This window comes from Halomonas halophila (assembly GCF_030406665.1).
Lineage (GTDB): Bacteria > Pseudomonadota > Gammaproteobacteria > Pseudomonadales > Halomonadaceae > Halomonas > Halomonas halophila.
Map to the genome: position 1 here is coordinate 1,185,270 of NZ_CP129121.1, position 54,410 is coordinate 1,239,679.

Here is a 54,410-nt window from a genome sequence, read left to right on the forward strand (position 1 = left end):
TGCACCTCCTCCAGGGTGGGAATGAAGTGCCGCGTATCCGAATCCTGCCCCGGCGACAGCGTGAAGGTCAGCGGCCAACCATGACGGTCACAGACCATATGGATCTTGGTCGTCAGGCCGCCGCGACTCCGTCCCAGGGCATGGTCTACGGGCTCTACCTGTCCCCCTTTTTGCCGCCTCCAGAGGCGGCCCGGGTGGCGCGGATTGATGTCGAATCGATCATCCAGGTGTCCAGATCCATCAGGCCATCCTCTCGCAAGCGAAGTTGGAGGCGCGCCAGAATGGCCTCGAAGGTGCCATCATCGCGCCACTGACGGAAACGGTCATAAACGGTCTTCCAAGGGCCGTAGCGCTCTGGCAGATCACGCCACTTAGCGCCCGAGCAGAGGATCCAGAAGATGCCGTTCAACACCTGGCGGTCATCGCGACGGGGACGGCCTGACCTCTGCGGCGGCGAGACGATGTCTTCAATGAGGGCCCAGCCATTGTCGGAGATCTCGTAGCGTCCTGCCATGGGTCACCTATGCAGCTGCAGCATGGGACACATTAGCAAATCCGACTTTTCGGACAAAGCCTAACATTCAACGAGGTTTTTAAGCCGCTTTTAGTTAGTTGTAGGGTCCCGGATGATCAAATGAGCTATAGGAGTTATCCTCTGCTGGCAGCCAGAGAGCTTCTAAAGCAATTCATTCGGGAGCAGGTTCATGGACATCAAGCTGCATAAGCAGGCCACCACGACACCGAAGATCCGTGCTGAAATCCAGGCGGCACCGTCCAGCATCACGGATAGCGAGCTGGCCCGCCAGTATGGTGTCTCCCACGCGACCATCCGCCGCTGGCGGTACCGCAACGATGTCCATGACCGACCGCACACGCGTCACAACCTACTCGCCACCCTCTCGTCTGAGCAGGAGGAGGTGCTGATCGCCGCTCGTGAATTCCTGCGCCTCGGTCTGGATGATCTGCTCGTCGTGGCACGTGAGTTCCTGAACCCTCGACTGTCCCGCTCAGGCCTACACCGCATGCTCCAGCGGCGCGAGGTGCCGACACTGGCAGAACTGGCTCGGCAGGACGCTGGCGATGATGGGAAGCCCCGGCACAAGCCCTTCAAGGACTACGAGCCCGGGTACGTGCATATCGACATCAAGCACCTGCCTCAGATGCCTGATGAGGAGCAGAAGCGCTACCTGTACGTCGCCATCGACCGTGCCACACGCTGGGTCTATCTGGAGATCAGGCGAAGCCAGTCTGCCAAGGATGCCAAGGCGTTCATGAGGTGCGTCGAGGAGAAAGCTCCCTTCACGATCCAGACGGTACTCACTGACAACGGCAAGTCGTTCACCGATCGCTTCACACGGGCAGGTGAGCGCAAGCCCAGCGGCCGCCACCCCTTCGACCAGGAGTGCCAGGCCCATGATATCGAACATCGCCTGATCAAGCCGGGAAGGCCACAGACGAACGGTATGGTGGAGCGGTTCAACGGCCGCATCAGTGACGTGCTGGCGACCCGGCGCTATACCTCAGGCGAGGATCTGGAGCAGACGCTCAAACGCTACGCTTGGCTGTACAATCACCACATCCCTCAGAAGGCGCTGCATCATCAATCACCGATTGCAGCGATGAAGGAATGGCAGGCCAAGCGGCCGGAGTTATTCACCAAGCGGGTAGTCAATCACACGGGACCCGACAGTTAGTCGAATTAAGAGCCTCTCACCTAGGTTCTGTCTGAAAAGTCTGCACGCAAACAACGGTCTATGCAGGCCAGGCATACCATCGCCCGGAAGCTGCTGGCCAACTTGTCGTAACGGGTGCAGACCCGGCGTAGCTCTTTGATCCAACCGAAGCAGCGCTCAATGATGTTTCGCTCCCGATATCGGGGCTTGTCAAAGCCCCTCGGAGCGCCAGGGCGCGGTTTTCGCTTCATCTTGCGCCGGGCAATGATCGGCTTCATGCGATGCCGGCCGCAGTAGCGGCGAAGCGGGTCGCTATCGTAGCCCTTGTCCGCCACGATGAAGCGGCAACGCTTACGAGGTCTGCCCTTGGTTCCAGGCAGTTGCACCTCCTCCAGGGTGGGAATGAAGTGCCGCGTATCCGAATCCTGCCCCGGCGACAGCGTGAAGGTCAGCGGCCAACCATGACGGTCACAGACCATATGGATCTTGGTCGTCAGGCCGCCGCGACTCCGTCCCAGGGCATGGTCTACGGGCTCTACCTGTCCCCCTTTTTGCCGCCTCCAGAGGCGGCCCGGGTGGCGCGGATTGATGTCGAATCGATCATCCAGGTGTCCAGATCCATCAGGCCATCCTCTCGCAAGCGAAGTTGGAGGCGCGCCAGAATGGCCTCGAAGGTGCCATCATCGCGCCACTGACGGAAACGGTCATAAACGGTCTTCCAAGGGCCGTAGCGCTCTGGCAGATCACGCCACTTAGCGCCCGAGCAGAGGATCCAGAAGATGCCGTTCAACACCTGGCGGTCATCGCGACGGGGACGGCCTGACCTCTGCGGCGGCGAGACGATGTCTTCAATGAGGGCCCAGCCATTGTCGGAGATCTCGTAGCGTCCTGCCATGGGTCACCTATGCAGCTGCAGCATGGGACACATTAGCAAATCCGACTTTTCGGACAAAGCCTAGCAATGTTCTAGAAGTAGGCGCTGGAACTGGCCATATTTCTAAAGAGCTATCTGAATTAGGGTTTTCTGTTACAGCAATAGAGCCTTCTACCGGAATGTATGGGGTCGCAAAAGACGTCTTGTCTTTAACCGATGTTAGATTGTTGAACTGTACTTCATTCGACTTAGAGAAAAGCCAGCTTTATGAGGTTGCTTTCTCCCATCTTGTTGCACACGTTGTTGATGACCTTAATGAGTTTTTTGAATCAGTCGGGCAGCACCTGAAAGCCAACAGTCATTTTATTTTTTCAATCCCTCACCCCTGTTTTTATAATGAATATAAGGGGTTTTTCGGAGATGAATATAATTATATGACCCCAATGTCCAAGACCGTGTCATTTGCAATCACCAAAGATTCAAAAAATAAAATTAGTGGAGTGCCGTACCATCACAGACCGTTATCAGAGTACATCAATAAACTGGTTGAAACTGGTTTCGCTATTGATGGATTTGACGAAACCTATCCAGAAGAAGACATACAATTAAAATATGGAGCCAAATGGGAGTCACCACGATACTGTGTGTTTATCTGTAGAAAGCTCTAACAAGCCCATGTTGTCGGACTGGTTTTCCGCTGCGCTCCAAACCAGCCGCAAATGCGGGGGTTATGTGGGCATTCCCATAGAGAATCCATATGGCATTCAGTGAGTTTGAATCGAAGAAAATTGAGCGGGCCGCTTCAGAGTTTCTGGAAAATCGGAGGCCGCCAGTCGATATCCGACCCAAGTTAGATATAGACGTTCGGGTGTCTGGCCAAAGCGTGCAAATTGTCGAGATCCGCCCTCATTTTCGGGAGCCGTCCACAATCATTGAATCACCGGTAGCAAAAGCTACCTACGTGAAGAAAGCGCAGCGCTGGAAAATCTACTGGATGCGTAGCGATCTGAAGTGGCATTTGTACACGCCAGAACCTGAGTCACGATCTATCGAGGAATTCTTTGCTATCGTGAATGGCGATGAGAATGGCTGTTTCTTCGGGTAGCACATAACCAGGCGTTGTAGTTCGCGGCCTGCGGCCGCCGGACGCCCTTTTCATTGCGGCTTCGCCTCCATTACAAGGTCGCCGCTAAGCTCTGCGTTAACTTTATAAATTCTTGAGGAGTTAGATATGTCTGAGCATTCACCAGAAAATACCGAGCAGCTCGGTGCGATCAATAAAAAGATCGTGGCCTCAGGGGAAGAGCTCCCGGCGGTGACGCTCAAGGATGGCAGCAGAGTACAGACAGGCACGGTGGCAACGATGCTGCGTAACGTCGCCCTGTATAATGGCGGCGAGCGCGGCGAAGTGGAGAAAGAGCTGGAAGCTGCCGTGCCGACTCTGGTCAAAGTGGGGCTTTTCGACTTGTTCTCGTTGGATGAATGGATTGGCGGGTCAAATCCCGGGCGTAGTTTCGTCGGGCGGTGCGCCCAAAAGTATCTCGCCGAGAAAAGCTGAGTAATCGTGCCAGGCGACCGCCAAGCGTTGCCGTGCTTGGGGGCAGATGAACGCTGGCGCATCTCACGGGTTTCGTGGTGCCGAGAGCGGGCGGAAGATGCCGTCTCGTTGTTTGGCCTCGCCCCGTCGGGCAATGTGATGGGGACAAAGCAGGAGGGCGAGATGGAGCAACGAGAAGCGCTGATCATTATCGACATGCAGCGTGGAATGGGGGAGTCCACCGCTGGCGAGCGCAACAATCCAGAGGCCGAGCGGAATATCCAGGCGCTTCTTTCCGCCTGGCGCCAGAAGGGATGGCCGGTCGTGCACGTTCGTCATATCTCGCGAACGCCGGGGTCACCGTTCTGGCCGGGCCAGTCCGGGGCCGAATTCCAGCCCGAACTGGCGCCGTTGGCCTCCGAGCATGTCGTCGAGAAGCACGTGCCCGATGCCTTCATTCACAGTGGCCTCGAGCGGTGGCTGCATGTCCGCGATCTTCGTCGGCTGGTGGTGGTCGGGGTGAGCACCAGCAACTCGGTCGAATCCACCGTGCGCACGGCAGGCAACCTCGGGTTCGAGGTGAGCGTGGTCAGCGACGCCACGTTCACCTTCGCCAAGCAAGACCATGCAGGCGTTCCACGGTCGGCGGAAGAGGTGCATGCCATGTCGCTGGCCAATCTGCATGGCGAATATGCTGAGATCGCGAGTACGTCGGACATGCTCAAGCATTTGTGATCGAACGCCGACGTGCTTCTTGCCCGTGACGGTTGAGCGGTGACACATGCGGCCCCGGTTTTGTTACCGGGGCCCTATTCGTTGGACGTAACGCGTCTTACAGCGTCTCTTCCAGCAGCGTCAGCAGCCGCTTGTAGTGCAGCTCGTCGGCCTCGGCATGGTAGGAGCCGGTGGCGTCCTTGGCGGTGTAGCCGTGGGGAGCGCCCCGGTAGAGCTCGGTGGTGAAGTGCACGCCCGCGGCGGCCAGGGCCTCGTCCATGCGGGCGATCTGCTCCGGCGGCAGCAGCTCGTCACGGTCGGCGTGGCCGAAGTAGACGCGGCCTGCGATGTGGTTCACCACCTTCACCGGACTGTGCGCGTCGTCGGCCTGCGCCAGGTTGGCGGAGTGGAAGCCGGCTGCGGCGGCGATGCGCTCGGGGTGTTCCGCCGCCATGCGAAGTGCGAAGGCGCCGGTGAGGCAGTAGCCCACCACGGCGACCTTGCCCTCGGCGAATTCCGGCGCGGCGTCGATGCCCTCGAGCCAGGCGACGAAGTCGCGGGACTGGGCCTCGGGCGTCAGGTGGCCGGCGTATTCGACCAGGGTGGGCCGCACGTCCGGGTCGCGGAACGACTGGCCCGCCGGCACGATCTCGCCGGCCGCGTCACGGTAGTAGATGTTGGGCATCAGTACGGCGTAGCCGGCGTCGGCGATGCGCTGAGCCTTCTCGTGATAGCAGGGGCGCAGGGCGCCGATATCGGTAAGCAGCACCACGGCCGGTAGCGGGCCGTCGGCGTTCTCGGGCGTGAAGACATGGGCGTCGATGGTGCCGTCGGCGGCGGGGATATCGATGGCGCGGGACATGAAGGCTCCGTATGGTGGTTGGAACAGATGATATGTCCTGATAACGGAGACAATCTCTACCACAACGGGCTGATGCCGCTAAAGCACTTTTGTCGCCATATGAGTTCAGTCGGAGCGAGAGACGGGCGCGGATCCGGCTGATGTCATGGGGTCGCTTATGATCTTTTACGAGGGACTGTGATGACAGAGCAAGAAGCGTTTTACGTGCTGTATCGCTTCAAGGTGACGCCGGGAAAGGAGGAGGCCTTCAAGGAAGGATGGTGTCGCATGACCGAGGCCATCCGCGAACAACGAGGAGGGCTGGGCTCCCGCTTGCATTATTCCGAGAGTGGTTGGTGGATGGCCTATGCGAAGTGGCCGAGTCGGCAAGCCTGGGAGTCGTCCCGAAGGCTCTCCGACTCCCCTGATAGTGAGGCGGCCGAACTCATGGCACAGTCGATTCAGGAGCGATTGTCGCCTATTCCTCTAGCACCCGAGATCGATCTCATTGACCGCCGTTCGGAGAACGGCGGCTAGCGATAGATACATTGGGTTGGCGACGAAAGGGTCGTTACTGCCCGCCGCCGATGCTCAGCCGCAGGGCCTGGAGCCCGCCGAGCTCGAGCCGGACCTCTTCGGAGAACAGCGGATGGCCGTGCGCCGTCAGGTCGATGCTGGCGGCCGCGCCGCGGTAGTGCACGTCGGCGGTGACGTTCGCCTCGGTGCCGAGCGGGGCCAGCAGGTCGAAGCCGACGCCGTCGACGTCCACGGTGGTGAGCCCCATGTCGTCCAGTGCCTGCGCCACGTCCTGCTTCAGGGCCATGCCGTAGGCGAGGTAGAGCCCGCCGTACGCCAGCCCGGCGATCACGATCAGAGAAAAGAGACGGCCCATGGCGGGTTCCTTGTGTGAAGTGGGTGTCAGATGACGGACTGGCGGGGCTGCCAGCCGCCCTCGCGAATCACGGGGCAGCCCGCGACGTCGCGATTGTAAAGGTACAGCCAGGCCGGGCCGAAGGCGGTCGCATGCACGACCCGGTCGTAGGTGCCGCTCGCCGGCCGTCGTACACGGTAGTCCTCGAGCACGTCGAGCTCCTTGAGCCCCGCGGTATCGACGCGGAACACCTCGATCTCCACGCCCATCGAGCGTTCGAGCCGGGCGCCGGGGTAGGGGCCGAGGTCGAAGAGGGTGACGCCGGTGAGTACGTCCGTGCCCACGAAGTCGGCGCCGTTCAGCCAGTGGTGATTGCGCAGGCCGCGTTTGAGGGTGCCGTAGACGGCGACCAGCGGCGTGCGCGCGATGGCGATGGCGGGGCTGTGCATAGGGGCGGTCCTTTCCGCGGTCTAGCGGCTCCCCAGTTTACCAAAACGCCCCGCACGATGGCGGGGCGTCGAGGGCGAGCGGCAACGGTAGAGCGTGGCTCAGTCCATCGCCGAGTCGCGGCCCAGGTTCTCGGGGCCGAAGGAGTCGGGCAGCAGCTGGTCCATGGTGTAGCGGCGCAGCAGCGTGCCCTGGGCGTCGACCACGCGGATCAGGGTCTCGGGCGTGGCGAACTCCCGGATGCGCTGGCGGCAGTCGCCGCAGGGCGTGCACAGGTGCTCGCCGGGGCCGATCACGTAGACCTCGCGCAGCTCGCGCTCGCCGGCGCTGGCCATGGTGGCGATGGCCGAGGCCTCGGCGCAGAGGCCCTTGTAGTGGGCGACCTCGACGTTGGCGCCGACGTAGCGGGTGCCGCTCTCGCTGACGATCAGCGCGCCCACCGGATGGTTCGAGTAGGGCGCGTAGGCGTGGTCGCGCACGCCGATCAGCGCCTCGACGATATCGGGCTGGACCTCGCTCATGCCTGTGCCTCCCGGGCGGCGTCGTCGCGCAGCACGCTCTCCAGGGCGACGGTCATCATCTCGTCGAAGGTGGTGGCACGCTCGTCGCTGGAGAGCGAGTCGCCGCGCACGATGTGGTCGGACACCGTGCAGATGGTGGCGGCCCGGGCGCCGAACTCGGCGGCCACGCCGTAGAGGCCGGCGGCCTCCATCTCCACGCCGACGATGCCGTAGCGGCGCATCAGGTCGATCATCTCGGGGCGTGGGTCGTAGAACAGGTCCGCGGAGAAGATGTTGCCGACCTTGACCGGCACGCGCTGGGCCGCGGCGGCGTCCACCGCGTGGCGGGTCAGCTCGAAGTCGGCGATGGCGGCGAAGTCGTTGCCGAGGAAACGGGTGCGGTTGACGCCGGAGTCGGTGCAGGCGCCCTGGCCGATGACCACGTCGCGCACCTTCACGTCGTCGCGCACCGCGCCGCAGGAGCCGACGCGGATCAGGCTCTTCACGCCGAACTCGGTGATCAGCTCCTTGGCGTAGATCGACACCGAGGGGATGCCCATGCCGTGGCCCATCACCGAGATCTCGCGGCCCTTGTAGGTGCCGGTGTAGCCGTACATGTTGCGCACGTCGTTCACCTGGCGGGCGTTCTCGAGGAAGTTCTCGGCGATGTACCTGGCGCGCAGCGGGTCGCCGGGCATCAGCACGGTATCGGCGAAGTCGCCGCGTTCGGCCTTGATATGCGGGGTGGCCATGTTCGGTCTCCTTGGTCTTTGAACCGCGTCTTTGAACCGGGTCTTTGAGCCGGGTCCTGTCGGGCCGGGGCTTAACGTGCCTGGGCTTTGGGGGCCGGAAGAAAGCTCGTGCCGTCGTCCATGGGTGCCAGGCCGAGGTGTGCGGCCAGGCTCTGGCCGATGTCGGCAAAGCTCTCGCGGATGCCCAGCGAGCCGGGCGCGAGGCCGGCGCCGCTGGCCAGCACCGGGATGTGCTCGCGGGTGTGATCGCTGCCGGGCCAGGTCGGGTCGCAGCCGTGGTCGGCGGTGAGGATCAGCAGGTCGTCGTCCTCGAGGCGCGCCAGCAGCTCGGGCAGGCGGGCGTCGAAGGCCTCCAGGGCGGCGGCGTAGCCGGCCACGTCGCGGCGGTGGCCGTAGACCATGTCGAAGTCGACGAAGTTGGTCATGATCAGCGAGCGGTCGCCGGCCTCGGCCATCGCGTCCAGGGTGGCGTCGAACAGGGCGTCGTGGCCGCTGGCCTTGATGGTGCGCGAGATGCCGCAGTGGGCGTAGATGTCGGCGATCTTGCCGATCGCCACCACCTGGCCGCCGTCGTCGTGCAGCTTCTGCAGCACCGTGGGCGCGGGCGGCTCGACGCTGTAGTCGCGGCGGTTGGCGGTGCGGGCGAAGTCGTCGGCGCTCTTGCCCGTGAAGGGGCGCGCGATGACCCGGCCGATGTTGTAGGGCTCGAGCAGCCGGCGGGCGATCTCGCACAGCGCATAGAGGCGTTCGAGGCCGAAGGCGTCCTCGTGGGTGGCGATCTGGAATACCGAGTCCGCCGAGGTGTAGACGATCGGCTTGCCGCTGGCGACGTGCTCCTCGCCGAGCCGGGCGATGATCTCGGTGCCGGAGGCGTGGCAGTCGCCGATCACGCCGGGCAGGCCGGCCTCGCGTACCAGCGCCTCGAGCAGCTCGGGCGGGAAGCTGTGCTCGCGCTCGCTGAAGTAGCCCCACTCGAAGCGCACCGGCACGCCGGCGATCTCCCAGTGGCCGGAGGGCGTGTCCTTGCCGGAGGAGATTTCCCTGGCCGCGCCGTAGGCGCCGTCGACGCTCTGCGGCGGGGTGATGCCGGCGGCCCAGGCGCCGGTGCTCTCGCGGTGGGCGTGGAACAGCCCCAGCCGGCCGAGGTTCGGCAGCGCGAGCGGGCCGCGGGAGGTCGCGTCGGCGCATTCCCGGGCGATATGGCCCAGGGTGTCGGCGCCGGCGTCGCCGAAGGTCTCGGCGTCCGGTGTGGCGCCGAGGCCGAAGGAATCGAGAACGAGCACGATGGCGCGGGTCATGGGGCCTCCCGACGGATGGTGTCCTGAATCAGTGGTGGCGCGGGGCAGGGCGCGTCGCTCAGCGTGAGGGCGTCGTGCAGCCGGGCCTCGGCGCGCTCGGCGTCGGCCTCGCGGCGGGCGTGGATGCGCGCCAGCGGCTGGCCGGCGGCGATGGCCGCGCCCAGCTCGGCGATGTCGGTCAGGCCGACGGCCGGGTCGATGGCGTCCGCCGGATGACGGCGTCCGCCGCCGAGCTCGACCACCGCCATGCCCACGGCCCGGGTGTCGATGGCGCCGAGATGGCCCGCGCGCGCGGCGCGGACCTCGCGCACCACCGGCGCGGCGGGCAGGTGGGCGTCGGCGCGCTCGAGCAGGTCGCTCGGCCCGCCGAGGCCGGCCACCATGCGCGCGAAGCGCTCGGCGGCGGCGCCGGAGGCCAGCCGCTCGTCGAGCCGGGCGAAGGCCGCGTCGCGGTCGGCGGCGAGACCGCCGGCCAGCAGCATCTCTGCGGCCAGGGTGCGGGTGACCTCGAGCAGGCGGCCGCCCCGGCGCTCGCCGGTCAGCACCGCCAGCGCCTCGCGCACCTCCACGGCGTTGCCGGCGCAGGGCGCCAGCGGCTGGCTCATGTCGGTCAGCAGCGCGGTGGTCGGCGTGCCGGCGCGGCTGGCCACCGTGGCGATGGCTTCGGCCAGCTCGCGGGAGGCGGCCGGCGTCGGCATGAAGGCGCCGCTGCCGACCTTGACGTCCATCACCAGGGCGTCAAGGCCGCAGGCGAGCTTCTTGCCCAGGATCGAGGCCACGATCAGCGGCAGCGATTCCACGGTGGCGGTGACGTCGCGCACCGCGTAGAGGCGCTTGTCGGCCGGTGCCAGGCTGCCGGTCTGGCCGATGATCGCCACGCCCGCATCCTTCACCAGGCGGCGGAAGGTGGCGGTGTCCGGGGTGACCGAGTAGCCGGGGATGGCCTCGAGCTTGTCGAGGGTGCCGCCGGTGTGGCCGAGGCCGCGGCCGGAGATCATCGGCACGTGGCCGCCGCAGGCGGCGACCCAGGGGCCGAGCACCAGCGAGACCAGATCGCCGACGCCGCCGGTGGAGTGCTTGTCGAGCACCGGGCCGGGCAGGTCGAGCCCGGTCCAGTCGAGCACCTCGCCGGAGTCGCGGGTGGCCTCGGTGAGCGCCACCGTCTCGGCGTCGTCCATGCCCTGCAGGTAGATGGCCATGGCCAGTGCGCCGACCTGGGCATCCGACAGGCGGCCGTCGGCGATGCCGGAAACCAGCTCGCGGATGGCGTCGGGCGGCAGCGGCCGCCCGTCGCGCTTGGCGCGGATGGCTTCCTGGGGAAGCATCAGTAGTCGTCCTCGTCGCCGTCGGCGGCCGGGGCGTCGAAGGCGCCGAGGTTCATCAGCAGGTCGTCGAGCAGGCCGGAGGCGCCGAAGCGGAAGTGGGCCGGGGAGATCCAGCCGGCGCCCATGATGCGCTCGGCGAGCTCCAGGTAGGCCGCGGCATCCTCGGTGGTGCGCACGCCGCCGGCGGCCTTGAAGCCGATGTCGCGGCCGCTGTCGCGGATCGCCTCGAGCAGGATCTCGGCGGCTTCCAGGGTGGCGTTGACGTCGACCTTGCCGGTGGAAGTCTTGAGGAAGTCGGCGCCGCCCTCGATGGCCAGTTCGGCGGCGCGGCGGATCAGTGCCGGGTCCTTCAGTTCGCCGGTCTCGAGGATCACCTTGAGGGTGGCGTCGCCGCAGGCGGCCTTGCTCATCTCGACCAGGTCCTGGCAGACGCCTTCGTCGCCGGCCATCAGCGCGCGGTAGGGGAAGACCACATCGACCTCGTCGGCGCCGGAGGCCACGGCCTCGCGGGTGGCGCGGGCGGCGCGCATGACGTCGTCGCCGCCGTCGGGGAAGTTGGTGACGGTGGCGATCTTGACGCTGTCGTTCAGGCGGTGGGCGGTCAGCGCGCGGCGCGCCGGGACGATGAACTGCGGGTAGATGCAGATCGCCGCCGGGTTGCCCATCGGCGTCTTGGCGCGCTGGCACAGGCCTTCGACGCTGGCATCGGTGTCGTCGTCGTTGAGGCTGGTGAGGTCGAGCAGCGGCAGGGCCTGGCGGGCAACGCGTTGCAGATCGGTCATGTCGTGGTCCTGTAGCAAAGGGGCCTGTTGAGAAGAATGACACCGCGCCCGACAGGCCGCGGTGTCGCCGGTTCATGCCCCGAGGGCGATGAAGAAGCCGGCAAGGGTAGCGGACATCAGGTTGGAAAGGGTACCCGCCAGGACGGCCTTGATGCCCAGGCGCGCGATGTCGTGGCGCCGGCTGGGGGCGATGCTGCCGAGGCCGCCGAGCAGGATGGCGATCGACGACAGGTTGGCGAAGCCACACAGGGCGAAGGACAGGATCGCCGCGGAATGGTCGGAGAGCGCCTCGCCGGTGGCGGCGACCATCTGCTCGCCGTCCAGGTAGGGGGCGAGGTTGATGTAGGCGACGAACTCGTTGACCACCAGCTTCTGGCCGATGAAGGAGCCGGCCAGGGTGGCTTCGGACCAGGGCACGCCGAGCAGGAAGGCCAGCGGCGAGAACAGCCAGCCGAGCAGCAGCTCGAGACTCAGCGACTCCATGCCGAACCAGCCGCCGATGCCGCCCAGGATGCCGTTGACCAGTGCGATCAGGCCGATGAAGGCGAGCAGCATGGCGCCGACGTTGGCCGCCAGCATCAGGCCGGAGCTGGCGCCCGAGGCGGCGGCATCCAGCACGTTGGTGGGATGGTTCTCTTCCTCGTCGAGGCGTTCCTCGGCGGCGGAGACGCTGTCCTCCGGCGTCTCGGTCTCGGGCAGCAGCAGCTTGGCGAACAGCAGCCCGCCGGGGGCGGCCATGAAGGAGGCGGCGACCAGGTATTCCATGGGAATGCCCAGGGCGGCATAGCCGGCCAGCACCGAGCCGGCCACCGAGGCCAGGCCGCCGCACATCACCGCGAACAGCTGCGACTGGGTCATCCTGGCGATGAAGGGGCGCACCACCAGCGGCGCTTCGGTCTGGCCGACGAAGATATTGGCGGTGGCCGAGAGCGATTCGGTGCGCGAGGTGCCGAGCGCCTTCTGCAGGGCGCCGCCGAGCAGGCGGATGATCCACTGCATGATGCCCAGGTAGTAAAGCACCGCGGTCAGCGAGGAGAAGAAGATGATGACCGGCAGCACCTTGACCGCGAAGATGAAGCCGGAGGCCTCGGCGTTGGCCAGACCGCCGAACACGAAGTCGATGCCGTCGTTGGCGTAGAGTACCACCTGACTGACGGCATCCGAGACGGTGGCGAGCACCGCCTGACCGGCCGGGACGTAGAGCACGAAGGCGCCGATGCCGGCCTGGATGGCGAAAGCGCCGCCCACGGTGCGCAGGCGGATCGCGCGGCGATTGCTGGAGAAGAGCACGGCGATGGCGATCAGCGTCAGCATGCCGATCAGGCTCATGAGCAAGGTCATGGGGATGTCCTTGTGGTTGATGGCCGAGGCGCGCGGGTCGCGCCTCGGGGCCGGCGATGGGTCACGAGGCGCGGGAGGTTACAGGAAGTTGACCTTGACGGTATAGATCATCGCGTTCTGATAGTCGCCGGCGGTGCCCAGCTTGTTGTTCGCGTAGCGGTACTGCACGCCGGTGGTGATCTCCTCGATGGGGTGCCACCACAGCGCCACGGCGCCGTTGGTGCCCACTTCGCTGGCCGGGCCGTTGACGTAGTTCCTGCGCAGGTACTCGTCGTCGCGCTCGAAGGTCTGCTCGTGCCAGTTGGTCAGGCTGAAGGCCTCGCCGAAGGCCTCGAAGTCGTAGCCTAGCACCCAGCCGGCCATGTAGCCGTTCTCGCCGCTGTAGCTGTTGCCGTCGCTCTCGACCCAGGCCTTGCCGATGAACGGCTTGAACCACAGGCCGTTGGCGAAGGTGTGGCGATAGCCGAGGCCGGCGATGCGGTCCTGCTCCTCGCTGTCGAAGCCGTAGTCGCGGAAATCGTAGACGTGGAAGTACAGCGAGAAGGGGGTATCGCCGAGGTAGATGTGCGAGGTGACCTTGGCGGCGCTGCGGCGGTTGTCGCGGCCGTCTTCCTCGGACATGTCGTTCTGCGGGTTCTCGAAATCGTAGAAGCCGTAGAATTCACCCCAGTCGAAGCCGACGCCGCCCTCGAGCTCGAGGTAGAAGAAGTCGCCCTTGGCGGCGTTGCTCGCGGTGCGTGCCTCGGTGCCGTCGGACCAGTCGAGGTAGTTGATCGAGGCGTTGGCGAACGACCACTGGGGGGTGAAGGTCGAGGCGTCGTCGGAGGCGGCGGCGGGCAGGGCGGTGGCGCCCAGCAGCAGGCCGGCCAGTGAGACGCGGTGGCAGGGGGCGAGGGAAATCGGCATGGGGATGGCTTCTCTGAACGTTGTCGATGACGGTTGTTGTCGGGTGAGGTGCCTGGCACGCGGCCAGCCGTCGCTCACGTCGACGGGGAGATCATGCGCCCGGTCGTGAGGGGCGAACGGGATGGCGAGCGGCGAGCTTGTTATTTGAGTAACATGACAATGTTATTTTAATCACATTTGGCGCCGCAACCCTGCGAAGGGGGGGGGGCGTCAACGCGGAGCACGAGTGCGGCGCCGGCCGCCTCGAGGGATGTGGACAGCACCAGGAGAGGGATACGTTGAACGAACGAAGTGAAGGGCGGCTGATGCGCCTGCAGCATGCGCTGGGGCAGGGCGGCAGCCTGCGTCTGGCCGAGGCGGCGGCCCTGTGCGGGGTGTCGGAGATGACGATTCGACGCGACCTGGCGGGGTCCGACGGCAGCCTGGCGTTGATCGGCGGGCACCTGATGCTGGCCGGCGACCCGCGTCATGCCCCGGTCTACGACCTGGCCGTGCAGCGCGACCGCAACGCCGAGGCCAAGCGGCGGTTGTGCGAGCGGGCGCTGGCCACGCTGGAAGAAGGAGACACTCTGTTCATCGACTGCGGCACGACCCTTGCGCCGCTGGCGGCCAGCCTGCCCGACGACATGTCGCTGACGGTGGTGACCTATGCGCTGAACATCGCCGAGGCGGTCAGCAAGCGCCCGGGGGTGCGGTTGTGGCTGCTGGGTGGGGTCTATCATGCCTCGTCGCGTTCGTTCTCCAGCGACGACATGAGCGAGACGATCCGGGGCTTCGGGATCAACAAGGCGTTCCTGACCGCGGCCGGCGTGGACGAGCGCCAGGGGCTGAGCTGCTTCCACTTCCACGAGGTGGCGCCCAAGCAGGCGGCGATCGCCACCGCCCAGCGCAGGGTGCTGGTGGTGGATGCCAGCAAGCAGGGCATGGTGCGCCCGGCGCGCTTCGCCGGACTCGAGGAGGTGGATCAGGTGATCGCCGAGGAAGCGGGCGACTGAGAGCGTCTCGAGACTTGCTCGTGGTCAAGGACGAGTGGCGGGAAGTTGCTATGTTGAGGGGGCGGGGAGCGTCCTCGCATTCACTCTCATCGCCTCGGAGGAGTTGCCATGCGCGCCGCAGATGTCATGACCCCACACGTGATCACCGTGTCGCCGAACAGCGAGGTGCGCGAGATTGCCAGCCTGCTGCTGGAGCACGGCATCAGCGCCGTGCCGGTGGTCGACGAGGACGAGCGGGTACTGGGAATCGTCAGCGAGGGCGACCTGATTCGCCGCGCGGAAGACGAGCGGCGCGACAAGGCCTGGTGGCTGCGCATGTTCGAGGTCAACGACCCCGGCGAGTACGTCAAGACCCATGGCCGCCTGGCCCACGAGATCATGACCCGCGAACCGGTTACCATCGATGAGGACAAGCCGGTTCACGAGATCGCGCGCCTGCTCGAGAAGCATCGCATCAAGCGGGTGCCGGTGGTGCGCGATGGCAGGCTGGTGGGCATCGTCAGCCGGGCCAATCTGCTGCGCGGTTTCTCGGTGGCGGAACCCCGTGCCGCGGCGAGCGTCGAAGACCGCGAGATCCGCGATGCGATTCTCCAGGAGGTGGAGCGTCATACCGGGGTGATGGTCGAGCGCCTCAACATCATCGTCAGCGAGGGTGAGATTCAGCTGTGGGGGCTGGTCGACAGCCAGGAGCAGCGTCTCGCCGTGCAGGTGGCGGCGGAGAACGCGCCCGGCGCCCGCTCGGTGGAGAACCACATCGGCTTCATGCCCCGGGGCATGGGCGGCTACTGAGGCCATTGATTCTACAGCGGTTGCTCTGACGGCGACCCGAACGTTCCCTTCCGCGCCGGCGTTATCGCCGGTGCGACACGCTGCGGCAAATCGTCCCTTTCCTCCTTTCCTCGTTTACTACACAATACGTTCCCCGCGGCCGGACCCTTTCTCGCGCGCCCCATAGCGGCGTTCGCGGGGGTTTGGCCATGAGTGAGCCGAGCCCTTTCCACGATGGTTAGCCTTTGCTGCGGTCATGGGTCAACCGGCGCAGGACAGGTCTCGGTTTTGTGTAGCGTGCTTGCTACAAGTCAGCAGGATTTATCCTGTCGCCAAGCCTGACGAGGTCGAAACATGAATCGAACTCCCCCCCTGCGCAAGCTCGGAGTCTTGCTGCTGGCGGTGTTGCCCCTGGTGCTGGCAGGGTGCAGCTCGGCGCTGCTGGACCCCAAGGGCCAGATCGGGGAAGAACAGCGAACCCTGATCCTCACGTCCTTCGGTCTGATGCAGATCGTGGTCATTCCCGTGATCGTGATGACGCTGCTCTTCGCCTGGCGCTATCGCCGCAGTAACCGCGAAGCCTCCTACCGCCCGGATTGGCACCATTCCAATCTGATCGAGGCGGTCGTGTGGTTCATTCCCTGTGTGATCATCGTGTTCCTGGCCGTGCTGACCTGGTACACCTCGCACAGCCTTGACCCGCACAAGCCCATCGAGCCGACCGCAGAGCAGCAAGAGCCGATCGAGATCCAGGCGGTATCGCTGGACTGGAAATGGCTGTTCATCTATCCCGAGCAGGGCATCGCCACCGTCAACGAGCTGGCCTTCCCCGCGGATACGCCGGTCCGCTTCCGCGTGTCTTCCGGCTCGGTCATGAACGCCTTCTTCATCCCGCGTCTGGGCAGTCAGATCTATGCCATGGCCGGCATGGACAACGACGTGCACCTGGTCGCCGATGAGCCGGGCGTCTATCCCGGTCGCTCCACCAACTACAGCGGTGCGGGCTTCTCCGGCATGACCTTCGACGCCCATGTGGGCTCCCAGGAAGACTTCGAGGCCTGGGTGGCCAAGGTCCGCGAGTCGTCCGAGTCCCTGACCTACCCGGCGGAATACAACGAACTCGCTGCGCCTTCCGAGGACAACGAGATCCAGTATTTCTCCGAGGTATCCCCCTCTCTCTACGAGAGCATCATCAAGAGCTTCCATGCCGGCGGCGATCACGAGCAGCGCATGGCCCAGTACGCCGACAGCTACGCCGATGGCTTCGGTCACGGCGGTCACGGCGGTGGTCATGGCGACGATCACGGCGATTCGGCCGAGTCTCACGGCACGCCCATGAGCGCGGAGGCAGCGGAGTAAATCATGTTCGGAAAACTCAGCCTAGAGGCGATCCCGACGCACGATCCCATCATCATGACGACCATTACCGGTATCGTCCTGGGTGGGCTCGCGCTGGTGGCCGCCATCACCTACTTCAAGAAGTGGGGCTATCTGTGGAACGAGTGGGTCACCTCCGTCGACCACAAGAAGCTCGGCATCATGTACTTCATCGTGGCGCTGGTGATGCTGCTGCGCGGCTTCGCCGATGCGATCATGATGCGCTCCCAGCTGGCGATGGCGTCGGCCGGGGCCGAGGGCTTCCTGCCGCCCTCGCACTATGACCAGATCTTCACTGCCCACGGCGTGATCATGATCTTCTTCGTCGCCATGCCCATGGTCATCGGCCTGATGAACCTGGTGGTGCCGTTGCAGATCGGCGCGCGCGACGTGGCCTTCCCGTTCCTGAACAACCTGAGCTTCTGGCTGTTCGCGGCGGGCGTGATCCTGGTCAACGTGTCGCTGTTCGCCGGTGAGTTCGCCAAGACCGGCTGGCTGGCGTATGCGCCACTATCGGGGCTCGACTACAGTCCTGGCGTCGGCGTGGATTACTGGATCTGGGCGTTGCAGATATCCGGTATCGGCACGACCCTGACCGGCATCAACTTCTTCGTCACCATCCTGAAGATGCGCACCAAGGGCATGACCCTGTTCCGCATGCCCATCTTCACCTGGACCTCGCTGTGCGCGAACGTCCTGATCATCGCCTCGTTCCCGATCCTGACCGCCACCATCGCGCTGCTGACGCTGGATCGCTACCTGGGGATGAACTTCTTCACCACCGATCTCGGTGGCAACATGATGATGTACGTCAACCTCATCTGGGCCTGGGGCCATCCTGAGGTGTACATCCTGATCCTGCCGGCCTTCGGCGTGTTCTCCGAGGTCATCGCGACCTTCGCACGCAAGCGTCTGTTCGGCTACGGCACCATGGTGTGGGCGACCGTCGCCATCACCGTGCTGTCGTTCATCGTCTGGCTGCACCACTTCTTCACCATGGGCGCGGGCGCCAACGTCAATGCCTTCTTCGGCATCATGACGATGATCATCGCCATCCCCACCGGCGTGAAGATCTTCAACTGGCTGTTCACCATGTACCGCGGCCGGATCGAGTTCACCTCGCCGGTGCTGTGGACCCTGGGCTTCATCATCACCTTCTCCCTGGGTGGCATGACCGGTGTGATGCTGTCCATTCCGGCGGCCAACTTCGTGCTGCACAACAGCCTGTTCGTCATCGCCCACTTCCACAACGTCATCATCGGCGGCGTGGTGTTCGGCATGCTGGCGGGCCTGACCTACTGGTTCCCGAAGGCCTTCGGCTTCACCCTCAACGAGAAGTGGGGCAAGCGTTCCTTCTGGTGCTGGCTGGTCGGCTTCTACATGGCCTTCGTGCCGCTTTACGTGCTGAGCTTCTTCGGTGCCGTGCGCCGCATGCAGTCCTACGAGAACGGTGACTGGCAGCCGCTGATGATCGTGGCCTGGGTCGGTGCGTTGATCATCGCCGCCGGTATCGCCTGCACCCTGATCCAGTTCTACGTCAGCATCCGCGATCGCAAGCAGAACCAGGACGTCACCGGCGATCCCTGGGATGCGCGCACCCTCGAATGGGCGACCTCCTCGCCGGCGCCGTTCTACAACTTCGCGCACCTGCCGGAGATCGAGGGCGTCGACGACTACTGGACGAAGAAAGAGCGCAACGGTGGCAAGCAGCCGCTGTCCGAGGCGCCGTACCAGGACATTCACATGCCCAAGAACACCTGGGAAGGTCCGGTACTGGGTCTGCTGTCGACCGCCTTCGGTTTCGCCCTGGTCTGGCACATCTGGTGGCTGGCCATCGCCAGCGGCATCGGCATGTTCGTGGTCTTCCTGGCGCGGGTCTTCCGCGAGGACGTGGACTACTACGTGCCCGCTGCGGAAGTCGAGCGCATCGAGCGCGAGCATCGTCAGCGCGTCGAGCGTGACGTTCGGCAGTCTTCATCCTATGCATCCCAGGTAGGGGGGCAGGCCTAAATGTCTACTGATACCCTGAGCAACCACGGCGATCATGCTCACGAGCATGATCACCACGACGCCGCAGGCACCAAGGTCTTCGGTTTCTGGGTCTACCTGATGAGCGACCTGATCATCTTCGGGTCGTTGTTCGCCACCTACGCCGTGCTCCTCCGGGGCACGGCCGGTGGGCCGACCCCCGCAGAGATCGTCGACCTGCCGCTGATCCTGATCAGCACCTTCCTGCTGCTGGTGAGTAGTTTCACCTATGGCATGGCGGTGCTGGCGATGAACGCCGATCAGGTGAACAAGGTGAAGGCATGGCTCGCCGTGACCTTCCTGCTGGGCGCGGGCTTCATCGGCCTGGAGATCTATGAGTTCCAGCACCTGATCCACCTCGGCTACGGCCCGGATCGCAGCGGCTTCCTGTCGGCCTTCTTCACCCTGGTCGGCACCCACGGCCTGCACGTGACCTTCGGCCTGATCTGGATCCTGGTGATGCTGGTCCAGCTGCAGCAGAAGGGGCTGACCGAGATGACGCGTCCGCGGATCATGTGCCTGAGCCTGTTCTGGCACTTCCTGGACATCGTCTGGATTTGCGTCTTCTCCTTCGTCTACCTGATGGGAGTCCTGTGATATGAGCGGTCAAGCTTCCCATGCCGAGCATAGCCACGGCAGCGTCAAGTCCTATGTGATCGGGCTGATCCTGTCCATCGTGCTGACCATCATCCCGTTCGGGGTGGTGATGACCGGCTCGCTCTCGACCTCGGCTACACTGCTGATCATCGTGGCCACCGCCGTGGCCCAGGTGCTCGTGCAGCTGATCCTGTTCATGCACATGAGCACGAAGACCGATGAGGGGTGGAACTTCACCTCCTTCGTCTTCACCGTGGCGATCCTGGTCCTGGTCATTGGAGGTTCCTTATGGATCATGTACAACCTTCACCTGAACATGATGATCGGGTAATGGCGACCTCCTCGCGGCGTCGGGACTATCTGGCGCTGACCAAGCCAGGGATCATCGGCGGTAACGCCATCTCGGTACTGGGCGGCTTCTTCCTGGCCGCCCAGGGCCAGATCGATCCCTGGCTGCTGCTGGCCACGCTGGCAGGGTTGTCCCTGGTGATCGCATCCGGGTGCGCCTACAACAACGTCATCGATCGTGATATCGATGCGGTGATGGAGCGCACCCGCAGCCGGCCCCTGGTACAGGGGCGGCTGTCGGTCGCCGAAACGCTGCGCTTCGCGACCCTGCTCGGGGTCGCGGGCTTCGGTCTGCTGGCGGCGTTCACCAATGCCGTGACCGTGGGTCTGGCGGCCTTCGGCTTCGCCATCTACGTCGGTGCCTACAGCCTGTGGCTGAAGCGCCGCTCCGAATACGGCACCCTGGTGGGCAGCTTCTCCGGCGCCATGCCGCCGGTGGTGGGCTACTGTGCGGTGTCAGGCGAGTTCGACGCCGGCGCGCTGACGCTGCTGGTGATCTTCTGCATCTGGCAGATGCCGCACTCCTACGCCATCGCCATCTTCCGCTTCAAGGACTACGAGGCGGCGAAGATTCCCGTGCTGCCCGTGGTGCGTGGCATCAGCACCGCCAAGCACTACATCCTCGGCTACATCGTGGCCTTCCTCTTCGCCTCCCTGGCGTTGAGCGTGGCGGGCTATGCCGGGCCCGGCTATTTCGCCGTGGCACTGGTGATGGGCGCCTACTGGCTGTACCTGGCCATGCAGGGCTACTGGACCACCAACGCCGAGCGGTGGGCGAAGCGCGTGTTCGGCTTCTCCATCCTCACCATCACCGCGCTGAGCGTGATGATGTCGGTGGAATCCAGCCTGCTGCCGGCCACACCGTTGATGGCGGCCCTGGGCTGATACGCTTCCGTTGGCGAGCCCCCCCGGGTCTCTGCCTATACTTGCCGGTGAAGACACATCGTGTGGCGGGCCACCCCGGCCCGTCCCCGGCAGGAGGGAGTGCCATGTTGACACATGCCTGGGGCATCCTCGCCCACCCGAAGCGCGAGTGGCAGCAGATCAAGGAAGAGCGCGAGACGCTCACCCACCTCTACGAGCACCACGTGCTGCTGCTGGCAGCCATCCCCGTTGTCTGTTCCTACATCGGCACCACCCAGGTCGGGTGGAGTCTCGGTGGGGGCACGACCATCCAACTTGGCTATCTGGACGCGCTGGGCGCCGGGATCGTTTTCTACCTGGTGATCCTGGCGGCGGTCTATGCGGTCGGCAAGGTGATCCGCTACATGGCCAAGCGCTTCACTCGGCCGCCGAGCCAGAGCCAGTGCATCGTGTTCGCCGGCTACGTGGCGACGCCGATGTTCGTCAGCGGCATCGTGGCGGTCTATCCGTTGATCTGGCTGTGCATGCTCGCCGGCGTCATCGGGCTCTGCTATACCGCCTATCTGCTCTATATCGGCATCCCGTCCTTCCTCGGCATCGACAGCGAGGAAGGCTTCATCGTCTCCAGCGTGACCCTCGCCATCGGGGTGCTGGTGCTGGAGGCGCTGCTCGGCATCACCGTGCTGCTGTGGGGCTATGGCGAGCGCATCATCCTGTCGCTGATCGGTGGCTGATCCTGCCAGCCTCGGACATGTCGTGACTCCAGCCAGAAGAAGGAACGAACAGGGCGGCCCGTGGGCCGCCCTGTTCGTTGCCGGTTCCGGCGTTGTCGCCTCGATACCGGGGGACAGGCCCCGGACGGACTACTCGTCGGTGGCCTCGATGCGAGTCATGGCCTGGTCGAGGGTTGCCAGGGTGCGGTCGAGGGCGTGCAGCTTGTCGAAGCCGAACAGGCCGATGCGGAAGGTGCGGAAGTCGTCGCCCTCATTGCACATCAGCGGCACGCCGGTGGCCACCTGCAGGCCGCCGGCGGCGAACTTGACGGCCAGGTCCGGGTCGCTGGTGTAGCTCACGATCACGCCGGGGGCCTCGAAACCGGGCGCGGCGACGCTCTGGAAACCATGCTGGGCGAGCAATTCCCGGGCCCGTCGACCGAGTTCGAGCTGCTCGTCCTGGAGTTTCTCCAGGCCATAGTCCTCCGCCTCGGCCACGGCGTCGCGCAGGGTGCGCAGGGCGTCGGTGGGCAGGGTGGCATGATAGGCGTGGCCGCCGTTCTCGTAGGTCTCCATGATCGACAGCCACTTCTTGAGATCGCAGGCGAAGCTCGAGCTCTCGGTCTCCTCGATGATGTCCCGGGCCAGGCGCGACATCATCACCATGGCGCAGCAGGGCGAGCCGCTCCAGCCCTTCTGGGGCGCGCTGATCAGGATGTCGACGCCGGTGTCCTGCATGTCGATCCAGTCGGTGCCGGAGGCGATGCAGTCGAGCACCAGCAGGCCGTTCTGGTCGTGGATGGCCTCGGAGAGCCGACGGATGTACTCGTCGGGCAGCTTGATGCCGGACGAGGTCTCCACGTGGGGCGCGAACACCAGGTCGGGCTGCTGGTCCTGGATCGCCTCGAGCACCTCCTCGATGGGCGGCGGGGTGAACGGCGACGTCGGGTCGTCGTCATCGAGGCGGCGGGCCTTGCGGACATAGAGGTCCGAGGGAATGTTGCCGCGCTCCAGGATCTGGTGCCAGCGATAGCTGAACCAGCCGTTGCGGATGACCAGGCAGCGTCGATCGGTCGCGAACTGGCGGGCGACCGCTTCCATGCCGTAGGTGCCGCTGCCGGGGACGATGACCGTCGAATGCGCACGATAGACCCGCTTCAGTGACGTGGAGATATCGCGCATCACCTGCTGGAAGCACTGCGACATGTGGTTGAGGGAACGATCCGTGTAGACCACCGAGTACTCGAGCAGTCCATCGGGGTCGACATCGGGCAGTAAACCGGCCATTGCTGTCTCCATGTTATGGCACGCTACCTCCAGGCAGGGAGGGCGTCTTGCACGTTAAGAGGATATTCCCTATCCCGGCTTCAGGCCAGGGGAGGGGCGCCGGGCACGATTTCGGCGTCGCTCGCCGCAGGTGATGGCATCGCGGAGCGCTTTGTACCAGAATGGTCGCTGCGCAGGGAAACAATGTTTCCTAACTGGAGAAAGCCTCATGAAGACCTTGCTGATGCCCGTCGCCGCGGCCTGCCTCGTGGCCGCCGCCAACGCTCAGGCCCAGAGCCCGATGACCTATCAGCCGAGCCCCTACGTGGGCGGTGATGCCCTGTTCTGGGAACTCGACCCTGACGGCCCTGCCGGCGATCGCGACAGCACCGGCCTGCGCCTGCGCGCCGGTGTCGCCTTCAACGACTACTTCGCCCTGGAAGGGCATCTGGGGACCGGCGGCTCGGACGGTGGCCTGGAGCTGGATTACCTCGCGGGTGGCTATGCCAAGGGCATGCTGCCGATCACCTCACGCTTCAAGCTCTACGGCCTGCTGGGCGCCACCGAGGTGGAGTTCGACGGCGCGGAGTCCGAGAGCGGCGTGTCCTACGGCGGCGGCGCCAGCTATGCGCTGATGCCGAACCTCTCGCTGGGTGCCGACTACATGCGCTATCTGGACGAATCGCACTACGACTTCGATGCCGTGAGCCTGGGCGCCACCTACCACTTCTGACGACCTGGAGCGGTGCTCCCTGTCCCGACGCTTCCCGCGCACGCCCTCGCCCATGGCGGGGGCGTGATGCGTCATGGTCTGTGTTTCCGAGGCCACACACGGCACGATGACACCTGATGGCGCGAGCCACTGCCCTATCCTGAGGCGGCCGCCATCTCGTGGTGCAAGCCCGTCGTTCGCTCCGGGCGTCGCGCCACGGGCCGGCCCCGCCACCGCGCTGCCCGCAGCCAGTCTGGCACGTTACCTGCAAGGCCTTGGCGAACGAGGTCACCAAAGGTGCTGCCATGACCGCTTCTTCCTCCCGCCACGGGCTCCTCGGGGCGCGGCTGCTCTTCACCGATCTGGACGGCTCGCTGCTCGATCACGAGACCTATGACTGGTCGCCGGCCGCCGGGTGGCTGGACCGGCTGCGCGAGGACGGCGTGGCGGTGATCCCGGTAACCAGCAAGACTCGTAGCGAGCTGCTGACCCTGCGTCAGACCCTGATCCTCACGAACACGCCCTTCGTGGCCGAGAACGGCGCGGTGGTGGGGCTGCCTGCCGCCTGGTGCCATGCCCGCCTGGAGCGATCGCCGGGCCCCGACGGGCTGGTGATCAGGACGCTGGGCGTCGATATCGGCTTCATTCGCCAGCGTCTCGCCGTGTGGCGGGAGCGCCTGGACGTTCGCTTCACGCCGATGAGCGAGATCCCGCTGGACGATCTGGTCGCCTTCACCGGCCTCGATGAGGCGCAGGCGCGCCTGGCACGGATGCGCGAGGGCAGCGAGCCGCTGATCTGGCACGACGACGGTGATCGCCTCGAGGCCTTCCGCGCAGGACTCGCCGGCGACGGCCTGCGCCTGGTTCGGGGTGGGCGCTTCTGGCACGCCACGGGGGAATCGGACAAGGGGCAGGCGGTGAACTGGCTCGCCGAGCGCTACGAGGCTCTGCGCGGCGTGCGCCCCTTGACCCTGGCGCTGGGCGACGGGCCCAACGACATCGCCATGCTCGAGGCGGTGGACCAGGCGGTGGTGATCCGCGGCCGCCACGGGTTGCAGGTATCGCCGCATCAGCCCGCGCTCTACCGCAGCCGGGAAAGCGGCCCGAGCGGCTGGGTCGAGGGGGTGGAGCACTGGTGGGGGCGAGGGGGGCGCCGGCCCGGGCCGGAAATGAGCCAGTCCAGCACCGATAACGATGACACGGGGAGCGTCAGCCCATGAGCGATTTCCACCAGAACGGCATCATCACCGATTTTCACAATCTGACCCGTCGGCCGGTCGAGGCCCTCGAGGACGATCTGGTGCGCTTCGCGGCACAGCGGCCGATGAGCCTGATCCTGCCCTCGCTGTACTCCGAGCTGGAGGGGCCGGCGCTGGCGAATATCGTCGACGAGCTGGCCAGGGTGCCCTATCTGGCCGAGATCGTGATCGGCCTCGACCGGGCCGATCGCGACCAGTTCGACCGGGCCCGCGCGTTCTTCTCGCGGCTGCCCCAGCGCCATCGCATCCTGTGGAACGACGGCCCGGGGCTGCGCGCCCTGGACGCCGAGCTGGAAGCACAGGGCCTCGCGCCCCAGCAGCCGGGCAAGGGGCGCAACGTCTGGTACTGCGCCGGCTACGTGCAGGCTTCCGGGCGCAGCGAGGCGGTGGCGCTGCACGACTGCGACATCCTCACCTACGACCGCGGCATGCTGGCGCGGCTGTTCTATCCGGTCGCGCATCCCTACTTCAACTACGAGTTCTGCAAGGGCTACTACCCCCGCATCGCCGACGGGCGGCTCAACGGTCGGGTCTCGCGGCTGATGGTCACGCCGCTGCTGCGCGCGCTCAAGCAGATGTTCGGGCCGCTGCCGTACCTCGAGTACCTGGACTGTTTCCGCTATCCGCTGTCCGGCGAGTTCGCCATGCGCACCGAGGTGCTCGATGGCATCCGCATTCCCGCCGACTGGGGCCTGGAGATCGGCGTGCTTTCCGAGGTCCATCGCCACTACACCACCCGGCGGCTGTGTCAGGTGGATCTCGCCGACAGCTACGATCACAAGCATCAGCCGGTCTCGGAGGAGGACGCCTCCGGCGGGCTCAATCGCATGAGCCTGGATATCGCCAAGGCGCTCTACCGCAAGCTGGCGACCCAGGGGGTGACCTTCAGCGCCGAGGGCTTCCGCACCTTGAAGGCCACCTACTATCGCATGGCGCTGGACCTGATCGAGGCCTACGACCACGACGCGCGGATGAACGGCCTGAGCCTGGACCGCCACAGCGAGGAGCGGGCGGTGGAGCTGTTCGCCACCAACCTGCTCGAGGCCGGCGGCGTCTTCCTCGACAATCCCGGCGAGCGTCCCTTCATTCCCAGCTGGAACCGGGTGCGGGCGGCCATCCCCGACCTGTTGCCGCGCATGGCCGAGGTGGTGGAAGCCGATAACGCCCCGGACTGAGGTCGGTAGCCGGAAGCTTGAAGAGCGGCGCTTCGCGCCTGGAAGCTGGAAGAAGAACCACCCCCATTGGCTTGCCATGGGGGCGGTGTTCTTTGCGCTGTCTGCCAGCTTATGGCTGATGTACCAGCCACAGGGCGCCGTAGGGCGGCAGGCTATGTTCCGCCTGCCAGATCTCGCCGTCGAGCCGGTTCCGCCACACGCCCTTGTTCAGATCCTCCAGCGCCAGCGGCTGGGGGCGGTCGGTGACGTTGTGGATCGCCAGAAGCCGGCGCCCGTCGTCCAGCGGGCCGCGCTCGACGACCAGCAGCGACGTCGGCGTCTCGATCACCCGCTGCGGCACGTCGGGATGGAAGCAGGGCTCGTCGCGGCGGACCTCGAGCAGCAGCGTCAGCGCCGTGAAGGCCTGGTGGGTCGAGGTGTGCGGGCTGTCGAGCAGCCGCTCCAGGGCACCACGGTCCCAGCGGTGGCGATTGATCGAGCGCAGCCGGCCGCTGCGTTCCATGCCTTCGATGTCGTTGAGGGTGCCGGTCAGCGCGTGCAGATACAGCGCCGGGATGCCCTTGAGGCCGAGCATCAGCTGCTGGCTGCACAGGAAACGCGGCATCTGCCAGGGGTCCGCGCCGCGTCTCGTGCCCTTCATGGCGTCGAACCAGGTGATGTTGATCTCGTAGGGCGAGTCCTCGCCGTCGTCCTTGGTACGCATGCTGACGAAGCCGCCGAAGCGGTGCATCAGCTCGAGCAGCGCCTCGACCTCGTGGTGGGGCAGCCAGCCCTCCAGCGGGCGTACGCCGATGCCGTCGTGGCTGGCGGTAAAGTTGAGGAAGCTGCAGCCCGGCGGCAGCTCGGGCAGGCTGCGCAGCCAGGCCGCCAGGGTGCCGGCCTCGCCGCTGGTAAAGGTGTGCAGCAGCAGCGGCGGCAGCGGGAACTGATAGACCAGGTGCGCCTCGTCCGGCGGCGTGCCGTCCTTTTCGAGCCTCTCAAGACCGAAGTAGCTGATGTTCTCGCGGTGCGGCACGTTGGTCTCGGTGAGGATCAGCGTGCCCGGCGCCACGTGATCGGCGATGGCGCGCAGCAGCCGCACGACCTCGTGGGTCTCGGGCAGGTGGATGCAGGAGGTGCCGACCTTCTTCCACAGGTAGGCGATGGCATCCAGGCGGATCACTCGCGCGCCCTGGCAGAGGTAGAACAGCAGGATACCGACGAACTCCAGCAGCACGTCGGGGTTGGCGAAGTTCAGGTCGATCTGATCCTCGGAGAAGGTCGCCCACAGGTGACGGGGCCCGCGGCGGGTCGGCACCTTGACCAGCAGCGGCGAGCTGCGTGGCCGCACCACCGCCGAGAGGTCGGTCTCGGGATCCATCTCGATGAAGTAGTCGCGCCCCGGCTGGTTGCCGCCGAGATAGTCGGCGAACCACAGCGATTCCCGTGAGACGTGGTTGAGCACCAGGTCGACCCCCAGATCGAAGCGACGGGAAAGGCGGCGGACCTGGGGCCAGTCGCCGAGTTTGGGATCGACCTCGCGGTAGTGGATGACCGAGAAGCCATCGTCGCTGCTCCAGGGGAAGAAGGGCAGCAGGTGCACGCCGCTGAAGGTCTCTCCGAGGCGGCCGGCGACGAAGTCGTCGAGGACGTCGAGCGGTGGCTGCTCGCCGTCGACCAGGCTGTCGCCGTAGGCGATCAGCCACTGGTCGCGTTCACTCCACAGCGGACGGGCGGGCGGTGCCTCACCATCCGGGGGCGTCATGGGGGCCTGATGCGCCAGCAGGGTGAACAGCCGGCGCAGCACCTCGTCGGCGCGGGGGCCGTAGAGCATCGTCAGGTGGCGATGGGCGCGCTCATGGAAGGCCTCGGCGCCAAGTGGCGTCGAAAGGGAGGGTGCCGGCATGGCGATCGCCTCTCGTTGGGGGTTTCCTTAAGCATGCAGGCCGCGTGCCAGCTGTCCATGCTGGCGGTGTCGTGCCCGGCGTCATCACCGCTTGAGTCTATAGCGGCTAGAGGCTCTAGGCTGATGCCATGTTTCGATGACGAGCCCCGAGGAGGTCAGGATGGCGCAAGACGCCGCGCAGGAAGCCGAAAAGGGTGCACTCCAGCGACACCAGTGGCGCGTGGAAGGCATGGACTGTCCGAGCTGCGCCGGCAAGATCCGCGGCGCGCTGGAGCGTCTGGATGGCGTGGCTGACGTGAAGGTCTCGGTCATGCAGGGCTCGCTGGCCCTCGATCTGGATACCGGCCGCACGGCGCCCGAGGACGTGGCGTCGCTGGTCGAGCGGTTGGGCTATGGCGTTCGGCGCCAGTCGGCGCAGGACGATGCCGAGGCGCCTTCGGGCGCCGGCTGCTGTGCCGGGCGCGATCATGCCGATCATTTCCGTCGGGGTGATGACGCCTCGCCCCGGCGCTGGCATGCCACCGCCAAGGGGCGGCTGGTGCTGGCCACCGGGGTGGCGCTCGGCGTGGCCACGCTGCTGCGCTTCACCGTCGGTGCGGAGATCGCCCACTGGGCCTTCCTGGCGGCCTGCCTGATCGGACTGGCGCCGGTCGCTCGCCGTGCGGTGAGTGCGGCGCGGGTCGGCATGCCGTTCACCATCGAGATGCTGATGACCCTGGCCGCCGGCGGTGCGCTGATCATCGGCGCCGCCGAGGAGGCGGCCATGGTGGTGCTGCTGTTCGCTATCGGCGAGATCCTCGAGGGCGTGGCCGCGGACCGGGCCCGCTCGGGCATCCGCGCGCTGGCCGATCGGGTGCCACGCGAGGCACGCCTGGAAGTCGCCCCCGGCGAGACGCGCACGGTGGATGCGGCACATCTGGCGGTCGGCCAGGTGGTGGTGGTGCGCCCCGGCGACCGCATCCCCGCCGACGCCACCATCCTCGAGGGCCGCTCGTCGATCGATGAGTCGCCGGTGACCGGCGAGTCGGTGCCGCGGGACCGGGGCGAGGGCGACGAGGTGTTCGCCGGCTCGATCAACCATGACGGCGTGCTGCGGCTGCGCGTGGCCCGGCCGCCCGAGGACAACACCATCGCACGCATCATCCGGCTGGTGGAGGAAGCCCAGGAGGCGCGGGCGCCCACCGAGCGCTTCATCGACCGCTTCAGCCGCGTCTACATGCCGGCGGTGGTCGGCCTGGCGGTGCTGGTGGCCGTGGTGCCGCCGCTGGCGTTGGGCGGCGAATGGGGCGAGTGGACCTATCGCGCCCTGGCGCTGCTGCTGATCGGTTGCCCCTGCGCGCTGGTGATCTCGGTGCCGGCATCGATCGCCTCGTCGCTCTCCAGCGGCGCCCGGCACGGGCTGTTGCTCAAGGGCGGTGCGGTGATCGAAGCCGCCGCCCGCACCGAGGCGGTCGCCTTCGACAAGACCGGCACCCTGACCGAGGGCCGGCCGCGGGTGACCGATGTGGTGCCGGCAAGCGACGCCGTGGCCGTGCAGGACTTGATCGCCCTGGCCGCGGGCCTGGAGCGCGACGCCAGCCATCCGCTGGCGCAGGCGGTGGTCGCCCATGCGGAGGCGCAGCAGGTCGCGGCCTCAAGGGTCAGCGAGGCCCGGGCGGTGCCGGGGCAGGGCGTCGAGGCGCTGATCGAGGGCCGCCGGGCCTTCGTCGGCGCGCCGCGCCACGTGGCCGATCGCGGCACGCTGGCCAAGGCGCTGGCCGCGCGAATCGAGGAACTCGAGGCCGAGGGCAAGACGGTGATCGTGGCGGTCGAGGACGGCGTGGCGCTGGGGGCCATCGCCCTGCGTGACGAGCCGCGGCCCGATGCCGAGGCCGGCGTGCAGGCGCTGTCGGCGCTGGGCGTGCGCTCGGTGATGCTGACCGGCGACAACGATCGCACCGCCGCGGCCATCGCCGGGCGCCTCGGCATCGAGCGTCGCGCCGGGCTTATGCCGGAGGGCAAGGTCGAGGCGATCCGTGAGCTGGCCGGCCATGAGCGGACGATGATGATCGGTGACGGCATCAACGACGCCCCGGCGCTGGCCAGCGCCCAGGTGGGCGTGGCCATGGGCTCGGGGACCGACGTGGCGCTGGAGACCGCCGACGGCGCGCTGCTGCGCAACCGGGTGGGCGACGCGGCGGCGCTGATCCGGCTGGCGCGGGCGACCATGGCCAACATCCGCCAGAACATCGCCATCGCCCTGGGGCTCAAGGGGCTGTTCCTGGTCACCACCGTGCTCGGCATCACCGGGCTGTGGCTGGCGATCCTGGCCGACACCGGCGCCACCGTGCTGGTCACGCTCAACGCCCTGCGGCTGCTGCGCTTCGCGCCGGGCGGGCGTGACTCGACGGAAGACAACGAGGCCGTTGCTCCCGTGCCCGCGGCAAACTGAACCCGTCTGGCCGCATGAAAAACGCCGCGCCGGCATGCAGCCGGCGCGGCGTTCTGCATCAAGGCGGGAGGTCAGACCTCCTTGTACAGCTCGGCGCCCTGGTCGCGGAACTTCTCGGCCTGTTCGGCCATGCCGCGCTCCACCGCGGCGCGGTCGCCTTCGAGGCCGTTGTCGGCCGCGTAGTCGCGAACCTCCTGGCTGATCTTCATCGAGCAGAACTTGGGCCCGCACATGGAGCAGAAGTGGGCCACCTTGGCCGAGTCCTTGGGCAGGGTCTCGTCGTGGTACTCGCGGGCGGTGTCCGGGTCGAGGCCGAGGTTGAACTGGTCCTCCCAGCGGAACTCGAAGCGTGCCTTCGACAGGGCATTGTCACGGCGCTGGGCGGCCGGGTGACCCTTCGCGAGATCAGCAGCATGCGCGGCGATCTTGTAGGTGATGATGCCGGTCTTGACGTCGTCCTTGTTGGGCAGGCCCAGGTGCTCCTTGGGGGTCACGTAGCAGAGCATGGCGCAGCCGTACCAGCCGATCATCGCCGCGCCGATGCCGGAGGTGATGTGGTCGTAGCCCGGCGCGATGTCGGTGGTCAGCGGCCCGAGGGTGTAGAAGGGCGCCTCGTCGCACTCGCGGAGCTGCTTGTCCATGTTCTCCTTGATCAGGTGCATCGGCACGTGACCGGGGCCCTCGATCATCACCTGGACGTCGTGCTCCCAGGCGATGCGGGTCAGCTCGCCCAGGGTCTCGAGCTCGGCGAACTGGGCCTCGTCGTTGGCGTCGGCCACCGAGCCCGGGCGCAGGCCGTCGCCCAGCGAGAAGGCGACGTCGTAGCGCTTGCAGATCTCGCAGATCTCCTCGAAGTGCTCGTAGAGGAAGCTTTCGCGGTGGTGGTAGAGGCACCACTTGGCCATGATCGAGCCGCCGCGGGAGACGATGCCGGTGGTGCGTCTAGCGGTGAGCGGCACGTAGCGCAGCAGCACGCCGGCGTGGATGGTGAAGTAGTCGACGCCCTGTTCGGCCTGCTCGATCAGGGTGTCGCGGAACACCTCCCAGGTCAGGTCCTCGGCCACGCCGTTGACCTTCTCCAGCGCCTGATAGATGGGCACGGTGCCGATCGGCACCGGGGCGTTGCGGATGATCCACTCGCGGGTCTCGTGGATGTTCTGCCCGGTGGACAGGTCCATGATGGTGTCGGCGCCCCAGCGGATACCCCAGGTCATCTTGTCGACCTCGTCCTCGATGGACGAGGTGACCGCCGAGTTGCCGAGGTTGCCGTTGATCTTCACCAGGAAGTTGCGGCCGATGATCATCGGCTCGGATTCCGGGTGGTTGATGTTGTTGGGGATGATGGCGCGGCCGGCGGCCACCTCGTCGCGCACGAACTCGGGGGTGATCTCCTCGGGCAGGCGGGCGCCGAAGGCCTCGCCCGGGTGCTGGTGGCCGAGGATGCGCTCGACCTCTTCGGTGCCCATCGTCTGGCGCTTCTGGTTTTCCCGAATGGCGATGAATTCCATCTCGGGGGTGACGATGCCCTGGCGCGCATAGTGCAGCTGGGTGACGTTCTTCCCTTCCTTGGCCCGGCGGGGCGTGCGGGTCAGCTCGAAGCGCAGTGGGGCCAGCATGGGGTCGTTGGCGCGGCGGCGGCCGTACTCCGAGGTCGGGCCGTCGAGGAACTCGGTGTCGTCGCGGGCCTCGATCCAGTCGCGGCGCAGCTCGGGCAGGCCGCGGCGCAGGTCGATGTCGGCCTCGGGGTCGGTGTAGGGGCCGGAGGTGTCGTAGACCAGCAGCGGCGGGTTTTCTTCATCTGCGCCGGAGGTGCGGGTTGGTGACAGGCCGATCTCGCGGAAGGGCACGCGGATATCGGGTCGCGAGCCTTCGACGAAGACCTTGCGCGAGCCGGCCAGCGGGGCCACGGCGGCGGCGTCGACGCGGGCGTTCTCGTTGAGGAAATGGATGGTCTTGCTCATGGTCGTGCTCCCTTGGCTTGAGTGGTTCGTCAGGGAGGACCGTCGGGGAGGACAGGGGCGGCCGACGCCGAGGCGCCGCCGCGTGTCGCTTGATCCCTACGCTGGTCCTAGCCAGTTCAGGTTCAACGGGATCCATGCTCCGGCGCCTCGCGCCGCATGATCTCAGCCGTCTTCAACGGCACCCCGTCAAGCGTGGTGGTGCCCGCCGCTGGGCGGGCCGTGTCATTGCCTTTCTTCTTCCTACCTACTTTTTTTCTATCGTGGGCCAGGGGCCGAGCTGGCGCGGTGCTAGCCGAGCGCCGGGGGCAAGACAAAGCGAGGGTTTTTGCCATGGGTGAGGCGATCCTCGCCGAACGGGCTGGCCATGGATGGCCAGCACTGGTCCTGCAAACGGAGCAGGATGCGAGAGTGCCGCAGGGCAAAAGTTAGCGCCCAGGGATGGGTTCACAGCGCCTCGCGTGGTCTTGTCGCCGGAAAAGCTCGGCAGTCAAGGAGGTGGAGCTCAGTCCGCGCGATCCAGCCCCATCTGCCAGAAGTCGATCTCCAGCCGGGTAGCGTCGCGGAACAGCCGCGCCAGCTGGTCGAAGCGCGCCGGCGTCACCTCGGCCAGGCGCGCGTCCAGCCAGGCGATCTCGGCGTGCATCGCCCGCTGGAAGTCGTCGCCCTGATACATGGCGATCCAGGCGTCATAGGGGTTGGCGTCGCCGCGCACGGTGAACGGCTGCGCCTCGAGCCAGTTGGCGATCTCGCCGTAGCCCACCAGGCAGGGGGCCAGCGCCACGCGCAGGTCGAGCAGGTCGCCGCGGCTGCCGGCGTCGAGCACGAAGCGGGTGTAGGCCAGGGTAGCGCGGGCCTCGGGCAGCGCCGCCAGGTCGTCTTCGGTGATGCCCCAGTCGCGACAGAAGCCGCGGTGCAGGTCCAGTTCGACGTCGAGGATGGTCTTCAGGCCGTCGAAGGCCTGGCGCAGCTCGTCGAGGTCGCGGCTCTTGTAGGCGGCCAGGGCGTAGGCGCGGGCGAAGTGGATCAGGAACAGGTAGTCCTGCTGCAGGTAGTGGCGGAAGGCGTCCGCCTCGAGCGTGCCGGCGCCCAGGGCGCGGACGAAGTCGTGCTCGGTGTAGGCGCGCCAGTCGGCCTGGCAGGCGGCGGTGAGATCACTGAAGCGACGGCCCATCTTGCCTCCGATTCCGATGAGAGCGGATGCCGGAGGGTGCGCACGGGCGTAGCGGAGGCGGTGAGGGAGAGCCGGGACACAAGGAGGGCGCGCCGGCCCGCCGCCTGATTCCCTACGCCGGTTCACGTGCGGCGCGTGCCACACCCACCCGGATCAGGTTCCACGGGACCAGCGCTGGGCTCTGTCTCGAACGTGTCGAGCACGAACCTGCGCCATCTCAGCCGGTTCCACCGGCACCCCGTCAAGCGAATGGGCCGAGTCTAGCAGCTTGGCGGGCAGTTGCCATAGCCCGGTCTGGAAACGACTTCCAATGGCGTGGTCAGGCACTCAGTAGACGCGGAAGCGCTTCCAGTCGGCGCGGCCCTCGAGTTCCTCGGGGGTCTTGCGATAGCGCTTGTATTCCCACTGGTACTGGACCGGATCCAGGGCGATGGCGGCCTCCACGCAGGCATTCACGCCGGCGGCCGAGGTGGTCTCGTCGCTCGAGTAGACGCGCTCGTCGGCGGCCAGGAAGTGCAGCGCGAAGCCGCGGCCGCGAACGCGCTTGGCCACGCCGGTGACGACCCGGGCCTCGGTGCGGGCCACCAGCTTGGGCAGCAGGGTGGCGGTATAGGCCTGGCGGCCGAAGAAGGGCGCGAACACGCCGCTGCCCCAGCTCGGCGTCTGGTCCGGCAGGATGCCCACCGTCTCGCCGCGCTTGAGCGCCTTGAGCAGCGCCGCCACGCCGCGCGGATTGGTCGGCACCAGCTCGGCCCCGCGCCGCTCGCGGCCGCCGCGGATGATCGGGTCCAGCGGAGCGAGCTTGGGCGGCTCGTACATGGCGGTGAAGGGGAAGTGCCCGGACAGCCAGAAGTTGAGCACCTCCCAGTTGCCGAAGTGGGGTGCCAGCACGATGACGCCTCGCCCCTCGGCGCGGGCCTCGTCGAGCAGCTCGCGGCCGTGGACCTCGAGAATGCTGGCCTCGACCCGGTCCGGCTCGCCCATCCAGGCCAGGCCCAGCTCGAGCATGGTGGCGCTGGAGTGGACCAGGCTGCGCCGCGCCAGGCGGCGGCGCTCGGCCTCGGGGCGGTCGGGATAGGCCTGGGCCAGGTTGATGCGGGTCACCCGGCGCTCGCGCCGGCTGCCGAGCTGCACCAGCGGGCCGGTCATGCGCGCCAGGCGCCACAGTGAGGCCGGCCGCCAGTTGGCGAGGGCGCGCCACAGGCCGGCGATCAGCCGCGCCTGAAAGCGCCCCTGGGTGTGTTGCGTGTCGGCCATGGATCAGATCAGCCAGGTATCGACGTTGTCGGGGGCGCGCTTCTCCTGCAGGCCCTTGAAGCCCTTGACGCAGCGGATGATCATCCACACCGCCAGCGCGATCAGCAGCGGGAAGCCGATCACGACCAGGGTCAGCAGCGAGGCCAGGGCGGCATAGACGAGGCCGATCCAGAAGGTGCGGATCTGGTAGCGGTAGTGCTCGTCGAGCCAGGCCGGGCCCTTGCCGCGGTATACGTAGGCGATCACCACGCCGATGATGCCGGTGAAGCCCACCACGAAACTGGCCAGGTAGAGGGCGTAGACGACCATGGCCATGGTGGTATCGGGGGTGCGGGCGTCGTCGGCGACCACGGCGTCGTGGCGCGCGGGATCATGCTCGTTCATCGGTCGTCCTTGAAAGCGTGGATATCGTGCCGCTCATGATACTGGCCTGCGTTGGCGATGCCACCGTATGCCATCGGCGACGCCGGCAAGAGCCTTCAGCCAGGTTGGTAAAAGCCTTCAGCCAGGTCGGCATAAGTCCTCGGCGATGTCGCCTGATCCCTCAACGCCTGGGGCGGCTGATCTCGAGCAGGTTGCCGTCGGGGTCGCGCAGGTAGAGAGACTCGATCTCGCCGGTGGCACCCTGGCGGCTGACCGGCCCCAGCTCGACCTCGATGGAGAGCGCCTCGAGGTGGCGCTGGACCTCGTCGAGGGGCAGCTGGCTGCGCAGGCACAGGTCGAGGCTGCCCGGGGTGGGCGTGGCGGCCCGTGGCTGGATATCGGTGGCGGTCCAGTGCAGGCGCAGGGCCATGTCGCCGAGCATCAGGTCCACGCGCTCCTGATCGCGATAGCGGACGTCCAGCCCCAGTACCCGGGTGTAGAAGTCCACGGCGCGGGAAATATCGGTCACGGTGATGACCAGGTGGTCCAGACCTGACAGCATGCATGCCTCCTGAAAGTGAGTCCTGCCACAGAGAATACGATGATGCCGACCTGTCCGCTATGCGCATCCACCGACCACGCGCCCTACCATCGCGATGCGCGACGCGATTATCGCCGCTGCCGGCGCTGTGCGCTGGTGTTCGTGCCGGCCCATCAGCGCCTCGGGCCGGCGGAGGAGAAGGCGGTCTACGACCAGCACGAGAACTCCCCCGACGATCCCGGCTATCGTCGCTTCCTGTCGCGGCTGTTCGAGCCGCTGGCGGCGAAGCTCTCGCCCGGCGCCCGCGGGCTCGACTTCGGCGCCGGCCCGGGGCCGACGCTGTCGGTGATGTTCGAGGAGGCCGGCCACCCGATGGCGATCTATGACGCCTTCTACGCGCCGGACGCGGCGGCGCTCGAGCGCACCTACGATTTCATCACCTCCACCGAGGTGGTCGAGCATCTGTTCGCGCCCGGCGCCGAGCTCGAGCGCCTGCTCGGTCTGCTGGCGCCCGGCGGCTGGCTGGGGCTGATGACCAAGCGGGTGCCGCCAAGCGTGGAGGCGTTCGCCGGCTGGCACTACATCCTCGATCCGACCCACGTCTGCTTCTTCGATGAGGCGAGCTTTCGCTGGCTCGCCGAGCGCTGGCAGCTGACGGTGAGCTTCCCGGCCGGCGACGTCGTATTGCTGCAGAAGGCGTGAGGTCGCTTCGTTCGATAACACGCTGTTATCGTCATCGAAGTGTCGCGAAAAAGCCTGCCAGGGAGGATTGGCGGCGCCCGTGACCGGGCGTATATTCGTGCGCGAATTCCCGCCACCGCCGTCCCCGGCGGTGGCCTTTTCTCGCGGCTCGTCGGAGGCCTTCGCACATGTCACGCCAGCTGTTGCTCATGGCCCTGGGGCCGCTGCTCGGACTCTTCATCCTGGGCATCGGCAACGGCTTTCTGACCACGCTCACCACCCTGCGGCTGGACGCCGCCGGGGCCTCGTCGCTGGTGATTGGCTGGGTGTCCTCGGCCTACTTCATCGGCCTGGGCTTGGGGGCGATGGTCAACGACCGCCTGCTGCTGGCGATCGGCCATATCCGCGCCTACGGCAGCTTCGCCTCGCTGCTGGCGGTGTCGGTGCTGCTGCAGGGCATGTCCGCCGACCCCGTGGCCTGGTTCGCCCTGCGTCTGATCGCCGGCTGGGCCACGGTGGGCGTTTTCCTGGTGATCGAGAGCTGGCTCTTGACCGCCGGCGACGACCGGGTGCGCGGGCGCCTGCTGGCGATGTACATGATCGTGGTGTTCGCCGCCGGGGCGATCGGCCAGCTGCTGTTCGGCCTGACCCGCGGCATGGCGCCCGCCGAGCCCTTCATGCTGATCGGCCTGCTGGCCTCGCTGTCGGTGCTGCCCATGGCGATCATCCCGCGGGTCACGCCGCTGCTGGAGAAGGCCGAGCCGCTGTCGCCGCTGCGCCTGATCACCCTGACGCCCACCGGCGTGATGGGCAGCTTCGGCTCCGGCATCGCGGTGGCGGCGGTCTATACCCTGCTGCCGCTGTACCTGCAGCGCAGCGGCGTCGGCGGCGATCGCGTCGGCCAGCTGATGGCGCTGGTGGTGCTCGGCGCCATGTGTCTGCAGTACCCGGTGGGGCGCTGGTCGGATCGCCACGACCGCCAGCTGGTGCTGATCGGGCTCGGTGGCTTCTGCGCGCTGATCTGCGCCGGCATCCTGCTGTTGCCGCTGCCGCCCTGGGGGCTCGCCGCGCTGCTGTTCCTGCTCGGCGGCGGGGTGTTCTCGCTGTATCCGGTGGCGGTGGGGCACGCCGCCGACCGCGCCCCGGCGGGCGCGCTGGTGCGCATGAGCCAGGGCCTGCTGCTGATCAACGCCATCGGCGCGACGCTGAGCCCCTCGGCGATCGGCCCGGTGATGACGCTGGTGGGTGACGGCGGGCTGTTCTGGTCGCTGGGCGCGCTGGGCGTCGGGCTGGTGGCCTTCTTCGCCTGGCGGCGCAGCGTGCGCCCGGCGCCGGTGCCGGTGGCGCCGTTCTCGCCCGCCACGCCGCTCAGCGCCGCCGAGCTGGCGGTCACCGAGGAGTGGGTGCAGGGCGCGCTGGAGCACGAGCACGTCGAGGATCTGTCCGAGGCGGTGCCGGACGTCGAGGTGGCCGAGCCGCTGGTCGGCCCGCCGCCGCCGGACGAGCCGCATATCGTCTACTACGATGACGCGGCGCCGGCCGAGGTGGATCCCGCGTCCGACGCCGCTAGTGCCGACGAGCAGGATCGAAGGGCGACCTACGGCTAATGGTTCATCAGCCGTCGTGAATCTAGTCTCGCCGGAACGTCCTGTTTTCGAGGTGCCCCGATGACGCCCTATACGCCGCCGCTTCGCGATGTCCGCTTCGTGCTCGAGGAACTGCTCGAGCACGGCTCGCTCTCTCTGCCCGGCTTCGAGGAGATCGGCCCCGAGCTGGCCGACGCCGTGCTGGAGGAGGCCGGCCGGCTGGCCGGCGAGGTGTGGGCGCCGCTCAACGCCGTCGGCGACCGCCAGGGCTGCCGGCGCCGCGAGGACGGCGGCGTCACGCTGCCCGAGGGCTTCGCCGAGGCCTACCGGGCCTACGCCGAGGGCGGCTGGAACGGCATCGGCGTCTCCGCCGCCCACGGCGGCCAGGGCCTGCCGGAGACCGTGGCCAGCGCGGTGCAGGAGATGCTGCACGGCGCCAACATGGCGCTGGGCCTGTGCCCGATGCTCACCGCCGGCGCCATCGAGGCGCTGGCCCGCCACGGCAGCGAGGCGCAGCAGGCGCGCTACCTGCCGCCGCTGGTGGAAGGCCGCTGGACCGGCACCATGAACCTCACCGAGCCCCAGGCCGGCTCCGATCTCTCCCAGGTGCGCACCCTGGCCGTGCCTGATGACGACGCGTCCGGTCGTTACCGCCTCAGGGGCCAGAAGATCTACATCACCTGGGGCGAGCACGAGGCCGCCGAGAACATCCTGCACCTGGTGCTGGCGCGCACCCCGGACGCTCCCGAGGGCAACCGGGGCATCTCGCTGTTCCTGGTGCCCAAGTATCTGGTGGAGGACGACGGCAGCCTCGCCGAGCGCAACGATGTGACCTGCACCGGGCTCGAGCACAAGCTCGGCATCCACGGCTCGCCGACCTGCTCGCTGAGCTTCGGCGAGGGGCGGGGCGAGGAAAGAGGCGAGGCTGAGGGGGCTATTGGCTATCTGGTCGGCGAGCTCGGCCGCGGGCTCAACCACATGTTCACCATGATGAACGAGGCCCGCCACAAGGTCGGCATCCAGGGCATCGGCGTCGCCGAACGCGCCTGCCAGCAGGCGCGCAGCTACGCCCTGGAGCGGGTGCAGGGCCGCCGCGACGGCGCGCCCTGCGTCATCGCCGAGCATCTGGACGTCAGGCGCATGCTGCTGTCGATGCGCGCCCGCACCGATGCGCTGCGCGCCCTGGCGCTGACCTGCGCGGCGCAGATGGACCGGGCCCGCCACGCCCTGGATGAGGCCGAGCGCCAGGCCGCCCAGGCGCGGGTCGAGGTGCTGATCCCGGTGGTCAAGGCGTTCTCCACCGATCAGGCGGTGGAGATCGCCTCGCTGGGCGTGCAGGTCCACGGCGGCATGGGCTACATCGAGGAGACCGGCGCCGCCCAGCTGTTGCGCGACGCGCGCATCGCGCCCATCTACGAGGGCACCAACGGCATCCAGGCGCTGGACCTGGCCGGCCGCAAGCTGGCCCGCGACGGCGGCGCGGCGCTGAGCCGGCTGACCGACGAGATCGATGCCACCGCCGAGGCGCTCGCCGTCAGCCCCGAGCTGCGCCCGCTGGGCGAGAGCCTGGCCGGCGGCGTGGCCGATCTGCGCACCGCCATGGGCCTGGTGCTGGCCCGGGGCGCCGATCCCGAGCGCGGCGCGGACGCCGTTCAGGCCTGTGCCACGCCGTTTCTTTCCCTGGCCGGCCATGTGCTGTGTGCCTGGCAGCTGGGCCGTTCGGCCCTGCGCGCCGAGGCCGCGCTGGCCGACGGCAGCGGTGACGCCGACTTCTATCGCGCCAAGCTCGCCGCGGCGGAGTTCGGCCTGCGCCAGTGGCTGCCGGAGGGCCGCGCCCGGCTGGCGGCGATCGAGGCCGGCATGGGCGGCCTGGCGGCGCTGAAGCCCGGGCATCTCTGAGCCCGGCGCAGGGCGCGAGCCTGCCAGCGTGATGTCAGCGCAGGCGGGCGTGACTCGACCGCGACACACGACCGGTGCATGCTGATCCGAGTGCCCGCCGGGCGTGATCGGCGGGCGGGTCCACCCAAGCGAAGGAGAGGCAGCGATGAGTCAATCACCGATCGGCGTCGTGGGCGCCGGCACCATGGGCCAGGGCATCGCCCAGGTGCTGGCGACCGCCGGCTTAACGGTCCGCCTGTTCGACGTGGCCGAGGAGGCGCTCGAGCGCGCCCGGGCCGGCATCGACAAGGGGCTCGGCAAGCTGGTGGCCAAGGAGCGGCTGAGCGAGGACGCGCGCGCCGACGCCCTGGCGCGGCTCCGCGGCACCACCGAGCTTGCGACCCTGGCCGACTGCGAGGTGATCATCGAGGCCGCGCCGGAGAATCCCGAGCTCAAGGAGCGGCTGTTCCGCGACCTCAGCGCGCTCGGCGATGACATCATCCTGGCCTCCAATACCTCCTCGCTGTCGCTTACCCGGCTGGCCGGCGTCTGCGAGTGCCCCGAGCGGGTGGTGGGCATGCACTTCTTCAACCCGGTGCCGGTGCTCAAGCTGGTCGAGGTGATCCGCGCCGAGCAGACCGGCGACGCCACCGTGGCGCGCGTCGAGGCGCTGGCCGAGGCGCTGGGCAAGACCGCGGTGCGGGTGGGCGATTCGCCGGGTTTCGCCGTCAATCGTCTGCTGGTGCCGATGATCAACGAGGCGGCCTTCCTGGTGCAGGAGGGCGCGGCCACGCCGGAGGCGGTGGACCAGGCCATGCAGCTCGGCGCCGCCCATCCCATGGGCCCGCTGGCGCTGGCCGACCTGATCGGCCTGGACGTGTGCCTGGCGATCATGGAGGTGCTGCAGGAGGGCTTCGGCGATCCCAAGTACCGGCCCTGTCCGCTGCTGCGTCGCATGGTCGATGCCGGCTATCTGGGCCGCAAGAGCGGGCGCGGCTTCCACGTCTACGACGGTGCCTGACCCCCGACCAAAGCCGCGATTGTCGCTCTACCAAGCGTTCGCTAGGGTGAGGGCGTTGCGTCTTTCCCGATATCACGAGACGAGGAGCCATCATGAGCGAGCAGGCGATCGAGGTGCAGGACGAGGGCGGCGTGGTCCGTCTGACCGTCAACCGTCCCAAGGCGCTCAACGCCCTGAACAGTGAGGTGATCGCCGCCTTGGCGGCGGCGCTCGACGATCTCGAGGCCCGCGGCGACCTGCGCGCGGTGCTGATCACCGGTGCCGGCGAGAAGGCCTTCGTGGCCGGCGCCGACATCACCGAGATGCGCGACAAGAGCGCCGTCGAGGCTCGCGACTTCGCCGGCCAGGCCCAGGCCACCCTGAAGCGGCTCGAGGCGCTGCCGGTGCCGGTGGTGGCGCTGGTCAACGGCTTCTGTCTGGGCGGCGGCTGCGAGCTGGCGCTGGCCTGTGACTGGGCGGTGGCCAGCGACAATGCCGTGTTCGGCCAGCCGGAGGTGCTGCTGGGGGTGATTCCGGGCTTCGGCGGCACCCAGCGCCTGCCGCGCCGCGTCGGCCCGGCCATGGCGCTGGACCTGGTCACCACCGGGCGCAAGATCGACGCCAGCGAGGCCCTGCGCATCGGCCTGGTCAACCGGGTGATGCCCCAGGCCGAGCTCGAGGACTACGCCGCCGAGCTGACCAGGCAGCTCGGCGGCAACGGCCCCCAGGCGGTGCGCGGCGCCAAGCAGGCGGTCCACGACGGCCTGGACCAGGACCTGGACAGCGCCCTGGCGCTGGAGACCAGCCTGTTCGCGCTGTGCTTCGCCGGCGACGAGCAGCGTGAAGGCATGAGCGCCTTCGTCGAGAAGCGCAAGCCGAACTTCTGAGCGCCGCCCCCTTCCTGCGAAGCATCGACGGCCGTGGCGGTGACGCCACGGCCGTCTTGTGTCTGTGGTGTCAGTCCAGGCGTCGGTCGCGGCGCCTGGCCGGGCGCGCCGGCCAGCCGAGGCGCAGCATGCCGGTGGCGATGGCGGTGCCCGCGAGGGTGATGGCCATGCCGGCCAGGATCTGCAGGCTCAGCGTCTCGTCGAGCAGCACATAGCCCCACAGCAGGGCGCTGACCGGCACCAGGAAGGTCACGGTGGAGGTCGCGGTGGCCCCGGCACTGGCGATCAGCCCGAAGTAGAGCAGGAAGGCCAGGGTGGTGCTGAAGGCCGCCAGCGCCAGGCCGTTGGCCCAGCCGAGGCCGCTGATCGGGGCCTCGGGCCACAGCCACAGGCCCGGCAGCAGCAGGATCAGCCCGGACATGGCGCAGCTGCCGGCGGCCAGCACGCGCACCGGCAGGTGGGACAGGTAGGTCTTGGAGTAGTTGGTGGCGATGCCGTAGCAGAAGGTGGCGCCGAGCACCGCGAGGATGAACCAGCCGTCGCCGCCCAGGGCGAAGTCCAGCCGATCCGCGGACAGCACATAGACCCCGAGGAAGGCCAGCGCCAGGCCCAGATACTGGCGCCGCGACACCGGCGTGGCGAAGAACAGCGCGCCGAGCAGGGCGGTGAACAGAGGCGTGGTGGCGTTGATCAGCGAGGTGAAGCCGGCCTCCAGCCGGGTGGTGGCCAGCGCCAGCAGCGAGAACGGCAGCACGTGGTTGACCAGCCCCAGCAGCATCAGCCGACCGGCGTTGTCCCGCACCAGGCGCAGGTAGCGCACGCCGAGCAGCAGCGGCAGCATCAGCAGCGCGCCCACGCCCATGCGCACCAGGATCAGCGGCACCGGGCCGAACTCGGGCACCGCCACTCGCATGAAGATGAACGACATCCCCCACAGCGAGGAAAGCAGGATCAGGCGGAGGGTGTCGGCCGGGCTCATGGCGGTGTCCAGGTGGCGAGCGGGAAGAAGGTGTCATGGCAGGGTAATCGCCCGTCGGTCGGCGGGGAAGGGCGTGGACATTCGCGTCTCACCTCCGCCGTGGTCGATGGAAGGAGGGCGCGTGCCGGCGGCTTGATCCAGCGCAATCCCGGTTCGGCGAGGCTGTGCTGTGATGAGAGGAGGTTCCTTGCCTCGGGAGAACTGCCATGCCTGCCATGATGAAAGCCGCCGTCTTCGTCGAGCCCGGCCGCATCGAGCTCGACGACAAGCCGATTCCCGACATCGGCCCCGACGACGCCCTGATCCGCGTGACCACCACCACCATCTGCGGCACCGACGTGCACATCCTCAAGGGCGAATATCCGGTGGAGCGCGGGCTGACCGTGGGCCACGAGCCGGTGGGGGTGATCGAGAAGCTCGGCGCCAACGTCAAGGGCTATGCCGAGGGCCAGCGGGTGATCGCCGGCGCCATCTGCCCGAGCTTCACCTCCTATGCCTGCCAGGACGGCTGCAGCGCCCAGGACGGCGGCCACCATGGCCACGGCTACAAGCCCATGGGCGGCTGGCGCTTCGGCAACACCATCGACGGCGCCCAGGCCGAGTACCTGCGCGTGCCCGACGCCCAGGCCAACCTCAGCCCGGTGCCGGACGGCCTGACCGACGAGCAGGTGTTGATGTGCCCGGACATCATGTCCACCGGCTTCGCCGGGGCGGAGTCGGCCAATATCCGCATCGGCGACAGCGTGGCGGTGTTCGCCCAGGGCCCGATCGGGCTCTGCGCCACCGCCGGGGCGCGGCTGCGCGGTGCCGGGCTGATCATCGCCGTCGACGGCGTCGACGAGCGGCTGGCTATGTCGCGCCAACTCGGCGCCGACGTGGTGCTGGACTACCGCAAGGTCGACATGGTCGACGAGATCCGTCGCCTCACCGGCGGGCGCGGCGTGGACGCGGCCATCGAGGCGCTGGGCCTGCAGGCCACCTTCGAGAATGCGCTCAGGGTGCTCAAGCCCGGCGGCACCCTGTCGAGCCTCGGCGTCTACTCCGAGGACCTGACCCTGCCGCTGGACGCCTTCAGCGCCGGCCTCGGCGACAACCGCATCGTCACCTCGCTGTGCCCGGGCGGCAAGGAGCGCATGCGCCGGCTGATGGGCATCATCGAGAGCGGCCGCCTGGACCTGGGCCCGCTGGTCACCCACCGCTATGCCCTCGACGACATCGTCGACGCCTACGAGCTCTTCTCCCATCAGCGCGACGGGGTGCTCAAGGTCGCCCTGAGCGCCGGCTAGGGTCGACGCTGGCGTGCGGGCCGGCGGTCGTGATATCGCTGTGGGCACGATGATTCCACACGGAGGTGACCATGAAGACCATCGGCGTGCTAGGCGGCATGAGCTGGGAGTCCACCCAGAGCTACTACCGGGCCCTCAACGAGGGCGTGAAGCGCGAGCTGGGCGGCTTCCACTCGGCGACGGTGGCGCTCTACAGCGTCGACTTCGCCGAGATCGAGACGCTGCAGCAGGCCGATCGCTGGGACGAGGCGGGCGAGCGGCTGGCCGAGGCGGCGCGGCGAGTGCAGGCGGCGGGAGCCGACTTCCTGCTGCTGGCCACCAACACCATGCACAAGGTGGCGCCGGCGATCGAGGCCGCCACCGATATCCCGCTTCTGCATATCGCCGATGCTACCGCCGAGCGGCTGCGCGCGGACGGCGTACGTCGGGTGGGGCTGCTGGGCACTCGCTTTACCATGGAGCAGGCCTTCTACAAGGACCGGCTCGGCGAGCGCTTCGGCATCGAGGTGCTGGTGCCGCAGGCCGAACAGCGCGACCGGGTGCACCGGGTGATCTTCGAAGAGCTGTGCCAGGGGCGCATCGAGCCGCCCTCGAAGGCGGCGTATCTCGAGATCATCGCGGACCTGCACGCCCGCGGTGCCGAGGCGGTGATCCTCGGCTGCACCGAGATCGCGCTGCTGGTCGGCCAGGGCGATACCCCGGTGCCGCTCTACGACACCACGGCGCTGCACGCCGAGGCCGCGGTGACGGCCGCGCTGGCCGAGGAAAAGGGCGAGCGGGCTTGATAGAGTGATGGCTCCACCAACGCCAGGGAGGCAGGGATGCGCATCACCCAGCTCAACATCTATCCGGTCAAGTCGCTTCGCGGCATCGCCCTCGACCAGGCCACGCTCACCGAGCGCGGCCTGGCCCTCGATCGCCACTGGATGGTCGTGGACGCCCGCGGCCGCTTCGTCACCCAGCGCGAATGCCCGGCCATGGCCAAGGTGACGGTGCGCCTCGAGCCGAGCCGCCTGGTGCTGGAGCACCCTGAGGCCGCGCCCTTGGCGGTGCCGCTGGCGCGTCACGGGCTCGAGCGCCTCGAGGTCAGTATCTGGAAGGACACCTGCGAGGCGCTGGACGAGGGCGTCGAGGCGGCCGAGTGGCTGACCGCCGTGCTGGGCGATGGCCGACGGGGCGATGGCCGGCAGGGGGATGAAGAGGGCGGACTGCGCCTGGTGCGTTTCCCCGAGGAGCGTCGTCGCGAGGTCGAGGCCGACTTTCTGCGCGGCGAATCGGCCCACACCGCCTTTCCCGACGGCTATCCGCTGCTGGTGGCCCATCAGGCCTCCCTCGAGCGGCTCAACGAGCGCCTCGCCGAGAAGGGCCTGGACCCCGTGCCGATGAGCCGCTTCCGCCCCAACCTCGTGGTCGAGGGGGAGGGGCCCTTCGCCGAGATCGACTGGGACGAGCTGGCGCTCGGCGCGGGCGTCCGACTGGGGCTGCGCAAGCCGTGCAAGCGCTGCAAGATCATCACCCAGGATCAGCGCACCGGCGAGGCGCCGGTGCCCAAGGAGCCGCTGAAGACGCTGGTGGAGATGGACACCCAGCCGGGCTGGAAGGGCGCCTTCTTCGGCCAGAACGCCGTCCCCCTCGACGGCATTGGCCTGACGCTGCGCGTCGGCGATGACGCGACGGCGACGGTCAGGGGCTGAGATGCGACGCTGAGCGCATTCCGGGCCGGAAGGCCCATATTCATAAGGACATGACATGATCGTGATCTATGGCATTCGCCATCGTCTGGACCCCATCAAGGCCCGCCTGTCGGCGGTGATCCATGGCTGCATGATGGACGTCTTCGGGCTGCCCGAGGACAAGCGGGCACAGCGCTTCATGCCCATGGACGCCGAGGACTTCTTCGCCCCCGGCGGGCGCAGCGACGCTTATACCGTCATCGAGATCAACATGATGGCGGGACGCACGACAGAGACCCAGAAGGCGCTGATCAAGCGGCTGTTCGCGGACATCGAGGCCGAGCTTGGCATCGCCCCGGTGGACGTGGAGATCATCCTCAAGGAGCAGCCGCCGCACTGCTGGGGCTTTCGCGGCATGACCGGCGACGAGGTCCGCGACCTCACCTATCGCGTGGACCGCTAGTCCGGGTCGCGAGTCGGCAGCTCTTCGACCGTCAGTGCAAGGAATTGCTCGGGCGGGGCATAGCATTCCGGCAGCTGATCGCCACCCCAGCGGGCGAGGGCCTGCATGGCCGGCAACAGGGCCGCGCCTTTGCTCGTCAGATGATACTCATGACGTTTCGGGCTCGACCGTGAGGGTACGCGAGCGACGACGCCGTATCCGGCGAGCCGGCGCAGGCGATTCGCCAGGATGTTGGTCGGGATCCGTTCGGCGCAGTGGCTGAAGTCGCTGTAGCGGTGCTGGCCCTTGATGATCTCGCGCAGGATCACCAGGCTCCAGCGGTCGCCGATGAGCTCCAGGGTGCGGGCCAGCGGGCATGCTGTCTGGGGAGGGGAAGAGGAAGTCATATCGGCAAGGTACCGGATCAGGTGCAATGCTTGCAATATGCAAGTCATGCCTCTAATTTGCTTGCATGTTGCAAGCAAAAGGAGCGTGCACATGCTCGGCCCTACCCCGGGTTCCTTCGCATGGAGCGAAACGACGGAAGGCGTGCTCAACGCCCGAGAGAAGGCTCACCTGATCTATCAGCTGGTGCGCAGTCAGATGGACGAGGGCCTGAGTCGGCTGGCCTGGCGGCTCGGCCATTCGTCTGTCCGCAAGCGTGCGGTGGAACCTTCCCGGGTGCAGGCGCCTGATAGCGCACTCTGCCGGCGGGTCGAGGCCCGGGTGGCGGCGCACTACAGCCCCGCGTTGCTGGCCCATTGCTATCGCAGCTGGTGGATGGGCGCGCTGGTCGGTGAGGCGCTGGGTATCGAGGCGGATGCCGAGATGCTCTATGTGGCCTGCCTGATGCATGACGTCGGCCTGACGGACGCTCATGCGAGCTGCATCGCAGAGACCGCATTCCAGGTCACCGGTGCCCGGGAGGCGCGTCGACTGGCACTGGCCGAGCAGTGGCACGACGACGATGCAATTCGCCTCTATGAGTCGATCAGCTACCACCTGAACCCATGGCTCGATGCCCGGCGCCACACGCCGGAGGCTCTCCTGCTCAAGTACGGGGCCCACATGGATGTGGTCGGTGCCTACCGGCATCTGTTATCCGAGGAGGCCTTGGGAGCGATCCACCGACATCATCCGAGGGAAGGATTTCGTCAGGAGATCACCCGCTCCATCGTGTCGGCCCCGCACCGGGCCGGTGGGCATGCGCATTGCCTTCGTCGCCTGGGATTCGCCCGGCTGGCCGGGAACAATCCCCTGGAACAATACGCGACATCATGAAAGGCCTGTGGGGGCGAGGTCGGCCCTGAGATCGGCAGGCCGACCGAAGCGGCCATGGGGCATTGCATGCGGTGGGTGTCGCCGTCAGTGTGACGGGTCCACCAGGCCGCCCAGCGAGGCGTTGCGGCGGAACCAGCCGGCGATGCTGGCGCGCGGATAGCGAGTCGGCAGTACCTCGTGGGGCACCCGATCGGAGAGGAAGCAGACGAAGGTGCCGGCCTCGGGCCGGACCCGGGTCAGCTCGCGCGCGGGGTCGTGCTCGTCGAAGATCACCATCTCGCCTTCGCCGTCGGCGGGCCAGTCCGGGTTGAGATAGCCCACGGTGGAGATCACGCGGTTGGCGCGGCCGCGGAAGCTGTCCAGGTGGCGCTTGTAGAAGGCGCCGGGCGGGTACTGGGCGAAGTGTGCCTCGTACTCGAACAGGCCCAGGAACAGCGCCTGGTTCAAGGCCTGCTGCAGCTCGCCCATGGCTTCCAGGTAGCGGCGCTGAGCCAGGCTCTCGCGGTCCAGCCAGCGGATGGCGTCGCCGCGGATGTCGCGGCGCAGGTGATGCTCGCTGCCGCGGCCGACGCCGGCGGCTTCCAGCGCCTCGCGGGCGGCCATCGCCTCGACTTCGGCGAACAACGGGGCGTGCAGGGCCTCGGGCAGGAAGGCTTCGCCCAGGTACCAGCCCTGTTCGACCAGGGCATCGACCAGCTCGGTCAGGCGGGCGGGGGGCAGGTGCGGGTGGCTCATGATGGCGTCAGTCGGCGTTCGGGGTGGAAATGCAGGGTGCCTGCGGGGCGCTGGAAGAGGTCGATCGGCATGGCGAAGCCCTCGGCCAGCAGCTCCACCAGCATCATCGACGACAGGCCCCAGATCACGTGGTCGTCGTGGCGATAGCTCGGCACGTAGTAGTCGCGGCCGTCGACGCGGATCACGTCGGTGTGGGTGCGGCGGTCGGCGAGGAAGCTCGCCACCGGCACCTCGAAGATGGCGTCGAGCTCATCCGGATCGGGAGCCAGTGGCAGGCCCGGGGGAATCACGCCGACGAAGGGCGTGACGCGGATGCCGTGCAGCGAGATGACCTCGGACAGTCGGCCGAGCACCTCGACCCGGTCCGGCGGCAGGGCGATCTCTTCCTCGGCTTCGCGCAGGGCGGTGGCCAGCAGGTCGGCGTCGCCGTCCTCGCGTTTGCCGCCGGGGAAGGCGACCTGGCCGCTATGGGTGGAGAGGTGGGCGGCGCGGCGGGTGAACAGCAGCGTCGGCTCGGGGTGGGCCACCAGGGGAAGCAGCACCGCCGCCTGGGGCAGGTCGAGGGCCAGGCGGCGCGGCGCATGCGCTTGCAGGCGCTCGCGAAGTTTCTCTAACATGATGATTCCATCGAGTTTCACCTCTTTTACCCAGTCGCCGCGCGCGGCGTCAAGCCCGGGGCACTCCCGGTGCCAGCCAGTCAGGGAGCGCCATGAACTTTTGCAGTCATTGTGGGCAGCCGGTCCGTTTCGCGATTCCCGAAGGCGATGATCGGCCACGATTCCTGTGCGACGCCTGCGGCACCATCCACTACCAGAACCCCCGCATCGTCGCCGGGACCCTCCCGGTATCGGGCTCGCGGGTGCTGCTGTGCCGCCGGGCCATTTCTCCGCGCAAGGGCTACTGGACGTTGCCGGCGGGCTTCATGGAGAACGGCGAGACCACCGTCGAGGCGGCCGCCCGGGAGACCCGCGAGGAGGCCATGGCCGAGGTGGCGCTCCAGCCCCTCTATACCATGATCAACCTGCCGCACATCGACCAGGTGTTCATGATCTTCCGCGCCGAGCTCGACGGCGACTTCGGCCCCGGGCCGGAGAGCCTCGAGGTGGCGCTGTTCGAGGAGCACGAGATTCCCTGGGGCGCGCTGGCCTTTCCCACCATCGAGCGTACCCTGCATCACTTCTTCGCCGATCGGCGCCAGGGCGACTTCGCCCTGCACGTCAGTGACATCACGCCCGAGGATCGCGAGCGCTACTTTGGCTCGGCCTGACGGCGGGCTCGCTGCCTGACCAGACGACGCCACGGGCCATGCCCGTGGCGTTTTCGTCGTGGGGCGCCGGATATCGGCTGGATGCTAGAGGTCGGCCAGCCGCCAGACGTCGTAGGCCGGCTCCTCGTAGGGGTGAGCCCGTCTGAGCGCGGCCAGGGCCTCGCGGATCAGTCCGTCCTCGCAGACCAGCTCCACCTTGAGTTCCTCCACGTGTTCCAGGTCGCCGACGCGGCCGATATGCGGGTCGGCGCCGGTCAGCGGACGAAACTGCCCGGTGCCCGGCGTCTGGAAACAGCAGGCCTCGTAGTCGCCGATGCGTCCGGCGCCGGTGGCGAACACGGCTTTCTTGACGCGCTCGGCGTCTTCCGCGGGCACGAAGAAGGCGAGCTTGTACATGACGGTCTCCGATGTCGAGGGTTCTTCCTCGTTGTGCCATAGCGACGCGTGCCCGTCAGCCATGCGCGAGAAAAAACTTGCCTCTTTTATGTACGTGGATTAATTTCTGTATAGGTTGAGTAAAGGAATCTCTGCCAGGACATTTCCCGCATCGAGTGTCAGCCGGTATCCCCGGAGGAGCCATCTCATGAAGGTCATGACATCACGCATTCCCCAGTTCATCGGCGCCGGCCTGGTCGGCCTGGCCCTGAGCGGCGTCGCCCAGGCCGATCATCACGGCATGAAGGCGGACATCGTCGACACCGCCGTCGAGGCCGGCCAGTTCGAGACCCTGGTGGCCGCGGTCCAGGCCGCCGGCCTGGTCGAGACGCTCAAGGGCGAAGGCCCGTTTACGGTCTTCGCCCCGACCGACGAGGCCTTCGCGGCACTGCCGGAGGGCACCGTCGACGACCTGCTCAAGCCGGAGAACCGCGACACCCTGGCGTCCGTGCTGACCTACCACGTGGTGCCCGGCAAGGTCACGGCCGAGGACGCCATGGCCGCCGACAGCGCCACCACCGTCCAGGGGCAGGACATCACCATCACCACCATGGACGGCCAGGTGATGGTGAACCAGGCCACCGTGATCCAGCCCGACGTCGAAGCCAGCAACGGCGTCATCCACGTCATCGATGGGGTCCTGATGCCCGAGTGACGTCTGCCGCTTCCCCCGCGATTGCGTCCTGCAATCGGTCCCTTGCCGCCCGCCCCGGGCGGCTTTTTTTATGACGTGTCCGCGGTTTTGACAGCAGGGGCGCACGGGGCGAGCCTCGAGTCACATGATGACGGATGGAGCACAATGCATGGTCGACGATGCCTTGACGGCGCTGCTCGAGCGCCTCGACCTCGGTTTCCGAGGGCCCCTCGAGCCGCTCTCCGGCGGTGATATCGCCGCCGTCTACCGCCTGGACACCGATCGCGGCGAGGCGGTGGTCAAGCGCGACGATCCGGCGCGGCTGGCCGGCGAGGCCGAGGGACTTCGCGCCCTGGGAGCGGCGACGGGGCGACTCGTGGTGCCCGAGGTCTGGGGCGAGGGCGATGGCTGGCTGGTGATGGAGGCGCTGACCCCGGCCCGGCGCACGGACACGGGCGAGCGGGCGCTGGCCGAGGGCCTGCGCGAATTGCACGGGGTGGGACACTCGCCGCACGGCTGGGCGCGGGACAATGCCTGCGGCGCCACGCCCCAGCCCAATGCCCCGCTCGACGACGGTCGCGCCTTTCAGCGCGAGCGTCGGCTGCTGCCGCTGATGCGCGCCTGTCATGCTCGGGGGCTGCTGGACGATCGCCTGTGCGCGAGGCTGGAGGCGGTGGCTTACGGGCTCGAGGGCTGGCTGCCGGATACGCCGGCGCGACTGGTGCATGGCGATCTGTGGTCGGGCAACGTGCTCTACACCACGCGCGGGCCGGCGATGATCGACCCGGCGGTCTATCGTCACTACCCGGAGGTCGATCTGGCCATGCTGACGCTGTTCGGCGCTCCGTCACAGGCCTTCTTCGACGCCTACTGGAACGGTGCGGCACCGGCGGACTGGTCGCGTCGCGAGGCGCTGTTCCAGCTCTATCCGCTGCTCAACCACCTGCTGCTGTTCGGCGGCGCCTATCGCAGCGGCGTGGCACGAGCGTTGCAGCGAGTGGAAGCGGGCGGCTGAGGTGCTCCGGTGCCGCGGCCGGCGTTCTCAGCCCTGGCGAAGCCGGGCCAGGGCGCGTCGCCACCAGGGCGTCCGTTGTCCGGCGGCGGGGAAGCCCCGGGTCAGGAAGTCGGCGATCGGGTCGACCTGCTCGGTACGGTCGAGCATCGGGGCATGGCCGCAGTCGCTGGCCTCGAGGTGGATCAGCCCGGGCTGGGCCTGGCGCATGCGTTCGACGCTCTCGGCCTTGAGCAGCGGCGAGTCGGCGCCGCGTACCACCATCAGCGGGCAGCGGATCGCGCGCCAGTCGGCCCAGGTATCGCGCGGCGTATCGTGGATGAATTGCTCGCCGATGCGGGGATCGTAGTGGTAGGTCCAGCCGCCGTCCGGCAATCGACGAGCGCTGCCGAGGGTCAGGCGACGCCAGGCGTCGTCGCTGCGCGGGCCGAAGCCGGCATAGTGCCGGCGCAGCTCCGCGGCCAGGTCGCGGAACCGGCCGAAGCGGTGGGGCACGCCGAAGTAGGTGCCCAGCGCGGCCAGGCCGTCGGGGTCCAGCTCCGGGCCCACGTCGTTGAGCACCAGGCGCTCGATGCGCTCGGCGGTGTCCGCTTCAGCGGCCAGCAGCATGCCCAGCAGGCCGCCCATGGAGGTGCCGACCCAGGGCACCCGCTCGAGGCGGAAGTGATCGAGCAGCGCGACTGCTATGGTCATATAGTGCGAGTACAGATAGTCATGGGCGGGATACAGCGACCAGCTCGACAGGCCTCGCCCGGGCGTGTCCGGTGCCAGGACTCGCCAGCCCGGGCCGAGCAGGCGGGCGAAATCGGCGAAGTCGCCACCGTGGCGGGCCAGGCCGTGCCAGGCGATCAGGGTGCGGGGTGCATCGGGATGCCAGATGCGGACGGCGACGTCCAGCTCCCTGACGCGCACGAAGGTCAGGTCGTCCATGATGAGGGCTCGGTCGGCGGATGTGGCTTTGCAGCATAGACGATGCCGGGAGGGCAGCTTGCTAGGAAGATAATTTTCTTGCTAATTACACGAACGTTGATGGATTGACGTGCTAAACATGCGACAATGAATGTATATCCTCATAGTCACTCTTAGAAGGAACTTGCCGATGAAGCCGTATCGTCCGGTATCGTCGGGGCGGCGTGTCCTGTTGCCCTGCCTGCTGGCCGTCTCGCTGGCCGGTCAGGCCCAGGCCGCCGACCTGCTGACCATCACCCGGGATGCCATCGACAACAATGCCAGCCTGGCTTCGGCCCGCGCCCAGTACGGCAGCGTGGAGGCGGGCCGCGACGTCGCCCGTGGCGACCTGTTGCCCCAGGTCTCGGCCTCGGGCCAGGTCGACCACAACCGTCTCTACGAGAGCGTCTCCTCGAGCCGCGGGTCCGGTGCGGGCAACGGCGATGACAGCTACAACAGCGCCAGCCTGACCCTGGAGGCGACCCAGGCGCTGTTCGACGCCGCCAACAGCGCCGAGGTGGATCAGGCCGCGAGTCGGATCGACCAGCAGACCTACCAGCTGGCCGCCACCGAGCAACAGGTGCTGATCGACGTGGCGTCGGCCTACTTCGACATCCTGCGTGCCCACGAGATCCTCGAGGCGCGTCGTGCCCAGGAGCGGGCCATCGGCCGCCAGCTCGAGCAGGCCCAGGAGCAGTTCGACGTGGGCCTGATCGCCATCACCGAGGTGGAAGAGGCCCGCGCCAGCTTCGACCAGTCCCGCGCCGACCGCATCGCCGCCGAGAACGATCTGCAGGTCAGCTTCGAGACCCTGGAGCGGCTGACCGGGCAGCGCTACGACAGCATCGACGCGCTTCAGGAGGCCATGCCGGTGACTCCGCCGCAGCCGAGCGGCCGCGATGCCTGGGTCGAGCTGGCGATGGACAACAGCCCGCTGGTGCTGGCCAGCCAGGCCGGCGTCGAGGTCTCCGAGGATGCCGTGGACATCGCCCGGGCCCAGCGCCTGCCGGTGGTCGAGGCCTTCGCCAACTACAGCTACTCCGACACCGATCAGGACCAGATGGACGGGCATAACTCCCAGAGCCAGGTCGGCGCTCGGGTGAGCCTGCCCATCTACACCGGCGGCCGCACCAGCGCCGGCATTCGCCAGTCCACCTACGACCTCGAGTCCAGCCAGTACGACTTCGAGGATCAGCGCCGCCAGACCGTTCAGCAGGTGCGTTCGCTGTACACCCAGGTCACCAACGACGTGGCCACCGTCGAGGCGCGGGCCCAGGCCATCGTCTCCAATCAGAGCGCGCTGGATGCCACGCGCGCCGGCTACGAGGTCGGTACCCGCAACATCGTCGACGTGCTCAACGCCGAGCAGAGCCTCTACGATGCCATCGCCGATCATGCCGATGCGCGTTTCAGCTACGTGATCGACCTGCTCACCCTGCGTCAGCAGTCGGGCACCCTGAACGTGCAGGCCATCGAGGCGATCAACGACTGGCTGTCGGCGGAGCAGGGCGTGTCGCTGGCGCTGCCGGAGGTCGGCGAGGCCAGCCGCTACGACGAGGCGATGAACATCGGCGCGCCGCCTCGGCCCGAATCCTGATAGTCACTTACGTACAGGCGTGAATGTATGTTTAGATTCTCGCCTGTCGTGCGATACCCCCTTCGACGTTCGATCCCCTAACGAGAATCAGGCATGAACACAACACTTCGACGCAGTCGTACAGGGCTGTTGGCGCTGGCGGCTGGACTGCTGCTGTCGGCCTGCGGTCAGGAGGAGGCCGCTCCGCAGCAGGGCGGCGAGACACCGCCGCAGCCCAAGCCGGTGACCACGCTGGCTCCTCAGGACATTCCGCTGGACAAGTCCTACCCGGCCCAGCTGCGTAGCGATACCGAGGTGACCCTGGTGGCTCGCGTCACCGGCGTCCTCGAACAACGCCTCTTCGAACCCGGCGACATCGTGGAAAAGGGCGACAGCCTGTATGCCATCGAGCCGGACCTCTACCAGGCCACGGTGTCGCAGCGCGAGGCCGACCTGGCCAGCGCCCAGGCCGAGCTGGAGCGGGCGCGTCGCGACGCCAACCGCTTCCAGGAGCTGCTGCGTCAGAACTCGGTGAGCC

Annotated in this window: 58 protein-coding genes and 1 riboswitch (2 of these 59 cut by a window edge); of the genes, 33 read left to right on the forward strand and 25 right to left on the reverse strand. The window is 67.4% G+C overall.

Features of this window, described 5'->3' with window-relative positions:
- Positions 1-514, reverse strand: a protein-coding gene (locus QWG60_RS05340) for an IS5 family transposase (protein WP_146910409.1) whose coding sequence is annotated in 2 segments (ribosomal slippage) — positions 1-172 and positions 172-514 — 855 coding nt in all (it extends 340 nt beyond the left edge of the window). Because the reading frame shifts where the segments join, the coding sequence is not laid out codon by codon here.
- A gap of 190 nt (positions 515-704) precedes the next feature.
- Here QWG60_RS05340 and QWG60_RS05345 point away from each other — a divergent pair.
- Positions 705-1,694 (forward strand): IS481 family transposase, encoded by a 990-nt coding sequence (locus QWG60_RS05345; RefSeq protein WP_290130934.1) that lies wholly within the window; start codon positions 705-707, stop codon positions 1,692-1,694.
- A 20-nt stretch (positions 1,695-1,714) separates the two neighbouring features.
- Here QWG60_RS05345 and QWG60_RS05350 read toward each other — a convergent pair.
- Positions 1,715-2,568 (reverse strand): IS5 family transposase gene (locus QWG60_RS05350; RefSeq protein WP_146910409.1). Its coding sequence is split into 2 segments (ribosomal slippage): positions 1,715-2,226 and positions 2,226-2,568, totalling 855 coding nucleotides; the frame shifts between segments, so codons are not numbered across the junction.
- Here QWG60_RS05350 and QWG60_RS16815 point away from each other — a divergent pair.
- The 4 genes from QWG60_RS16815 to QWG60_RS05365 all read left to right on the forward strand — a co-directional run bounded on the left by QWG60_RS16815 (position 2,562) and on the right by QWG60_RS05365 (position 4,819).
- On the forward strand, positions 2,562-3,215 hold the full coding sequence (locus QWG60_RS16815) for a class I SAM-dependent methyltransferase (RefSeq protein ID WP_379826032.1): 654 nt from the start codon (positions 2,562-2,564) through the stop codon (positions 3,213-3,215). The two genes, QWG60_RS05350 and QWG60_RS16815, sit on opposite strands and share 7 nt — an antisense overlap.
- An 89-nt stretch (positions 3,216-3,304) precedes the next feature.
- A complete protein-coding gene (locus QWG60_RS05355; RefSeq protein WP_107181609.1) occupies positions 3,305-3,652 on the forward strand; it encodes a DUF3024 domain-containing protein in 348 nt (115 codons plus the stop codon).
- Positions 3,653-3,778: 126 nt separating this feature from the next.
- Positions 3,779-4,105, forward strand: a complete 327-nt coding sequence (locus QWG60_RS05360; RefSeq protein ID WP_146909155.1) for a DUF7709 family protein — start codon at positions 3,779-3,781, stop codon at positions 4,103-4,105.
- Positions 4,106-4,267: 162 nt separating this feature from the next.
- Complete coding sequence (locus tag QWG60_RS05365; RefSeq protein ID WP_146909157.1) at positions 4,268-4,819, forward strand: cysteine hydrolase family protein; 552 nt, start codon at positions 4,268-4,270, stop codon at positions 4,817-4,819.
- 97 nt (positions 4,820-4,916) lie between these two features.
- Here QWG60_RS05365 and QWG60_RS05370 read toward each other — a convergent pair whose 3' ends face one another.
- Positions 4,917-5,660 (reverse strand): dienelactone hydrolase family protein, encoded by a 744-nt coding sequence (locus QWG60_RS05370; RefSeq protein ID WP_146909159.1) that lies wholly within the window; start codon positions 5,658-5,660, stop codon positions 4,917-4,919.
- 180 nt (positions 5,661-5,840) lie between these two features.
- On the opposite strand from QWG60_RS05370, the gene QWG60_RS05375 reads away from it, so the two are divergent.
- On the forward strand, positions 5,841-6,176 hold the full coding sequence (locus tag QWG60_RS05375; RefSeq protein ID WP_146909161.1) for an antibiotic biosynthesis monooxygenase family protein: 336 nt from the start codon (positions 5,841-5,843) through the stop codon (positions 6,174-6,176).
- A gap of 34 nt (positions 6,177-6,210) precedes the next feature.
- Here the strand turns inward: QWG60_RS05375 and QWG60_RS05380 are convergent, their stop codons facing one another.
- The 9 genes from QWG60_RS05380 to QWG60_RS05420 form a co-directional block, all read right to left on the reverse strand.
- Positions 6,211-6,531 carry a hypothetical protein gene (locus QWG60_RS05380; protein WP_046079921.1) on the reverse strand — a complete coding sequence of 107 codons (321 nt, stop codon included), beginning with the start codon at positions 6,529-6,531 and terminating at the stop codon, positions 6,211-6,213.
- A gap of 26 nt (positions 6,532-6,557) precedes the next feature.
- Positions 6,558-6,959 (reverse strand): gamma-glutamylcyclotransferase family protein, encoded by a 402-nt coding sequence (locus tag QWG60_RS05385; protein ID WP_046079922.1) that lies wholly within the window; start codon positions 6,957-6,959, stop codon positions 6,558-6,560.
- Between the two features lie 99 nt (positions 6,960-7,058).
- Positions 7,059-7,478 (reverse strand): cytidine deaminase, encoded by a 420-nt coding sequence (gene cdd / locus QWG60_RS05390; protein WP_146909163.1) that lies wholly within the window; start codon positions 7,476-7,478, stop codon positions 7,059-7,061.
- Positions 7,475-8,209, reverse strand: a complete 735-nt coding sequence (deoD, locus tag QWG60_RS05395) for a purine-nucleoside phosphorylase (protein WP_146909166.1) — start codon at positions 8,207-8,209, stop codon at positions 7,475-7,477. Before deoD ends, cdd begins: the two co-directional genes overlap by 4 nt.
- Positions 8,210-8,280: 71 nt before the next feature.
- A complete protein-coding gene (locus QWG60_RS05400) occupies positions 8,281-9,507 on the reverse strand; it encodes a phosphopentomutase (RefSeq protein WP_146909168.1) in 1,227 nt (408 codons plus the stop codon).
- Positions 9,504-10,832, reverse strand: a complete 1,329-nt coding sequence (gene deoA, locus QWG60_RS05405; protein WP_146909170.1) for a thymidine phosphorylase — start codon at positions 10,830-10,832, stop codon at positions 9,504-9,506. Before deoA ends, QWG60_RS05400 begins: the two co-directional genes overlap by 4 nt.
- Positions 10,832-11,614, reverse strand: coding sequence for a deoxyribose-phosphate aldolase (gene deoC / locus QWG60_RS05410; RefSeq protein ID WP_046079927.1), 783 nt, complete (start codon positions 11,612-11,614; stop codon positions 10,832-10,834). Before deoC ends, deoA begins: the two co-directional genes overlap by 1 nt.
- Positions 11,615-11,686: 72 nt before the next feature.
- The gene (locus tag QWG60_RS05415; RefSeq protein WP_035599452.1) at positions 11,687-12,955 is read right to left on the reverse strand and encodes a NupC/NupG family nucleoside CNT transporter; all 1,269 of its coding nucleotides are present in this window, start codon (positions 12,953-12,955) and stop codon (positions 11,687-11,689) included.
- 78 nt (positions 12,956-13,033) lie between these two features.
- Positions 13,034-13,861: an outer membrane protein OmpK gene (locus tag QWG60_RS05420; RefSeq protein WP_146909172.1), complete on the reverse strand. Its 828-nt coding sequence runs from the start codon at positions 13,859-13,861 to the stop codon at positions 13,034-13,036.
- A 278-nt stretch (positions 13,862-14,139) separates the two neighbouring features.
- Between QWG60_RS05420 and QWG60_RS05425 the strand changes: the two genes are divergently transcribed.
- The 8 genes from QWG60_RS05425 to QWG60_RS05460 all read left to right on the forward strand — a co-directional run bounded on the left by QWG60_RS05425 (position 14,140) and on the right by QWG60_RS05460 (position 21,572).
- A complete protein-coding gene (locus QWG60_RS05425; RefSeq protein WP_146909174.1) occupies positions 14,140-14,856 on the forward strand; it encodes a DeoR family transcriptional regulator in 717 nt (238 codons plus the stop codon).
- 108 nt (positions 14,857-14,964) lie between these two features.
- Positions 14,965-15,645 (forward strand): CBS domain-containing protein, encoded by a 681-nt coding sequence (locus QWG60_RS05430; RefSeq protein WP_035599455.1) that lies wholly within the window; start codon positions 14,965-14,967, stop codon positions 15,643-15,645.
- Between the two features lie 333 nt (positions 15,646-15,978).
- A complete protein-coding gene (gene cyoA, locus QWG60_RS05435) occupies positions 15,979-16,983 on the forward strand; it encodes a ubiquinol oxidase subunit II (RefSeq protein ID WP_046079930.1) in 1,005 nt (334 codons plus the stop codon).
- A gap of 3 nt (positions 16,984-16,986) precedes the next feature.
- A complete protein-coding gene (gene cyoB, locus QWG60_RS05440; protein ID WP_035599459.1) occupies positions 16,987-19,011 on the forward strand; it encodes a cytochrome o ubiquinol oxidase subunit I in 2,025 nt (674 codons plus the stop codon).
- Complete coding sequence (locus QWG60_RS05445; protein ID WP_035599461.1) at positions 19,012-19,626, forward strand: cytochrome o ubiquinol oxidase subunit III; 615 nt, start codon at positions 19,012-19,014, stop codon at positions 19,624-19,626.
- A 1-nt stretch (position 19,627) separates the two neighbouring features.
- Positions 19,628-19,957, forward strand: a complete 330-nt coding sequence (cyoD, locus tag QWG60_RS05450) for a cytochrome o ubiquinol oxidase subunit IV (RefSeq protein WP_035599463.1) — start codon at positions 19,628-19,630, stop codon at positions 19,955-19,957.
- Positions 19,957-20,859: a heme o synthase gene (gene cyoE / locus QWG60_RS05455; RefSeq protein ID WP_246124680.1), complete on the forward strand. Its 903-nt coding sequence runs from the start codon at positions 19,957-19,959 to the stop codon at positions 20,857-20,859. Before cyoD ends, cyoE begins: the two co-directional genes overlap by 1 nt.
- A 104-nt stretch (positions 20,860-20,963) precedes the next feature.
- Positions 20,964-21,572, forward strand: a complete 609-nt coding sequence (locus tag QWG60_RS05460; protein WP_081945899.1) for a Yip1 family protein — start codon at positions 20,964-20,966, stop codon at positions 21,570-21,572.
- A gap of 129 nt (positions 21,573-21,701) precedes the next feature.
- On the opposite strand, the gene QWG60_RS05465 is transcribed toward QWG60_RS05460, so the two are convergent.
- A complete protein-coding gene (locus QWG60_RS05465) occupies positions 21,702-22,838 on the reverse strand; it encodes an aminotransferase class V-fold PLP-dependent enzyme (protein ID WP_035599468.1) in 1,137 nt (378 codons plus the stop codon).
- 208 nt (positions 22,839-23,046) lie between these two features.
- On the opposite strand from QWG60_RS05465, the gene QWG60_RS05470 reads away from it, so the two are divergent.
- The 3 genes from QWG60_RS05470 (at position 23,047) to QWG60_RS05480 (ending at position 25,963) form a co-directional block, all read left to right on the forward strand.
- On the forward strand, positions 23,047-23,550 hold the full coding sequence (locus QWG60_RS05470) for a porin family protein (RefSeq protein ID WP_107181595.1): 504 nt from the start codon (positions 23,047-23,049) through the stop codon (positions 23,548-23,550).
- Between the two features lie 284 nt (positions 23,551-23,834).
- Positions 23,835-24,749, forward strand: a complete 915-nt coding sequence (locus tag QWG60_RS05475; RefSeq protein WP_146909178.1) for an HAD-IIB family hydrolase — start codon at positions 23,835-23,837, stop codon at positions 24,747-24,749.
- Complete coding sequence (locus QWG60_RS05480; RefSeq protein ID WP_107182539.1) at positions 24,746-25,963, forward strand: glycosyltransferase family protein; 1,218 nt, start codon at positions 24,746-24,748, stop codon at positions 25,961-25,963. The genes QWG60_RS05475 and QWG60_RS05480 overlap by 4 nt, the downstream gene beginning before the upstream one ends.
- Before the next feature lie 109 nt (positions 25,964-26,072).
- Here QWG60_RS05480 and QWG60_RS05485 read toward each other — a convergent pair whose 3' ends face one another.
- A complete protein-coding gene (locus QWG60_RS05485; protein ID WP_146909180.1) occupies positions 26,073-27,848 on the reverse strand; it encodes a sugar phosphorylase in 1,776 nt (591 codons plus the stop codon).
- 160 nt (positions 27,849-28,008) lie between these two features.
- Between QWG60_RS05485 and QWG60_RS05490 the strand changes: the two genes are divergently transcribed.
- The gene (locus tag QWG60_RS05490) at positions 28,009-30,279 is read left to right on the forward strand and encodes a heavy metal translocating P-type ATPase (protein WP_146909183.1); all 2,271 of its coding nucleotides are present in this window, start codon (positions 28,009-28,011) and stop codon (positions 30,277-30,279) included.
- A gap of 71 nt (positions 30,280-30,350) precedes the next feature.
- Here QWG60_RS05490 and thiC read toward each other — a convergent pair whose 3' ends face one another.
- The 5 genes from thiC to QWG60_RS05515 all read right to left on the reverse strand — a co-directional run bounded on the left by thiC (position 30,351) and on the right by QWG60_RS05515 (position 35,593).
- Positions 30,351-32,240, reverse strand: a complete 1,890-nt coding sequence (gene thiC / locus QWG60_RS05495) for a phosphomethylpyrimidine synthase ThiC (protein ID WP_146909185.1) — start codon at positions 32,238-32,240, stop codon at positions 30,351-30,353.
- A gap of 76 nt (positions 32,241-32,316) precedes the next feature.
- Positions 32,317-32,436, reverse strand: a riboswitch (TPP riboswitch).
- Between the two features lie 306 nt (positions 32,437-32,742).
- Complete coding sequence (gene tenA, locus QWG60_RS05500) at positions 32,743-33,411, reverse strand: thiaminase II (RefSeq protein WP_146909187.1); 669 nt, start codon at positions 33,409-33,411, stop codon at positions 32,743-32,745.
- Between the two features lie 327 nt (positions 33,412-33,738).
- A complete protein-coding gene (locus QWG60_RS05505; RefSeq protein WP_107182534.1) occupies positions 33,739-34,668 on the reverse strand; it encodes a lysophospholipid acyltransferase family protein in 930 nt (309 codons plus the stop codon).
- A gap of 3 nt (positions 34,669-34,671) precedes the next feature.
- Positions 34,672-35,052, reverse strand: a complete 381-nt coding sequence (locus tag QWG60_RS05510) for a DUF4870 family protein (protein WP_035597382.1) — start codon at positions 35,050-35,052, stop codon at positions 34,672-34,674.
- 160 nt (positions 35,053-35,212) lie between these two features.
- A complete protein-coding gene (locus QWG60_RS05515) occupies positions 35,213-35,593 on the reverse strand; it encodes a VOC family protein (protein ID WP_046079940.1) in 381 nt (126 codons plus the stop codon).
- A gap of 39 nt (positions 35,594-35,632) precedes the next feature.
- On the opposite strand from QWG60_RS05515, the gene QWG60_RS05520 reads away from it, so the two are divergent.
- From QWG60_RS05520 to QWG60_RS05540, 5 genes are all read left to right on the forward strand, one after another.
- A complete protein-coding gene (locus tag QWG60_RS05520; RefSeq protein ID WP_046079941.1) occupies positions 35,633-36,274 on the forward strand; it encodes a class I SAM-dependent methyltransferase in 642 nt (213 codons plus the stop codon).
- Between the two features lie 167 nt (positions 36,275-36,441).
- Positions 36,442-37,860 (forward strand): MFS transporter, encoded by a 1,419-nt coding sequence (locus QWG60_RS05525; protein WP_246124681.1) that lies wholly within the window; start codon positions 36,442-36,444, stop codon positions 37,858-37,860.
- Between the two features lie 60 nt (positions 37,861-37,920).
- A complete protein-coding gene (locus tag QWG60_RS05530; protein WP_146909189.1) occupies positions 37,921-39,738 on the forward strand; it encodes an acyl-CoA dehydrogenase in 1,818 nt (605 codons plus the stop codon).
- A gap of 145 nt (positions 39,739-39,883) precedes the next feature.
- Positions 39,884-40,738: a 3-hydroxyacyl-CoA dehydrogenase NAD-binding domain-containing protein gene (locus tag QWG60_RS05535; protein WP_146909191.1), complete on the forward strand. Its 855-nt coding sequence runs from the start codon at positions 39,884-39,886 to the stop codon at positions 40,736-40,738.
- Between the two features lie 92 nt (positions 40,739-40,830).
- Complete coding sequence (locus QWG60_RS05540; RefSeq protein WP_146909194.1) at positions 40,831-41,604, forward strand: enoyl-CoA hydratase-related protein; 774 nt, start codon at positions 40,831-40,833, stop codon at positions 41,602-41,604.
- A gap of 70 nt (positions 41,605-41,674) precedes the next feature.
- Here the strand turns inward: QWG60_RS05540 and QWG60_RS05545 are convergent, their stop codons facing one another.
- Positions 41,675-42,583: a DMT family transporter gene (locus QWG60_RS05545; protein ID WP_107182530.1), complete on the reverse strand. Its 909-nt coding sequence runs from the start codon at positions 42,581-42,583 to the stop codon at positions 41,675-41,677.
- A gap of 206 nt (positions 42,584-42,789) precedes the next feature.
- Between QWG60_RS05545 and QWG60_RS05550 the strand changes: the two genes are divergently transcribed.
- The 4 genes from QWG60_RS05550 (at position 42,790) to QWG60_RS05565 (ending at position 46,005) form a co-directional block, all read left to right on the forward strand.
- Positions 42,790-43,869, forward strand: a complete 1,080-nt coding sequence (locus QWG60_RS05550; RefSeq protein WP_146909196.1) for an NAD(P)-dependent alcohol dehydrogenase — start codon at positions 42,790-42,792, stop codon at positions 43,867-43,869.
- Between the two features lie 71 nt (positions 43,870-43,940).
- Positions 43,941-44,654 carry an aspartate/glutamate racemase family protein gene (locus tag QWG60_RS05555; RefSeq protein ID WP_046079948.1) on the forward strand — a complete coding sequence of 238 codons (714 nt, stop codon included), beginning with the start codon at positions 43,941-43,943 and terminating at the stop codon, positions 44,652-44,654.
- A 36-nt stretch (positions 44,655-44,690) separates the two neighbouring features.
- Complete coding sequence (locus QWG60_RS05560; RefSeq protein ID WP_146909198.1) at positions 44,691-45,563, forward strand: MOSC domain-containing protein; 873 nt, start codon at positions 44,691-44,693, stop codon at positions 45,561-45,563.
- A 55-nt stretch (positions 45,564-45,618) separates the two neighbouring features.
- Positions 45,619-46,005: a tautomerase family protein gene (locus QWG60_RS05565; RefSeq protein ID WP_046079950.1), complete on the forward strand. Its 387-nt coding sequence runs from the start codon at positions 45,619-45,621 to the stop codon at positions 46,003-46,005.
- Here the strand turns inward: QWG60_RS05565 and QWG60_RS05570 are convergent.
- On the reverse strand, positions 46,002-46,427 hold the full coding sequence (locus tag QWG60_RS05570) for a winged helix-turn-helix transcriptional regulator (RefSeq protein WP_202020698.1): 426 nt from the start codon (positions 46,425-46,427) through the stop codon (positions 46,002-46,004). The genes QWG60_RS05565 and QWG60_RS05570 overlap by 4 nt on opposite strands.
- 55 nt (positions 46,428-46,482) lie before the next feature.
- On the opposite strand from QWG60_RS05570, the gene QWG60_RS05575 reads away from it, so the two are divergent.
- Positions 46,483-47,265: an HD domain-containing protein gene (locus QWG60_RS05575; protein WP_186810080.1), complete on the forward strand. Its 783-nt coding sequence runs from the start codon at positions 46,483-46,485 to the stop codon at positions 47,263-47,265.
- A gap of 84 nt (positions 47,266-47,349) precedes the next feature.
- Here QWG60_RS05575 and QWG60_RS05580 read toward each other — a convergent pair whose 3' ends face one another.
- Positions 47,350-48,000 (reverse strand): 2OG-Fe(II) oxygenase, encoded by a 651-nt coding sequence (locus QWG60_RS05580; protein ID WP_046079953.1) that lies wholly within the window; start codon positions 47,998-48,000, stop codon positions 47,350-47,352.
- On the reverse strand, positions 47,997-48,617 hold the full coding sequence (locus tag QWG60_RS05585; protein WP_173835003.1) for a CoA pyrophosphatase: 621 nt from the start codon (positions 48,615-48,617) through the stop codon (positions 47,997-47,999). The genes QWG60_RS05580 and QWG60_RS05585 overlap by 4 nt, the downstream gene beginning before the upstream one ends.
- 92 nt (positions 48,618-48,709) lie before the next feature.
- On the opposite strand from QWG60_RS05585, the gene QWG60_RS05590 reads away from it, so the two are divergent.
- Positions 48,710-49,267 carry an NUDIX hydrolase gene (locus QWG60_RS05590; RefSeq protein ID WP_046079955.1) on the forward strand — a complete coding sequence of 186 codons (558 nt, stop codon included), beginning with the start codon at positions 48,710-48,712 and terminating at the stop codon, positions 49,265-49,267.
- 84 nt (positions 49,268-49,351) lie between these two features.
- Here the strand turns inward: QWG60_RS05590 and QWG60_RS05595 are convergent, their stop codons facing one another.
- On the reverse strand, positions 49,352-49,663 hold the full coding sequence (locus QWG60_RS05595) for a Nif3-like dinuclear metal center hexameric protein (RefSeq protein WP_046079956.1): 312 nt from the start codon (positions 49,661-49,663) through the stop codon (positions 49,352-49,354).
- Between the two features lie 187 nt (positions 49,664-49,850).
- Between QWG60_RS05595 and QWG60_RS05600 the strand changes: the two genes are divergently transcribed.
- Both QWG60_RS05600 and QWG60_RS05605 read left to right on the forward strand, forming a co-directional pair.
- Positions 49,851-50,357 (forward strand): fasciclin domain-containing protein, encoded by a 507-nt coding sequence (locus tag QWG60_RS05600; protein ID WP_107180899.1) that lies wholly within the window; start codon positions 49,851-49,853, stop codon positions 50,355-50,357.
- 148 nt (positions 50,358-50,505) lie between these two features.
- Positions 50,506-51,351 carry a fructosamine kinase family protein gene (locus tag QWG60_RS05605; RefSeq protein ID WP_146909203.1) on the forward strand — a complete coding sequence of 282 codons (846 nt, stop codon included), beginning with the start codon at positions 50,506-50,508 and terminating at the stop codon, positions 51,349-51,351.
- A gap of 27 nt (positions 51,352-51,378) precedes the next feature.
- Here the strand turns inward: QWG60_RS05605 and QWG60_RS05610 are convergent, their stop codons facing one another.
- Positions 51,379-52,278 (reverse strand): alpha/beta fold hydrolase, encoded by a 900-nt coding sequence (locus QWG60_RS05610; protein ID WP_046079958.1) that lies wholly within the window; start codon positions 52,276-52,278, stop codon positions 51,379-51,381.
- A gap of 169 nt (positions 52,279-52,447) precedes the next feature.
- On the opposite strand from QWG60_RS05610, the gene QWG60_RS05615 reads away from it, so the two are divergent.
- Together QWG60_RS05615 and QWG60_RS05620 are read left to right on the forward strand one after the other, a co-directional pair.
- On the forward strand, positions 52,448-53,893 hold the full coding sequence (locus tag QWG60_RS05615) for a TolC family outer membrane protein (RefSeq protein WP_046079959.1): 1,446 nt from the start codon (positions 52,448-52,450) through the stop codon (positions 53,891-53,893).
- A gap of 93 nt (positions 53,894-53,986) precedes the next feature.
- Positions 53,987-54,410, forward strand: the start of a protein-coding gene (locus QWG60_RS05620; protein WP_146909205.1) for an efflux RND transporter periplasmic adaptor subunit. The gene runs 839 nt beyond the window's last position; only the first 424 of its 1,263 coding nucleotides appear in the window; it begins with the start codon at positions 53,987-53,989; the stop codon falls past the right edge of the window.

Coding starts and splice junctions, on each gene's coding strand:
- QWG60_RS05345 (WP_290130934.1), top strand. CDS start 705: ATGGACATCAAGCTGCATAAGCAGGCCACCACGACACCGAAGATCCGT.
- QWG60_RS05355 (WP_107181609.1), top strand. CDS start 3,305: ATGGCATTCAGTGAGTTTGAATCGAAGAAAATTGAGCGGGCCGCTTCA.
- QWG60_RS05360 (WP_146909155.1), top strand. CDS start 3,779: ATGTCTGAGCATTCACCAGAAAATACCGAGCAGCTCGGTGCGATCAAT.
- QWG60_RS05365 (WP_146909157.1), top strand. CDS start 4,268: ATGGAGCAACGAGAAGCGCTGATCATTATCGACATGCAGCGTGGAATG.
- QWG60_RS05370 (WP_146909159.1), bottom strand. CDS start 5,660: ATGTCCCGCGCCATCGATATCCCCGCCGCCGACGGCACCATCGACGCC.
- QWG60_RS05375 (WP_146909161.1), top strand. CDS start 5,841: ATGACAGAGCAAGAAGCGTTTTACGTGCTGTATCGCTTCAAGGTGACG.
- QWG60_RS05380 (WP_046079921.1), bottom strand. CDS start 6,531: ATGGGCCGTCTCTTTTCTCTGATCGTGATCGCCGGGCTGGCGTACGGC.
- QWG60_RS05385 (WP_046079922.1), bottom strand. CDS start 6,959: ATGCACAGCCCCGCCATCGCCATCGCGCGCACGCCGCTGGTCGCCGTC.
- cdd (WP_146909163.1), bottom strand. CDS start 7,478: ATGAGCGAGGTCCAGCCCGATATCGTCGAGGCGCTGATCGGCGTGCGC.
- deoD (WP_146909166.1), bottom strand. CDS start 8,209: ATGGCCACCCCGCATATCAAGGCCGAACGCGGCGACTTCGCCGATACC.
- QWG60_RS05400 (WP_146909168.1), bottom strand. CDS start 9,507: ATGACCCGCGCCATCGTGCTCGTTCTCGATTCCTTCGGCCTCGGCGCC.
- deoA (WP_146909170.1), bottom strand. CDS start 10,832: ATGCTTCCCCAGGAAGCCATCCGCGCCAAGCGCGACGGGCGGCCGCTG.
- deoC (WP_046079927.1), bottom strand. CDS start 11,614: ATGACCGATCTGCAACGCGTTGCCCGCCAGGCCCTGCCGCTGCTCGAC.
- QWG60_RS05415 (WP_035599452.1), bottom strand. CDS start 12,955: ATGACCTTGCTCATGAGCCTGATCGGCATGCTGACGCTGATCGCCATC.
- QWG60_RS05420 (WP_146909172.1), bottom strand. CDS start 13,861: ATGCCGATTTCCCTCGCCCCCTGCCACCGCGTCTCACTGGCCGGCCTG.
- QWG60_RS05430 (WP_035599455.1), top strand. CDS start 14,965: ATGCGCGCCGCAGATGTCATGACCCCACACGTGATCACCGTGTCGCCG.
- cyoA (WP_046079930.1), top strand. CDS start 15,979: ATGAATCGAACTCCCCCCCTGCGCAAGCTCGGAGTCTTGCTGCTGGCG.
- cyoB (WP_035599459.1), top strand. CDS start 16,987: ATGTTCGGAAAACTCAGCCTAGAGGCGATCCCGACGCACGATCCCATC.
- QWG60_RS05445 (WP_035599461.1), top strand. CDS start 19,012: ATGTCTACTGATACCCTGAGCAACCACGGCGATCATGCTCACGAGCAT.
- cyoD (WP_035599463.1), top strand. CDS start 19,628: ATGAGCGGTCAAGCTTCCCATGCCGAGCATAGCCACGGCAGCGTCAAG.
- cyoE (WP_246124680.1), top strand. CDS start 19,957: ATGGCGACCTCCTCGCGGCGTCGGGACTATCTGGCGCTGACCAAGCCA.
- QWG60_RS05460 (WP_081945899.1), top strand. CDS start 20,964: ATGTTGACACATGCCTGGGGCATCCTCGCCCACCCGAAGCGCGAGTGG.
- QWG60_RS05465 (WP_035599468.1), bottom strand. CDS start 22,838: ATGGCCGGTTTACTGCCCGATGTCGACCCCGATGGACTGCTCGAGTAC.
- QWG60_RS05470 (WP_107181595.1), top strand. CDS start 23,047: ATGAAGACCTTGCTGATGCCCGTCGCCGCGGCCTGCCTCGTGGCCGCC.
- QWG60_RS05475 (WP_146909178.1), top strand. CDS start 23,835: ATGACCGCTTCTTCCTCCCGCCACGGGCTCCTCGGGGCGCGGCTGCTC.
- QWG60_RS05480 (WP_107182539.1), top strand. CDS start 24,746: ATGAGCGATTTCCACCAGAACGGCATCATCACCGATTTTCACAATCTG.
- QWG60_RS05485 (WP_146909180.1), bottom strand. CDS start 27,848: ATGCCGGCACCCTCCCTTTCGACGCCACTTGGCGCCGAGGCCTTCCAT.
- QWG60_RS05490 (WP_146909183.1), top strand. CDS start 28,009: ATGGCGCAAGACGCCGCGCAGGAAGCCGAAAAGGGTGCACTCCAGCGA.
- thiC (WP_146909185.1), bottom strand. CDS start 32,240: ATGAGCAAGACCATCCATTTCCTCAACGAGAACGCCCGCGTCGACGCC.
- tenA (WP_146909187.1), bottom strand. CDS start 33,411: ATGGGCCGTCGCTTCAGTGATCTCACCGCCGCCTGCCAGGCCGACTGG.
- QWG60_RS05505 (WP_107182534.1), bottom strand. CDS start 34,668: ATGGCCGACACGCAACACACCCAGGGGCGCTTTCAGGCGCGGCTGATC.
- QWG60_RS05510 (WP_035597382.1), bottom strand. CDS start 35,052: ATGAACGAGCATGATCCCGCGCGCCACGACGCCGTGGTCGCCGACGAC.
- QWG60_RS05515 (WP_046079940.1), bottom strand. CDS start 35,593: ATGCTGTCAGGTCTGGACCACCTGGTCATCACCGTGACCGATATTTCC.
- QWG60_RS05520 (WP_046079941.1), top strand. CDS start 35,633: ATGATGCCGACCTGTCCGCTATGCGCATCCACCGACCACGCGCCCTAC.
- QWG60_RS05525 (WP_246124681.1), top strand. CDS start 36,442: ATGTCACGCCAGCTGTTGCTCATGGCCCTGGGGCCGCTGCTCGGACTC.
- QWG60_RS05530 (WP_146909189.1), top strand. CDS start 37,921: ATGACGCCCTATACGCCGCCGCTTCGCGATGTCCGCTTCGTGCTCGAG.
- QWG60_RS05535 (WP_146909191.1), top strand. CDS start 39,884: ATGAGTCAATCACCGATCGGCGTCGTGGGCGCCGGCACCATGGGCCAG.
- QWG60_RS05540 (WP_146909194.1), top strand. CDS start 40,831: ATGAGCGAGCAGGCGATCGAGGTGCAGGACGAGGGCGGCGTGGTCCGT.
- QWG60_RS05545 (WP_107182530.1), bottom strand. CDS start 42,583: ATGAGCCCGGCCGACACCCTCCGCCTGATCCTGCTTTCCTCGCTGTGG.
- QWG60_RS05550 (WP_146909196.1), top strand. CDS start 42,790: ATGCCTGCCATGATGAAAGCCGCCGTCTTCGTCGAGCCCGGCCGCATC.
- QWG60_RS05555 (WP_046079948.1), top strand. CDS start 43,941: ATGAAGACCATCGGCGTGCTAGGCGGCATGAGCTGGGAGTCCACCCAG.
- QWG60_RS05560 (WP_146909198.1), top strand. CDS start 44,691: ATGCGCATCACCCAGCTCAACATCTATCCGGTCAAGTCGCTTCGCGGC.
- QWG60_RS05565 (WP_046079950.1), top strand. CDS start 45,619: ATGATCGTGATCTATGGCATTCGCCATCGTCTGGACCCCATCAAGGCC.
- QWG60_RS05575 (WP_186810080.1), top strand. CDS start 46,483: ATGCTCGGCCCTACCCCGGGTTCCTTCGCATGGAGCGAAACGACGGAA.
- QWG60_RS05580 (WP_046079953.1), bottom strand. CDS start 48,000: ATGAGCCACCCGCACCTGCCCCCCGCCCGCCTGACCGAGCTGGTCGAT.
- QWG60_RS05585 (WP_173835003.1), bottom strand. CDS start 48,617: ATGTTAGAGAAACTTCGCGAGCGCCTGCAAGCGCATGCGCCGCGCCGC.
- QWG60_RS05590 (WP_046079955.1), top strand. CDS start 48,710: ATGAACTTTTGCAGTCATTGTGGGCAGCCGGTCCGTTTCGCGATTCCC.
- QWG60_RS05595 (WP_046079956.1), bottom strand. CDS start 49,663: ATGTACAAGCTCGCCTTCTTCGTGCCCGCGGAAGACGCCGAGCGCGTC.
- QWG60_RS05600 (WP_107180899.1), top strand. CDS start 49,851: ATGAAGGTCATGACATCACGCATTCCCCAGTTCATCGGCGCCGGCCTG.
- QWG60_RS05605 (WP_146909203.1), top strand. CDS start 50,506: ATGGTCGACGATGCCTTGACGGCGCTGCTCGAGCGCCTCGACCTCGGT.
- QWG60_RS05610 (WP_046079958.1), bottom strand. CDS start 52,278: ATGGACGACCTGACCTTCGTGCGCGTCAGGGAGCTGGACGTCGCCGTC.
- QWG60_RS05615 (WP_046079959.1), top strand. CDS start 52,448: ATGAAGCCGTATCGTCCGGTATCGTCGGGGCGGCGTGTCCTGTTGCCC.